At 73.7% G+C, this 56,868-nt stretch carries 46 protein-coding genes (2 of these 46 cut by a window edge); 14 read left to right on the plus strand and 32 right to left on the minus strand.

Going from position 1 to position 56,868, the window contains the following annotated elements; all coding sequences use genetic code 11:
• From ABZ354_RS00750 to ABZ354_RS00760, 3 genes are all read left to right on the plus strand, one after another.
• A protein-coding gene (locus ABZ354_RS00750) for a carboxymuconolactone decarboxylase family protein (protein WP_358651471.1) crosses the window boundary here: on the plus strand, nt 1-316 show its 3' portion. Its footprint begins 164 nt before the window's first position; only the last 316 of its 480 coding nucleotides appear in the window; its start codon lies off the left edge, out of view; the stop codon is at nt 314-316.
• A 72-nt stretch (nt 317-388) separates the two neighbouring features.
• A complete protein-coding gene (locus tag ABZ354_RS00755) occupies nt 389-991 on the plus strand; it encodes a hypothetical protein (protein ID WP_358651473.1) in 603 nt (200 codons plus the stop codon).
• Nucleotides 988-2,130, plus strand: coding sequence for an FAD-dependent monooxygenase (locus tag ABZ354_RS00760; RefSeq protein WP_358651475.1), 1,143 nt, complete (start codon nt 988-990; stop codon nt 2,128-2,130). Before ABZ354_RS00755 ends, ABZ354_RS00760 begins: the two co-directional genes overlap by 4 nt.
• On the opposite strand, the gene ABZ354_RS00765 is transcribed toward ABZ354_RS00760, so the two are convergent.
• A complete protein-coding gene (locus ABZ354_RS00765; protein WP_358651477.1) occupies nt 2,124-3,161 on the minus strand; it encodes a ParB N-terminal domain-containing protein in 1,038 nt (345 codons plus the stop codon). The genes ABZ354_RS00760 and ABZ354_RS00765 overlap by 7 nt on opposite strands.
• A gap of 895 nt (nt 3,162-4,056) precedes the next feature.
• On the opposite strand from ABZ354_RS00765, the gene ABZ354_RS00770 reads away from it, so the two are divergent.
• On the plus strand, nt 4,057-4,545 hold the full coding sequence (locus tag ABZ354_RS00770; RefSeq protein ID WP_358651479.1) for a MarR family transcriptional regulator: 489 nt from the start codon (nt 4,057-4,059) through the stop codon (nt 4,543-4,545).
• 73 nt (nt 4,546-4,618) lie between these two features.
• Here the strand turns inward: ABZ354_RS00770 and ABZ354_RS00775 are convergent, their stop codons facing one another.
• The 3 genes from ABZ354_RS00775 to ABZ354_RS00785 all read right to left on the minus strand — a co-directional run bounded on the left by ABZ354_RS00775 (nt 4,619) and on the right by ABZ354_RS00785 (nt 9,320).
• Complete coding sequence (locus ABZ354_RS00775; protein WP_358651481.1) at nt 4,619-6,448, minus strand: gamma-glutamyltransferase; 1,830 nt, start codon at nt 6,446-6,448, stop codon at nt 4,619-4,621.
• A gap of 168 nt (nt 6,449-6,616) precedes the next feature.
• The gene (locus ABZ354_RS00780) at nt 6,617-7,555 is read right to left on the minus strand and encodes a penicillin-insensitive murein endopeptidase (protein ID WP_358651483.1); all 939 of its coding nucleotides are present in this window, start codon (nt 7,553-7,555) and stop codon (nt 6,617-6,619) included.
• 10 nt (nt 7,556-7,565) lie between these two features.
• On the minus strand, nt 7,566-9,320 hold the full coding sequence (locus ABZ354_RS00785; RefSeq protein WP_358651485.1) for a glycoside hydrolase domain-containing protein: 1,755 nt from the start codon (nt 9,318-9,320) through the stop codon (nt 7,566-7,568).
• Nucleotides 9,321-9,843: 523 nt separating this feature from the next.
• Between ABZ354_RS00785 and ABZ354_RS00790 the strand changes: the two genes are divergently transcribed.
• Complete coding sequence (locus ABZ354_RS00790; RefSeq protein ID WP_358651487.1) at nt 9,844-10,506, plus strand: hypothetical protein; 663 nt, start codon at nt 9,844-9,846, stop codon at nt 10,504-10,506.
• 77 nt (nt 10,507-10,583) lie between these two features.
• On the opposite strand, the gene ABZ354_RS00795 is transcribed toward ABZ354_RS00790, so the two are convergent.
• The 8 genes from ABZ354_RS00795 to ABZ354_RS00830 all read right to left on the minus strand — a co-directional run bounded on the left by ABZ354_RS00795 (nt 10,584) and on the right by ABZ354_RS00830 (nt 20,107).
• Nucleotides 10,584-12,110, minus strand: coding sequence for an NCS1 family nucleobase:cation symporter-1 (locus tag ABZ354_RS00795; RefSeq protein WP_358651489.1), 1,527 nt, complete (start codon nt 12,108-12,110; stop codon nt 10,584-10,586).
• Nucleotides 12,111-12,269: 159 nt separating this feature from the next.
• Entirely contained in the window at nt 12,270-13,289 is a 1,020-nt protein-coding gene (locus ABZ354_RS00800) for a TIGR03842 family LLM class F420-dependent oxidoreductase (RefSeq protein ID WP_358652201.1), read from the minus strand.
• A 17-nt stretch (nt 13,290-13,306) separates the two neighbouring features.
• Complete coding sequence (hydA, locus tag ABZ354_RS00805) at nt 13,307-14,710, minus strand: dihydropyrimidinase (protein ID WP_358651491.1); 1,404 nt, start codon at nt 14,708-14,710, stop codon at nt 13,307-13,309.
• Nucleotides 14,711-14,813: 103 nt separating this feature from the next.
• Nucleotides 14,814-15,656 carry a nitrilase-related carbon-nitrogen hydrolase gene (locus ABZ354_RS00810; protein ID WP_358651493.1) on the minus strand — a complete coding sequence of 281 codons (843 nt, stop codon included), beginning with the start codon at nt 15,654-15,656 and terminating at the stop codon, nt 14,814-14,816.
• 171 nt (nt 15,657-15,827) lie between these two features.
• Nucleotides 15,828-17,414 (minus strand): PucR family transcriptional regulator, encoded by a 1,587-nt coding sequence (locus tag ABZ354_RS00815; protein ID WP_358651495.1) that lies wholly within the window; start codon nt 17,412-17,414, stop codon nt 15,828-15,830.
• Between the two features lie 78 nt (nt 17,415-17,492).
• On the minus strand, nt 17,493-18,779 hold the full coding sequence (locus ABZ354_RS00820) for an aspartate aminotransferase family protein (protein ID WP_358651497.1): 1,287 nt from the start codon (nt 18,777-18,779) through the stop codon (nt 17,493-17,495).
• Entirely contained in the window at nt 18,776-19,618 is an 843-nt protein-coding gene (locus ABZ354_RS00825; RefSeq protein WP_358651498.1) for a nitrilase-related carbon-nitrogen hydrolase, read from the minus strand. The genes ABZ354_RS00820 and ABZ354_RS00825 overlap by 4 nt, the downstream gene beginning before the upstream one ends.
• A 237-nt stretch (nt 19,619-19,855) precedes the next feature.
• On the minus strand, nt 19,856-20,107 hold the full coding sequence (locus tag ABZ354_RS00830; protein ID WP_358651500.1) for a helix-turn-helix transcriptional regulator: 252 nt from the start codon (nt 20,105-20,107) through the stop codon (nt 19,856-19,858).
• Between the two features lie 33 nt (nt 20,108-20,140).
• Here ABZ354_RS00830 and map point away from each other — a divergent pair, with 33 nt between their 5' ends.
• Together map and ABZ354_RS00840 are read left to right on the plus strand one after the other, a co-directional pair.
• Nucleotides 20,141-20,917, plus strand: coding sequence for a type I methionyl aminopeptidase (map, locus tag ABZ354_RS00835; protein WP_358651502.1), 777 nt, complete (start codon nt 20,141-20,143; stop codon nt 20,915-20,917).
• A 144-nt stretch (nt 20,918-21,061) separates the two neighbouring features.
• Nucleotides 21,062-23,731, plus strand: coding sequence for an ATP-dependent Clp protease ATP-binding subunit (locus ABZ354_RS00840; protein WP_358651504.1), 2,670 nt, complete (start codon nt 21,062-21,064; stop codon nt 23,729-23,731).
• A gap of 157 nt (nt 23,732-23,888) precedes the next feature.
• On the opposite strand, the gene ggt is transcribed toward ABZ354_RS00840, so the two are convergent.
• Nucleotides 23,889-25,700 carry a gamma-glutamyltransferase gene (gene ggt / locus ABZ354_RS00845; RefSeq protein ID WP_358651506.1) on the minus strand — a complete coding sequence of 604 codons (1,812 nt, stop codon included), beginning with the start codon at nt 25,698-25,700 and terminating at the stop codon, nt 23,889-23,891.
• 191 nt (nt 25,701-25,891) lie between these two features.
• Here ggt and ABZ354_RS00850 point away from each other — a divergent pair, with 191 nt between their 5' ends.
• Nucleotides 25,892-26,653, plus strand: a complete 762-nt coding sequence (locus ABZ354_RS00850; protein WP_358651508.1) for a hypothetical protein — start codon at nt 25,892-25,894, stop codon at nt 26,651-26,653.
• Nucleotides 26,654-27,165: 512 nt separating this feature from the next.
• Here the strand turns inward: ABZ354_RS00850 and ABZ354_RS00855 are convergent.
• Nucleotides 27,166-27,909 (minus strand): amino acid ABC transporter ATP-binding protein, encoded by a 744-nt coding sequence (locus ABZ354_RS00855; protein ID WP_358651510.1) that lies wholly within the window; start codon nt 27,907-27,909, stop codon nt 27,166-27,168.
• Between the two features lie 242 nt (nt 27,910-28,151).
• A complete protein-coding gene (locus ABZ354_RS00860) occupies nt 28,152-28,556 on the minus strand; it encodes a DUF6278 family protein (RefSeq protein WP_358651511.1) in 405 nt (134 codons plus the stop codon).
• 260 nt (nt 28,557-28,816) lie between these two features.
• Between ABZ354_RS00860 and ABZ354_RS00865 the strand changes: the two genes are divergently transcribed.
• A complete protein-coding gene (locus tag ABZ354_RS00865; RefSeq protein WP_358651513.1) occupies nt 28,817-30,592 on the plus strand; it encodes an SGNH/GDSL hydrolase family protein in 1,776 nt (591 codons plus the stop codon).
• A 21-nt stretch (nt 30,593-30,613) separates the two neighbouring features.
• Here ABZ354_RS00865 and ABZ354_RS00870 read toward each other — a convergent pair whose 3' ends face one another.
• From ABZ354_RS00870 to ABZ354_RS00905, 8 genes are all read right to left on the minus strand, one after another.
• Nucleotides 30,614-31,393: an exodeoxyribonuclease III gene (locus ABZ354_RS00870; RefSeq protein ID WP_358651515.1), complete on the minus strand. Its 780-nt coding sequence runs from the start codon at nt 31,391-31,393 to the stop codon at nt 30,614-30,616.
• 52 nt (nt 31,394-31,445) lie between these two features.
• Entirely contained in the window at nt 31,446-32,081 is a 636-nt protein-coding gene (locus tag ABZ354_RS00875; protein WP_358652203.1) for an MBL fold metallo-hydrolase, read from the minus strand.
• 79 nt (nt 32,082-32,160) lie between these two features.
• Nucleotides 32,161-33,456, minus strand: coding sequence for an alpha/beta fold hydrolase (locus ABZ354_RS00880; protein ID WP_358651516.1), 1,296 nt, complete (start codon nt 33,454-33,456; stop codon nt 32,161-32,163).
• Between the two features lie 286 nt (nt 33,457-33,742).
• Nucleotides 33,743-36,643 (minus strand): SWIM zinc finger family protein, encoded by a 2,901-nt coding sequence (locus ABZ354_RS00885; protein ID WP_358651518.1) that lies wholly within the window; start codon nt 36,641-36,643, stop codon nt 33,743-33,745.
• Nucleotides 36,640-39,498, minus strand: a complete 2,859-nt coding sequence (locus ABZ354_RS00890) for a DEAD/DEAH box helicase (RefSeq protein ID WP_358651520.1) — start codon at nt 39,496-39,498, stop codon at nt 36,640-36,642. Before ABZ354_RS00890 ends, ABZ354_RS00885 begins: the two co-directional genes overlap by 4 nt.
• 131 nt (nt 39,499-39,629) lie before the next feature.
• The gene (locus ABZ354_RS00895) at nt 39,630-40,205 is read right to left on the minus strand and encodes a sugar kinase (protein ID WP_358651522.1); all 576 of its coding nucleotides are present in this window, start codon (nt 40,203-40,205) and stop codon (nt 39,630-39,632) included.
• Entirely contained in the window at nt 40,202-41,368 is a 1,167-nt protein-coding gene (locus ABZ354_RS00900) for an ROK family glucokinase (RefSeq protein WP_358651524.1), read from the minus strand. The genes ABZ354_RS00895 and ABZ354_RS00900 overlap by 4 nt, the downstream gene beginning before the upstream one ends.
• Before the next feature lie 520 nt (nt 41,369-41,888).
• Entirely contained in the window at nt 41,889-42,626 is a 738-nt protein-coding gene (locus tag ABZ354_RS00905; RefSeq protein ID WP_358652205.1) for a GntR family transcriptional regulator, read from the minus strand.
• Nucleotides 42,627-42,754: 128 nt separating this feature from the next.
• Here ABZ354_RS00905 and ABZ354_RS00910 point away from each other — a divergent pair, with 128 nt between their 5' ends.
• Nucleotides 42,755-43,777, plus strand: coding sequence for a Gfo/Idh/MocA family oxidoreductase (locus ABZ354_RS00910; protein WP_358651526.1), 1,023 nt, complete (start codon nt 42,755-42,757; stop codon nt 43,775-43,777).
• A gap of 89 nt (nt 43,778-43,866) precedes the next feature.
• On the opposite strand, the gene ABZ354_RS00915 is transcribed toward ABZ354_RS00910, so the two are convergent.
• The 3 genes from ABZ354_RS00915 to ABZ354_RS00925 form a co-directional block, all read right to left on the minus strand.
• Entirely contained in the window at nt 43,867-44,565 is a 699-nt protein-coding gene (locus ABZ354_RS00915) for a response regulator transcription factor (RefSeq protein ID WP_358651528.1), read from the minus strand.
• A gap of 84 nt (nt 44,566-44,649) precedes the next feature.
• Nucleotides 44,650-45,795 (minus strand): hypothetical protein, encoded by a 1,146-nt coding sequence (locus ABZ354_RS00920; protein ID WP_358651530.1) that lies wholly within the window; start codon nt 45,793-45,795, stop codon nt 44,650-44,652.
• A gap of 108 nt (nt 45,796-45,903) precedes the next feature.
• The gene (locus ABZ354_RS00925) at nt 45,904-47,169 is read right to left on the minus strand and encodes a histidine kinase (protein ID WP_358651532.1); all 1,266 of its coding nucleotides are present in this window, start codon (nt 47,167-47,169) and stop codon (nt 45,904-45,906) included.
• Between the two features lie 223 nt (nt 47,170-47,392).
• Between ABZ354_RS00925 and ABZ354_RS00930 the strand changes: the two genes are divergently transcribed.
• A complete protein-coding gene (locus ABZ354_RS00930; RefSeq protein ID WP_358651534.1) occupies nt 47,393-47,593 on the plus strand; it encodes a hypothetical protein in 201 nt (66 codons plus the stop codon).
• Between the two features lie 208 nt (nt 47,594-47,801).
• On the opposite strand, the gene ABZ354_RS00935 is transcribed toward ABZ354_RS00930, so the two are convergent.
• The 3 genes from ABZ354_RS00935 to allB form a co-directional block, all read right to left on the minus strand.
• Entirely contained in the window at nt 47,802-48,197 is a 396-nt protein-coding gene (locus tag ABZ354_RS00935) for a ribonuclease domain-containing protein (RefSeq protein ID WP_358651536.1), read from the minus strand.
• Nucleotides 48,198-48,489: 292 nt separating this feature from the next.
• Nucleotides 48,490-49,605: an allantoicase gene (gene alc, locus ABZ354_RS00940; protein WP_358651538.1), complete on the minus strand. Its 1,116-nt coding sequence runs from the start codon at nt 49,603-49,605 to the stop codon at nt 48,490-48,492.
• Nucleotides 49,606-49,641: 36 nt separating this feature from the next.
• A complete protein-coding gene (gene allB / locus ABZ354_RS00945) occupies nt 49,642-50,982 on the minus strand; it encodes an allantoinase AllB (protein WP_358652207.1) in 1,341 nt (446 codons plus the stop codon).
• Nucleotides 50,983-51,240: 258 nt separating this feature from the next.
• On the opposite strand from allB, the gene ABZ354_RS00950 reads away from it, so the two are divergent.
• Nucleotides 51,241-52,047: an IclR family transcriptional regulator gene (locus tag ABZ354_RS00950; protein ID WP_358651540.1), complete on the plus strand. Its 807-nt coding sequence runs from the start codon at nt 51,241-51,243 to the stop codon at nt 52,045-52,047.
• Between the two features lie 99 nt (nt 52,048-52,146).
• Here the strand turns inward: ABZ354_RS00950 and ABZ354_RS00955 are convergent, their stop codons facing one another.
• Complete coding sequence (locus ABZ354_RS00955) at nt 52,147-52,461, minus strand: DUF5955 family protein (protein ID WP_358651542.1); 315 nt, start codon at nt 52,459-52,461, stop codon at nt 52,147-52,149.
• A gap of 203 nt (nt 52,462-52,664) precedes the next feature.
• Between ABZ354_RS00955 and ABZ354_RS00960 the strand changes: the two genes are divergently transcribed.
• On the plus strand, nt 52,665-53,264 hold the full coding sequence (locus ABZ354_RS00960; protein ID WP_358651544.1) for a nucleotidyltransferase family protein: 600 nt from the start codon (nt 52,665-52,667) through the stop codon (nt 53,262-53,264).
• Between the two features lie 271 nt (nt 53,265-53,535).
• On the plus strand, nt 53,536-55,161 hold the full coding sequence (gene aceB, locus ABZ354_RS00965) for a malate synthase A (protein WP_358651546.1): 1,626 nt from the start codon (nt 53,536-53,538) through the stop codon (nt 55,159-55,161).
• A gap of 194 nt (nt 55,162-55,355) precedes the next feature.
• Here aceB and ABZ354_RS00970 read toward each other — a convergent pair whose 3' ends face one another.
• Nucleotides 55,356-56,282, minus strand: coding sequence for a HipA family kinase (locus ABZ354_RS00970; protein WP_358651548.1), 927 nt, complete (start codon nt 56,280-56,282; stop codon nt 55,356-55,358).
• Nucleotides 56,283-56,575: 293 nt separating this feature from the next.
• On the minus strand, nt 56,576-56,868 hold the 3' portion of the coding sequence (locus tag ABZ354_RS00975; RefSeq protein WP_358651550.1) for a hypothetical protein. 19 nt of this gene lie beyond the right edge of the window; 293 of the gene's 312 nt are visible here — the last part of the coding sequence; its start codon lies beyond the right edge, outside the window; the stop codon is at nt 56,576-56,578.

Consider the following 56,868-nt stretch of genomic DNA (forward strand, 5'->3'; position numbering starts at 1 on the left):
TTGCGTCTTCTGCATCGACATCCACAGCATCGACGCCCGCACCGCAGGTGAGACCGAGCAGCGCATCTACGCCCTCAGCGCGTGGGAAGAGGCGCCCTTCTTCACCGAACGCGAGCGCGCCGCCCTGGAGTTCACCGAGGCCGTCACCCTCGTCCACGACGGCCACATCCCGGACGACGTCTTTCAGCGCACCCAGAAGGTCTTCGGCGACGAGCAGCTCTCCCACCTGCTGTTCGTCATCGTGGCGATCAACGGCTACAACCGGCTCGCCATCGCCCAGCGGCGCGTCCCGGGCAACTACAAGCCCTCCGCCTGACACCTCGCGTGGTCGAAGCCGCTCACCCAGCGGCTTCGGCCCCCCGCTTCCCGACCGTGGAGGCCCTCCGCCATGTCCGCCCACCTGGAACAGCCGGTCGGCCCCCTGCCGCTGCGCCGAGTCCCCGTGCGGGACTTCGCCGACGCCTTCACGCGCCGACTGCTCCTCCACCGGGGCATGACGACGGAACTCCTGGAACATCACATCCGGTGCCCGCTGCGCGTACAGGTGCGGACCCAGACCCTGTCGCCCTCCCGTACCGGCGATCCCCGGTCGAGCCTGCCGCCGCATCCGGCGCCGGCCCCGCCGTGGCTGGTCCGCCGCACCGAACTGGTGACCCCCGAGGGCACGGTGGTCTCCCGCAACGTGGTGACCGGCCGGCTCCCGCGCAACGGCGAACTGGTCAACGCCGTCACCGGCCGCCTCCTTCCGCTGGGCCGGGCCGTCGCCGCGACGGGCGTGGCGCACCGGCGGAACCGGCTGACCTCCGGACTGTCCGACTGGCCCGGACCCCGCGGCGCCCTCCCCGCCGTCACCCGGGGCTATCTGCTGCACATGGACGGCGAGTCCCCCCTGCACGTCGAGGAGACGTTCAACCCCGCCGTCGTGTCGACGGGGCAGCGGTCCGGCAGTGCCCACGCCGGGGAACAGCGGCTGCTCGGGACGACACCATGAGCGCCGTCGCCGTGGTCGGCGCCGGGCCGGTCGGCCTGACCGCCGCACTCGCCGCGCACTCCCTCGGGCTGGACCCCGTCCTGCTGGAGGCCCAGCCGCGCACCGCCGTGCGCCCCGGCAGCCGGGCGATCTTCGTCCACCGTGCCACGCTCGACCATCTGGACCGCCTCAGCCCCGGCCTGCGCGACAGCGTCTGCGCCCGGGGGCTGGTGTGGCGCACCAAACGCACCCTGTGGGCGGGCCGCCAGGTCCACGTCCGCTCCTACCCGGCCTCCGCGGCCGTGCCCTTCACCAGCCTGCCGCAGACCGTGGTGGAGGACCTGCTGCGCCGGGCCTGCGACGCGGCGGGCATCCGGTCGGTCTGGGGCGATCCCGTACGGGACGTGCGGAGCACCCCGGACGGCGTCGCGCTGCGGACGGAACGCGGTGCGACCCACGAAGTCGGCCATGTCGTCGCGGCGGACGGCGCCCGGTCCGGGCTGCGCGCGCAGGCGGGCATCGCGCTGGAGGGCACCACCTCGACGACCGAGTTCGTCGTCGTCGATGTCGCCGCCGACATCCGGCCGGATCACGCCGAGCGGGTGTTCCACTACCGGCACCCCGGCGTCGGAGGGCGCAACGTCCTCCTGGTGCCGTTCCGGGGCGGGTGGCGCGTCGACGTCCAGTGCCGTCCCGGGGACGACGGCGGGCGGCTCGTCGCGCAGGCACCCCAGTGGCTGCCCCGGGTGCTTCCCCAGGTTCCCGGCCCGCGGATCACCTGGTCGTCGGTCTACCGCTTCCAGCAGCGCCTCGCGAGCCGCTTCACCGACGGGCACCGGCGCATCCTGCTGGCGGGCGAAGCCGCCCACCTGCTCCCGCCGTTCGGGGCGCGCGGCATGAACTCCGGCATCAGCGACGCCGTCGCCGCGGCACGCGCGGTGCGCGCGGGCAGTGTCGAGCGGTACGCCCGGGAGCGGCGAGCGGCGGCGGAGGCCAACGTACGCGCGGCGGGTGCGGCCCTCGACCATCTGCTGGCGGCCCGGCCCGGGCAGCGCTGCCTCCAGTGGGCCGCGGCGACCGCAGCCCCCCTCTGGCCGCGCGCCGGCCACTGGCTCGACGCGGCGCCGTACGGTCCGCGCATTCGCGCGGTGAGCTACTGAACGGCCGGCGAGTCCTGGGCGCCCGCCCGGGCGCGGTCCGCGAACTCCCGCCACAGCCTGGCGTACTCCGTGGCGAGGTCGGCCACCGCGCCGGCCCGGTGTGGAGGCACGTCGTCGGCGATGTTCCGCCACTCCGTGCCGGGCAGCGCCAGGGCGCTCAGCAGGCGCAGCAGCAGACGGCCGTTCTCACTGTGCCGCAGAGCCGGGTCCTGGCACAGCTTCTGGTAGACGGCCGCCAATTCCCGGTCCGGGGCCGGGTCCGCGATACCGGCCGGCTTCTCCACCGGGGGCTGCCGGGGTACCGGGCGGACGGCGCGCTTGTCGGCCCGCATCCGCTCCGGCACCGGGTCCAGGCCGCGCAGCATTCTGTCGCGTACGTCCCGCACCGTGGCCGGGGAGATCCCGGTCCGCCGGGCGATCTCCCGCAGGGACACCTCCGGGGAGGACATCAGCAGCCGCTCCGCCTCGCGCCGGCCCCGCGCCGTGCTCAGGGGACGCACGCGGCCGTCCCGGCCGAGCCGAACCTGCGGTGACGACTCCCGGCCGACGGCTCCGCCGTGACGCAGGCCGGTCACCGTGTGGGCGGAGAGACCCGTCACCGAGGCGATCGCCCGGTCCGCCCAGTGCGGGTGCGAGCGGAGAATGCGGACGGCGGCGGCGGAGCGCTCGGCGAGCGTCAGCGGAAGCCCGTGCCGGGTGTTGCTCTCGACGGCGTACACGAAGGCGTCCTCCTCGCTGCCGTCGAAGAACTGGACCTTGATCTCGGTCCGTCCGCGCAGCACCGCGGCCCTGAGGCGGTGCATGCCGTCGACGACGCGCATGGTGTCGCGGTGCACCACGATCGGGGGCAGCGAGCTCTCCGCCGCGGCGAGCATCTGCAGGTACTCGGGGTTCTCGGTGCCGGCACGGGGAGAGTCGCCGTCCCGCAACGCCGCGACGGGCACCAGGTGCACCGCGGCGAGCCGTCGCGTGGACGGCGGGCCGGGGTGGCGCGTCGTGCCGGGCAACGGGGTGGACCTGACCGTGTTCATGCTCTGCGTGACCTTTCCTGACAGCTCGTACCGGGCCGTCCGTGCGGCGCTGATGCGTTGCGACGGGCACGGCATCGTGCGGTGGGCAACCGCGCGAAACGCGCAGTCGCGCACCTGCTACGGGTTCTTGGACGATCGGCGGAGGCAGACCGGTGCGCGGTTCAGCGGCTGCCGACCGGCCGGGCGGGTCCGCCTTCCCCCGCGACCGGGGCGCCGTGGAGGACGCCCGGGACCGCACCGGCCCGGTGGTTGTCCGGCACGGGGGCGAACCCGCCCTCGGGGTCGGGGACCCGCACCGGTGTGCGGCCGGATCGCGGGTGGCGGGTGAGCACGCGTGCAGCGGCTCGCACGGCCGCCCGTCTCCTGCGGGGGCGCGGTGAGCCCGGAGAGGGACGAGGTCCGCGCTCGGCGGGGCCGGAGCCCGGCCGTCCGGCCCCGTTCAGCACCTCGTCCACGGCGCTGACGGCGACGGTGCCCCGTCGTCCGTCGACTTCCTCGGGGCACTCGACAGCCGCGCGGAGCGATGCCTTCTCGCCCAACTGCCCGCCGCACAGGAGGCCTGACGGTGCGTCGCCGTCGAGCGTGCGAAGGTCCTCCGGTGACGTCATGTCCCTTCTCTCCCCCCTAAAGCTTTCAACAAAGCTTTCAAGTGAGAAAATAGCCCGGAGACGCGACGTCCATCAATCGAACCTCGCGCGGCCCGGCAGTCCCGCCCGCGGGGCGGATGTGCCCGGGCCGGCTCGCGAGCCCGGCCGCCGTGCACCTGGCCCGCGTCCGGCGGGCCCGCCCGAGCTTTACCGGTGACCGGCCGCCGCTGCATTCTTGCGATGCTGCAGCGAGTTCGGTGCAGTGTGCACGCGCCACTGCACTGGTTCCTGGCGCGGAAGGAGAAGAGATGGACACCCCCGCCCCGGCCGGACGCACGGTTCCCCTGACCCGGCTGGCCCAGAAGGCCGCTTGCCTGGCGCAGGTGGTGAACGCGACCGTCCGCGACGCCGCGTCCGACGCCGGCCTGACCATCGCCGACGCGGACGTGCTGCTGGCCCTGCGCAACACCCCGGGCCACCGGCTGAGACCGACCAGCCTCTCCACGGCCTGCGGGCTGTCCTCCGGCGGCACCAGCAACGTCATCCTCCGGCTGGTGCAGTCGGGGTACGTCACCCGGGAGGCGAACGTCCACGACGGCCGCAGCACATGGGTGCAGCTCACCCCCGAGGGTGAGACGCTCGCGCGGTCGGTGCTGGCGGCGGCCACGGCCGAGCACTCCAGGTTCTACGACCGGCTGCCCGACGACACCGCGGCCGCCCTCGAACGTCTCCTCGACACCGCCCTGCACCACCTGGAGGGGCGGGACACACGGCCCGCCGAGGCGCCGTCGCCGTGACGTGCGGTCCACTCCCCCGGGGCGGCCCCGGTACTCGCCGCCGCACGCCAGGGGCGGGCGGGGGCCGCGTGCCTCACCTGCCCACCGCGTACCCCTGCATCCCGCGCGGGTTGGCCCCCGCCGACAGCACGCCGGTCTCCGGGTCCCGGGCGACCGCGCACAGCCGGCCCTCCGACCACGGGTCGCCCACCGTCACGTCGTGCCCGCGGCGCCGCAGTTCCCCGATCACCGCCGGGCCGAACCGGGACTCCACGGTGACGCTGCCCGGTCGCATGCCGCGCGGGTAGAAGGAGCCGGGGAAGCTGTCGTTGTGCCAGTTGGGGGCGTCGATGGCGCCCTGGAGGTCGAGGCCGCCGCGGACCGGGGAGCGCAGGGCCACCGCCAGGAAGAAGTGCAGCTGCCACTGGTCCTGCTGGTCGCCGCCCGGTGTGCCGAACGCCATGACGGGCACGCCGTCGCGCAGCGCGATCGACGGGGTGAGGGTGGTGCGGGGGCGGCGGCCCGGGGTGAGGGTGTTCGGCAGGCCGTCCTCCAGCCAGGTCATCTGCAGGCGCGTGCCCAGCGGGAAGCCCAGCTCGGGCACGACCGGGTTGGACTGGAGCCAGCCACCGCTGGGCGTGGCGGCGACCATGTTGCCCCAGCGGTCCACGACGTCGATGTGGCAGGTGTCCCCGCGCGTGCCGCCGTCCGCGGTCACCTCGGGCTCACCGGGCACCGGGGACGCGGGTCCCTTGGCGACGGTCGGCTCGCCGATGCCGAGCGCGTCGAAGGCGCCGCCGGCGGGAGCGGGCAGCAGCGCGTGGTCGCTCAGGCGGGGGGCACGCCCGCCCGGGCTGCCGGGCCGCAGCTCGCGGCTCGCCGGTTCCCCGATCAGGGCGCGCCGGGCGGCGTTGTACTCGTCGGAGAGCAGGTCCCGCAGAGGGACGTCGGCGGCGTCCCCGTACCAGGCCTCCCGGTCGGCCATGGCCAGCTTGCAGCCCTCGATGAGCAGATGGAGGTAGTCGGCGGTGCCGTACGCGGGCAGTTCGGGCGGCAGCAGCGCCAGTTGCTGGAGGAGGACCGGGCCCTGGCTCCAGGGACCGGCCTTGCACACGGTCCAGCCGTTCCGGTCGTACGTCACCGGCGTCTCGTACGTGGCGGACCAGGTGGCGAGGTCGTCGCCGGTCAGGGTGCCGGTGTGGTGTTCGCCGCTGGTGTCCATGGTGGGGCGGGCGGCTTGTCGTATCAGGGCCTCGGCGATGAAGCCCGTGCGCCACACCTCCCGCGCGGCGTCGATCTGGGCCTCCCTGCCGCCCGCGCCCGCGACCTCCGCGAGGAGGCGGCGCCAGGTGGCGGCGAGGGCCGGGTTGCGCAGGAGTTCACCGGGGCGGGGTGCGCGCCCGCCCGGCAGGTACACCTCCGCGGACGACGTCCACTCCGTCTCGAACAGCTCACGTACGGTGTCGACGGTCTCGCCGACGCGTTCCACGGGCGCGTGGCCGTGTTCGGCGTATCCGACGGCGTACGCGAGGACGTCGGCGAGGGACTTGGTGCCGTGGTCGCGCAGCAGCAGCATCCAGGCGTCGAAGGCCCCGGGCACGGCGGCGGCGAGCGGGCCGGTGCCGGGCACCAGGTCCAGGCCGAGGCCCCGGTAGTGCGCGGCGCTCGCTCCGGCCGGTGCGGAGCCCTGCCCGCACAGCACCCGCACGTCACCACCGGCGGGCGCGAGCAGGATCGGCACCTCACCGGCGGGCCCGTTGAGGTGCGGTTCGACGACGTGCAGCACGAACGCCCCGGCGACGGCCGCGTCGTAGGCGTTGCCGCCGTTCTCCAGGACGGCCATCGCCGACTGCGAGGCGAGCCAGTGCGTGGAGGACACCATCCCGAAGGTGCCCTGGAGAGTGGGTCGGGTCGTGAACTGCATCTCTCACCTCGGTGCATGCGCGGCGTGGTGCGTCGGTCCACCTGGGAGCATGAAGGAACCCCCGCGTTTTGTCTGCACCCGGGCCCGCGCCCCCACCCGCCTCGCGCACCCCCCGCGCAGGGGTGGGCGGCGGGCCCCGCCGAGGTGGCCGGGCCCGCCGCCGGACCGCTATTGATAGCGGACGTGCAGGTGGTTGTCGTGGTTCGGGTAGCTGGTGGTCAGTCCCTCCGAGATCAGCTGCGGGTCGTTGAAGAAGATCAGCGCGACGTGGCCGGGGGCCTTGGCGCGGATCTCCTGGACGAGCAGGCGGGTGGCGGCCCGGTCGTAGGTTCCCGACTGCCAGGTGATGCGTGCCCCGGTGCATTGTGCGGAGTCGGTGCGGATCGGCCACACGTCGATGTCCATGCCGACGTCGTGGCTGCCGTGGCCGGGGATGTCCCCGCCGTGCTCGAAGCCCGCGTCGCCGACCGGCAGGGCGCCGTTGCCGGTGCCGGCGAAGGTGGCGGCGGCGGCCTCCAGCTGGGCGACGGCGCCGGCCGTCGCCCAGTGGGCGTCGGCATTGCCGTCGGGGCTCTCGGCGCACATCGTGCCGGGGCCGAAGGTGATGTTCTCGTAGTGCCACAGGAGGTTCTTCCAGGTGGTCGGCCCGACGATGCCGTCCACTCCGAGCCCCGCGTGCGACTGGAAGGTGCGGACCGCCGTCGTGGTGCCCGCGCCGAAGACCCCGTCCACCGAGAGGCCGGCGCCCCGTTTCGCGTTGAGCTCGGACTGGAGCGCCGTCACCGCCGGGCCGCTGTCGCCCTGGCGCACGGTGATGGCGAGCGCGCCCCAGGTGGCGGGACCGGCGACGCCGTCGGCCGTGAGGCCCTTGGACTGCTGGAAAGCCACCACGGCGCTGCGCGTGCCGGAGCCGAAGACACCGTCCGCCGGCACCGGGTGGCCGTGGGCGGTCAGCAGGTGCTGCAGCGCGACGACGTCGGTGCCACGGTTGCCGTTGCTCGCCAGCGGGAACGCGGCCTGGGCGAACGCCTGCGCGGGGAGGCCGGATCCGAGGAGCAGGCCGGTGAGCGCCGCGAACAGCGTGATGATCCTGACGAGGTGTTTCACGACGTCTGCCTCACTTTCCCGACTGGAGGGCGCCCCAGGTGCCGGGGCCGACGATGCCGTCGGCGGACAGCCCGCGCGAGGACTGGTAGTCGCGCACGGCCTGGCCGGTGCCGGAGCCGAAGACGCCGTCGATGCCGACCGTCCGGCCGAGCGCGGCGGTCAGGGCGCGCTGCACGCGGGTGACGGCCTCACCCGTCGAGCCGCTCTGGACGGTGGTGGTGGCGCCGCGGGACAACAGGGCGGTCCAGGTCTTCGGTCCGACCGCGCCGTCGGCCGCGAGGCCCTTGGCGGCCTGGAAGTTCTTGGCGGCGGTGGTCGTGGCGGAGCCGAACACGCCGTCGGGGGTGCCCGGGTCGTAACCGGCCGCCTTCAGCAGGCACTGAGCCGCCTTGACGAGGTCGCCGGACGATCCGCTCTGGACGGTGGTGTACGCGGTGAAGTCGAGGTTCGCCCCGCTGCAGCTGGGAGCGGGCGGGGTGCCGGTGCCGAGGTCCAGGTAGTCGCGGTCGATGTTGATCGAGTAGCCGCCGTAGGACTCGGTGACCTCACCCACGTACTGGTGGATGCGCTGGTGGCCGGCCCAGTAGGTGGAGGGGACGTACGTGCCGGTGTTGGTGTCGGCGGCGCTGTTCCACCAGGCGTAGAAGAGGTGGTCGACCCGCGTGTAGGCGCTGTTGTTGTACTCGGCGGCCGCGTCCTTGATGCCGGAGGCGGCGCTGGAGTAGAAGCCCGACAGGTAGCCGCTGCTGTGCAGCCGCTGGGTCCAGCCGGACAGGTACGACAGCACGGCGGCCTTGCAGGAGGCCGTGGAGGTGTACGCCTCGATGTCGCTGTAGATGGCGCTGCCGGACGGGATGCCGAGGTTCGACGCGGCGGTGACGGCGGTGGCCGCCGCGGAGACGCCCTGGGACTTGGCCGTGGCCGGGTCGGCGGACATCTTCAGCGAGTAGTTGGTGCACGGGGCCTGACGGCCGACGTCGATGGGGAACAGGCGCCATCCGTTGCTGGTCTGGGCGGTCACCCAGCTCGCGGTCAGGTTGGGCTGGGCACAGCCGCGGAAGGAGCCGGAGATGTAGACGCCGATCGCGCTGTACGGCGAACTGGCCTCCCAGGCGTTCATGGCGGCCTGGGAGGGCGCGGCGCAGGCGTCGAAGCCCTTGCCCAGGTAGCTGCCGGGCTGCGGTCCGGCCGCGGCGAGGGACGCGGTGCCGGACCGCTGCGCCGCGCCGGGCAGCTCGGTGCGTTCGGCGCCCGCGGTGAGCTCGGCCGTGGCGAGGACGCCGCGCACCGTCTTCTCGGTCGCCGGGGTGTGGGCGGCGGTGACGAGGACGCCGGCGTCCTCGACCGCGACCTGGATGGTGCCGTTGTCCGACACCGCCGACGGCGCGGTGGCCCTGCCGCGCGGCGTGCGCGCGGTGACCGCCGTCGTCAGGCGGGCGGAGCGGGCGGTGATGGGTTCCACGACGAGGCCCGCGGTACGGCCGACGACCCGTGACGGGCAGTCGTTCTGGTCGGCGGGCGCGCCCAGGTAGACGGCGGGTCTGTCGAATCTCAGGCAGGCGCGTGGGTTCTCGGTGAGGTCGACCACCGTCCAGTCGGCGGGCACGTCGACGCGGTAGCCGTGGTACGTGACGGTCTGCTGGTCGCGCTCGGGCGGGGAGGCCGCCTGGGCGGAGCCGGGGACGGCGAGCGCGCCGGTACCGGCGAGGACCGCCAGCACGGCCGTGGTGGCGCGGGCGCGCCAGGTCATGCGGGACGACGACATCAGGGCACTCCTGATCGGATGCGGGGGAGGAAGTGGGGCGGGATGTGACCGTGGGAGGGGCAGGGCGGCGGTTCAGGCGCCGCGCCCCGGGGCGGGCCGGGCGCGGCTCGTACGTCCGGCCACGTCTGCCTCGGAGGAGGAGCGACACCCACTCACAGCCATGCCCATGACAATCGGGAGAAGTCGGCACACACGCCTCACATCGCACCTCCGCCTGATGCACTCCGCCGAGTCCCGCTTCACCCGAGAGGGCTGAGCAGAGTGTGGCGCCGGAGCCGTAGCGTGTCTACCGGGTCACCATCTGCCACTGGACCAGACCACCGACACCGCCGCCGACGGGCACGGCAACCGGGCAGACACCTCACCACACGGACGCCACGGGCACCGCGGCCGGTGAACCGCGTCACCGTCCGGGCACGGAGCGGGGTGGCCCTTCCGCCCCACCGGGAGTCGTGTGACACTGTCGTCCCGTCCGCAGTGCGGACCACCTCCGCACCGTCCGTTCCCCCACGAGAAGTGCGCCGTGCGTTCCCTTCCCCTGTCGCTCGCCCTGACCGCGCGCCTGTCACCGGTGGCCGTGCTCGCCGTCGCGGGCTGGGCGCTGTCGTCCGGCCCGCTCGCCACGGCACCCGCCGCCGGGCAGAGCTCCCAAGAGGCGACCACCCCCCAGTCCCAGCCGGGCTCCGCCCCCTCGGCGGACCCGGAGTCGACGACCTACTCCGCCTCCCCCGCGCCCTGCTCGGCCATCGCCGCCAAGACGGTGAAGTCCCTGGTGCCGGGCGCGAAGGTGGGCGGCAAGGAGATCAAGTCGACGGACGCCGAACTGCGCCGCACCTGTTCCTGGAACGCCCTCAAGGGCTACGACTACCGCTGGCTCGACGTCTCCTTCGAAGTGACCTCGTCGGAGGAGAAGGCGAAGAGCGGGTACGACGAGCACACCTCGGAGAAGAGCGGCGGCGGCAAGGTGCCCGGACTCGGTGACGAGGCCTACTCGGTGGTGAACCTCGTCACGGAGGACGGACAGCAGACCCGTGAGGGCACCGTCGTCGCCCGCGCGTCGAACGCCCTGGTGGTGGTCACGTACAACGGCAGCGACTTCGAGTCCAAGAAGGCGCCCGGGACGGACGAGATCAACAAGGGCGCCATCAAGGCCGCGAAGGACGCCGTCGCCGCGCTGAAGGGCTGAGGGGCTGAGGGGCCCGAGAGGGGCGGCCGGGCCCACGGTCCGCGCCGCGGGACCCGGCCGTACTCCCGGGCCGGGGCTCAGACCTGCGTCCGGCCCTTCCCCCGCATGAGCATCAGCGCCAGGTACAGCACCGTGGACGTGGCGAGGCCCACCGCCCAGCCGTAGTCGGCCAGGTCGGCCAGGGCCGGGACGGGGCGGCCGTCGATCAGGGGGTGGAAGTCGGCGCCCCCGACGGCGAGGACACCGCCGGCGGCGAACGCGACGACGGCGCGCCAGTTCCAGCCGCCGTCGTACCAGTAGCGGCCGCCCGTGCGGTACAGGTCGACGAGGTCGAGGCGGGTGCGGCGCAGGATCCAGTAGTCGGCGACGAGGATGCCCGCGACCGTGCCGAGCAGACCGCCCACCAGGCCGAGCCAGGTGAAGATGTAGCCCTGCGGGTCGGAGTACAGCTTCCACGGGAAGATCAGTACGGCGAGCACACAGGTGATGAGGGCACCCGTGCGGAAACTGATCCGGCGCGGCGCGACGTTCGAGAAGTCGAAGGCGGGTGAGACGAGGTTGGCCGCGATGTTCACCGACAGGGTCGCGACCAGCACGGTCACCAGCGCGAACAGCAGCCCGACCGTGTTGTCGGTCTTCGCGGCGAGCTGCACCGGGTCCCAGATCGCCTCGCCGTAGACGGCCTGGCTGCCGGAGGTGACCATCACGGAGAGGAACGCGAACAGCGTCATGGTGGTGGGAAGCCCCAGGGACTGCCCCCAGGTCTGCGCCCGCTGGCTCTTGCCGTAGCGGGTGAAGTCCGGGATGTTCAGCGACAGCGTGGACCAGAAGCCGATCATGCCCATGAGCGCCGGGGCGAACAGCTTCCAGAAGTCCGGTCCCCAGCCCAGCCGGGACGGCTGGTCGAACAGCGGGCCGAAGCCGCCCGCCTTCCGGCTCATCCACCACAGCATCACGAACGCGCCGACGAGCACGAAGGGCGCCGCCCAGTTCTCGAAGCGGCGGATCGTCTCCATGCCCCGGTAGATGATGGCGACCTGGAGCGCCCAGAAGATCGCGAACGACAGCCACATGGTCCAGGGGTGGCCGCCGAACTGCCCGGCGTCCGTCCAGCCGTCGCCGATCAGCTTGCCCGCGAGGAAGTAGATCGCCTCGCCGCCGATCCAGGTCTGGATGCCGAACCAGCCGCACGCCACCAACGCCCTGACGACCGCGGGCAGGTTGGCGCCGCGGACGCCGAACGAGGCGCGGGCGAACACCGGGAAGGGGATGCCGTACTTGGGCCCGGCGTGCCCGGTGAGCAGCATCGGGACGAGCACGATCACGTTGGCCAGGGCGATGGTGAACACCGCCTGCTTCCAGTCCATGCCGACGGCGATCAGACCGGAGGCCAGGGTCCAGGAGGCCGTGTTGTGGGCCATGCCGACCCAGAGGGCCGAGAAGTTGTACGTGGTCCAGGTCCGCTTGCGGGCCGGGACGGGCAGCAGGTCCTCGTTGGCGTACGGGCCACTGGGCTGCGGCGCGTCCGGGGCGATCTCCACCCGCCCGTCGGCGAGGGTGACCTGGGTCGTCGGGGGTATGGCCGTGGGAGCGGTGTCGGTCATGGGCAGGCCAATCGGTGGTGTGGGTCGGGAAAGGCCGTGTGGGTCCGGACCCCGTTGCGCCGGGGCCCCCGGTCCCCCGGGGCAGACAGGAGGACCGGGGCATCGGACGGGGGATCGGGTGCGGTGAGCGGGCGGGGCGGGGGAAGCGGCGGGCTGCCGTCAGGCGTTGACCGCGGGGATGACGTCCCGGGCGTACGCGTCGATGACGGCTTCCTGCGCGTCGTGCATGTTGTACACGGCGAACTGGTCGACGCCCAGGTCCCGCAGGGCCCGGAGTTTCTCGACGTGCCTCTCGGGCGGGCCGATGAGGCAGAACCGGTCCACGATCTCGTCCGGCACGAACCGGGTGTCGGGGTTCCCGCTGCGGCCGTGGTGGGCGTAGTCGTAGCCCTCGCGTGCCTTGATGTAGTCGGTGAGTTCGGCGGGCACCGCGGCGGAGTGCTCCCCGTACTTGGCGACCAGGTCGGCGACGTGGTTGCCGACCATGCCGCCGAACCAGCGGCACTCGTCGCGGGCGTGCGCGAGCGCCTCGGGCGAGTCGTCCTCGGTGACGTAGGCGGGCGCGGCGACGCAGACGGTGACCGAGTCGGGGTCGCGGCCGGCGTCCGCCGCCGCCTGCTTCACGGCCTTGACCATGTACTCGGTGAGGTAGAGGTCGGCGAGCTGGAGGATGAAGCCGTCGGCCTCCTCGCCGGTCATCTTCAGCGCCTTCGGGCCGTACGCGGCCATCCACACGGGCAGTTCCGCGCCCGGCCGGACCCAGGGGAACTTGATCACGGTGCCGCCGAGGTCGGCCTCCTCGCCCCGGCCGAGGGCCCGGATCACCTTCATCGCCTCGCTGATCCGCGCGAGCGTGTTGGGTTTGCGGCCGGCGACGCGCATCGCGGAGTCGCCGCGGCCGATGCCGCACACGGTGCGGTTGCCGAACATGTCGTTGAGGGTGGCGAAGGTGGAGGCGGTGACCTCCCAGGTGCGGGTGCCCGGGTTGGTCACCATCGGGCCGACGGTGAGTGAGGTGGTGTTGGCGAGGATCTGGCTGTAGATCACGAACGGCTCCTGCCACAGCACGGCGGAGTCGAAGGTCCAGCCGTGTGTGAAGCCGCCCTGTTCGGCGCGCTTCATCAGGCTGACCACGCGTGAGGCGGGCGGGTCGGTCTGCAGGACGAGTCCGAAGTCCATGGGCACTGGCACGGCTCCTAGGTGAGGTACTGGCAGGTGGAGCGGGGCGTGTAGACGCCGTGACCGGCCCGGCCGGTGTACTCCCGCTCGGTGATGACGGGTACGCCGCGGGACAGGACGGTCTCGACGCGGCCGGTGACCCGGCGGCCCTCGTACGCCGAGTAGTCCACGTTCATGTGGTGGGTCTCGGCGGAGATGACCTGCTCGGCGTGCGGATCGTAGATGACGACGTCGGCGTCGGCGCCCGGCGCGATGGTGCCCTTCTTCGGGTACATGCCGAACATCCGGGCCGGGGTGGCGCAGGCGATCTCGATCCACCGCCGGCGGGAGATGTGCCCGTCGACGACGGCCTGGTGGAGCAGGTCCATGCGGTTCTCGACGCCCGGCAGGCCGTTGGGGATCTTCGAGAAGTCGCCGCGGCCCAGTTCCTTCTGGCCGGTGAAGCAGAACGGGCAGTGGTCCGTGGACACCACCTGGAGGTCGTTGGTGCGCAGCCCCTTCCAGAGCTGCGCCTGGTGTTCGCGGGGCCGCAGGGGCGTCGAGCACACGTACTTGGCGCCCTCGAAGTCCGGCTCGGCGAGGTTGTCCGTGGACAGGAACAGGTACTGGGGGCACGTCTCGCCGAAGACGTTCAGCCCCTCGTCCCGCGCGCGGGCCAGTTCGGCGAGCGCCTCCGTCGCCGAGACGTGCACGACGTACAGCGGGGCCCCGGCGACCTGGGCGAGTTTGATGGCGCGGTGGGTGGCCTCCGCCTCCAGCAGGGCCTTGCGGACCTCGCCGTGGTGGCGCGGGTCGGTGTCACCGCGGGCGAGGGCCTGCTCCACGAGCACGTCGATCGCGATGCCGTTCTCGGCGTGCATCATGATCAGGCCGCCGTTGTCGGCGGAACGCTGCATGGCGCGCAGGATCTGCCCGTCGTCGGAGTAGAACACCCCCGGGTAGGCCATGAACTGCTTGAAGCTGGTCACGCCCTCCTCGACCAGCAGGTCCATCTCCTTGAGCGTCTCCTGGTTCACGTCGGAGACGATCATGTGGAAGCCGTAGTCGACGGCGCAGTTGCCCTCGGCCTTGGCGTGCCAGGCGTCCAGGCCCTCGCGCAGCCCGTGCCCGACGCTCTGCACGGCGAAGTCCACGATCGTGGTGGTGCCGCCCCAGGCCGCGGCGCGGGTGCCGGTCTCGAAGGTGTCGGAGGCGAAGGTGCCGCCGAACGGCAGCTCCATGTGGGTGTGGGCGTCGACGCCGCCCGGGATGACGTACTTCCCGGTGGCGTCGATCGTCCGCTCCGCCGTGAAGGTCTCGGCGGCCGGGGTGCCGGTCGCGGCGAGGGCGGCGATGCGGCCGTCCTCGATCAGGACGTCGGCGTGGATCTCGTCGGAAGCGGTGACGACGAGGCCACCGCGGATGACGGTACGGCTGCTCATGCGTGGTCGCTCCTCCCAGTGTGAGGGGGCCGGTGGTCTGTGGCTGGTCGCGCGGTCCCCCGCGCCCCTCGCGGGGCGCGGGACCCGCGCGACCACGTCTCGGCTACGGCGCGGTCAGCGGCCCGTACGCGCCCGGTGCGCGGTCCCTGTAGAACTGCCAGCGGTCCCGGACCTCCCGCAGCTTGGCCATGTCGAGGTCGCGCACGACCAGTTCGGGTTCCTTGTCGCTGGCGACCTCGCCCACGAACTGGGCCTCGGGGTCCACGAAGTACGACGTCCCGTAGAAGTCGTTGTCGCCCAGCGACTCCACGCCCACGCGGTTGATCGCGCCGACGAAGTACTCGTTGGCGACGGCCGCCGCCGGCTGCTCCAGCTGCCACAGGTAGCCGGACAGGCCGCGGGAGGTCGCCGACGGGTTGAACACGATCTCGGCGCCCGCGAGGCCCAGCGCCCGCCAGCCCTCCGGGAAGTGCCGGTCGTAGCAGATGTACACGCCGATCCTGCCGACGGCGGTGTCGAACACGGGCCAGCCGCTGTTGCCCGGGCGGAAGTAGAACTTCTCCCAGAAGCCCTTGACCTGCGGGATGTGCGTCTTGCGGTACTTGCCGAGGTAGGAGCCGTCCGCGTCGATGACGGCTGCGGTGTTGTAGAGGACTCCGGGCTGCTCCTCCTCGTACATCGGCAGGACGAGGACGATGCCCAGTTCGCGGGCGAGGGAGCGGAAGCGCTCCACGATCGGGCCGCCGGGAATCTGCTCGGCGTACTCGTAGAACGCGGGGTCCTGCACCTGGCAGAAGTACGGCCCGTAGAACAGTTCCTGGAAGCACATCACTTGGGCGCCCTGGGCGGCGGCGTCGCGCACCGCCTGCTCGTGCACCGCGATCATGGACTCCTTGTCGCCCGTCCAGGCGGTCTGGAAGACGGCGGCACGGATCACTCGGCTCATCGGGACCTCCGGTCGCTCGGTGTGCGGCGAGCCTAGGAAGTCGGCGGGCGTGCGGTGAGTGACACGGTGTCACGTCTGCGGGTGCGCGACGTGTCACCGTGCCACTCCCCGCTGCGTTCATGTCGCACCGCCGCTTCCGCTGGTCGTTTCCCTGGTGGTCCGGTGGGTGGGTCAGCGCTGTTGCGCGTCGTGCGCGAGGAGCGCGATGTGCACGGACGCGGCTTGCTCGAAGTCGTCGAGGTCGACGCCGAGCCGGGCCTGTATCGCCTCCAGGCGGCGGTAGAGCGCGGGCCGTGAGACGTGGTGGAGCTGCGCGGTACGGGACTTGTTGCGACCTGTCGCGAGGTAGGTGCGCAGCACGGACAGCAGGTCCTCCAACAGGTCCTCGTCCGGTCCGCACAGCAGCCCGTCCAGCTCCCGCTCCGCGAAGGTCTGCACGTGCGGGTCGTCCCGCAGCAGCCGGATCAGGCCGCGCAGGTGGACGTCCCCGAGGCGTACGACGGCCGGCAGGTCGCGGACGGCCGGGCTGTCGGCCACGGCGTCCGCGACGTGCCGCGCCTCGCGCAGCCCGGCGGGTACGTCGTCCCAGGCGATGCGGGTGCCGGCCGCCGCCACGACCGGCGCGGGCGCCCCCTGCCCGGAGCGCAGCCGGGCCGCGAAGTGCGCGGTGAGCGCCTCGGCGTCCTGGTCGCGGGCGAGGCTGAGCAGCACGGCGGTCGCCCCGTCGGCGAGCTGCGCGGCCAGCCCGGGCAGGCCCAGCAGCCGCAGTGTCCGGTCGAGTTGGCCGGGCGTCCGGTCGCGGACGACGAGCGGGACGAAGGCCCGCCGGTTGACCGGCAGTCCGGCGGCCCGCGCCCGCGGCAGCAGCTGCCGCGCCGGTACGACGCCGCTGACGAGGTCGGTGAGCAGGCTCTGCGCGGACTGCTCCTCCCAGCCGGCCGCCTCGCTGCCGCCGAGCATGCGGTGCAGGACGAGGGCCTCGGCGGCGCGTTCGGCGAGCAGCCGTCCGGTGGTGCGGTCGCCTCGGTGCCCGCACAGCACGAGGCGCCCCCAGCGTTCGCCGCGCCCGGCGAGTTCGGCGCGGATCCAGCCGTCGCCGGCGCTGCCGCCCGCCTGCCGGGCGATGCGCTCCCAGTCGCGCAGCACGTCGTCCACGGCGGAGCGCTCCCCCGCGGTGGCGAGGACGCGGTGGGCGAGGTTGGTGACGACGACCGGGCAGGCGCTGTGCCGGGCCACCTCGTCCAGCAGACGCTGCAGCGGGGCGCCCGACGTGATGAGCGCGGTCAGTTCGGTGCGGACGGCCTCGGACAGGCTGACGGCGGCGAACTTGCGCCGTACCAGCCGGCACTGCACCTCCTCCGTCAGTTCCGCGAAGGGGAACGGCCGGTGCAGCACCACCAGTGGCAGGCCGCACCGCTCGGCCGCCCGGCGCATCACGTCCGGCGGGGCGGGGAAGGCCCGGCCGAGTCCGAGGACGACGGCCGCGGCCTCCGCGCGGTGCAGGGAGCGGATGTACTCGGCCTGCTTGTCCTCGTCCCCGGCGAGCAGCACCCCGGTGGTCAGCACCATCTCGCCGCCGCTGAGCATGACGCCGACGTCGGCCGCCTCCGCGACGTGCACCCAGCGCACCGGCCGGTCGAGCTGGCCCGCGCCGGCCACCACCTCGGGTTCCCCGGCCTGGACGCGTTCCAGCGTGAGCACCTGCCGCACCGACAGGGCGGGTTCCAGGGGCTCCCAGAGTGGCGGGGCGGTGGTCATGGTGGCTGTTTCCCTCGCTCGGGGACGGCACGTGCGGGACCGTACGGAAGGCCCCCGGTACGTACGCGGCCGTCCGTACTACTGAAGACCTCTCAGCGCGTCTTCCAGGATCGCGGCGCCCTCCTCCGCCTCCGAGACGGTCAGCGACAGGGGCGGGGCGATCCGGAGGACGCTGGTGTCGTGCCCGCCGCCCTTGCCGACGAGGAGGCCGCCGTCGCGGGTGGCCTCCAGCACGGCGGAGACGGCCCCCGGGTCGGCGTCGTCGGTGCCGGGTTCCGCCAGCTCGATGCCGATCATCAGGCCGCGCCCGCGCACTTCGCGTACGTGCGGGACGTGCGCGGCGGCGGCACGCAGCCGTTCGATGAGCATGCCGCCGACGCGCCGGGCGTTGCCCTGGAGGTCGTGTTCCAGCAGGTAGGAGAGGTTGGCGAGGGCGGCGGCCATGGTGATCTGGGTGCCGCCGAAGGTGGAGATGGAGTGGGCGTCCAGGCAGTTCATGATCTCGGCGCGGGCGACGACCCCGCCGACGGACATGCCGTTGCCGATGCCCTTGGCGAAGGTGAGCATGTCGGGCGGGCCGCCGCGGCCGTGCGCCTGCCAGCCCCAGAAGTGCTCGCCGGTGCGTCCCCAGCCGGTCTGCACCTCGTCGGAGATCCACAGGGCGCCGTGGTCGTCGAGCACCTCGCGGAACGCCGCGTACAGCCCGTCGGGCGGGGACGTGAAGCCGCCGACTCCCTGCACCGGCTCGGCGATCAGCGCGGCCGGCGCCCGGGTGTGACCGAGGATGTCCTCGAGGTCGTCCACGCAGGCGGCGACGAAGTCGTGGTCGTCGAGATGCGCGTAGGGTCCGCGGGTCCGTACGCCGCCGTGCACGTACAGGGTCTGCAGCGGGGACAGCGAGGTCGGCGACCAGCCGCGGTTGCCGGTGATGCCGACGGAGCTGAAGGAGCGGCCGTGGTAGCTGTTGCGCATGGCCAGGATCGTGTTGCTGCGCCGGTACGTCGTGGCGAGCAGCAGCGCCGTGTCGTTGGCCTCGGTGCCGGACGTCGTGAAGAACACCCGGGCGTCGGGGATGCCGCTCAGCCGGGCGACGCGCTCGGCGAGCTCGACCATCGGCCGGTTCAGGTAGAGCGTGGAGGAGTGGACGATCCGCCCGGCCTGCTCGCCGACCGCCTTGGTGACCTCGGGCAGGGCGTGCGCGGTCGCCGTGGTGAGGATGCCGCCGAAGAAGTCGAGGTAGCGGTTGCCGTCGGAGTCCCAGACGTGGCGGCCCTCGCCGTGCGTGATCTCCAGGGGCTCGTCGTAGTAGAGGGCGAGCCAGTCGGGCAGGACGGACCGGTGGCGGCCCAGCAGGTCCCGGTTCACGGCCGCGCCAGCCCCTCGTACGCGTCGGGCCTGCGGTCCCGGTAGAACGCCCACTGCTGCCGGACCTCCTCCACGAGACCGAGGTCGAGGTCGCGCACCACGAGTTCCTCCTCGCTGTCGCTGGCGACGTCGCCGACGAACTGCCCGCGCGGGTCCACGAAGTACGACGTGCCGTAGAAGTCGTTGTCGCCGTACTCCTCCTGGCCGACGCGGTTGATCGCGGCGACGAAGTACTCGTTGGCGACGGCTGCCGCGGGCTGCTCCAGTTTCCACAGGTGGGACGAGAGACCGCGGTGTGTGGCGGAGGGGTTGTAGACCAGTTGCGCGCCCGCCAGGCCGAGTTGGCGCCAGCCCTCCGGGAAGTGGCGGTCGTAGCAGATGTAGACGCCGACCTTGCCGACGGCCGTGTCGAAGACGGGCCAGCCCGCGTTGCCCGGCCTGAAGTAGTACTTCTCCCAGAAGCCCTTGACCTGCGGGATGTGGTGCTTGCGGTACGTGCCGAGGTACGAGCCGTCCGCGTCGATCACGGCCGCGGTGTTGTAGTAGAAGCCGGACTGCTCGATCTCGAAGACCGGGGCGACGATCACCATGCCCGTCTCGCGCGCGAGGGCCCGCATCCGCGTCACGGTCGGCCCGCCCGGCACCGGCTCCGCCCAGCGGTAGTGCTCCGGGTCCTGGACCTGGCAGAAGTACGGCGCGTTGAAGACTTCCTGGAATCCGATGATCCGGGCGCCCCGCCGGGCGGCCTCACGGGCGTACTCCTCGTGTTTCGCCACCATGGACTCGGTGTCGCCGGTCCAGGTGGCCTGGACCAGGGCGGCGCGTACGACGTTGGCCATGAGCTGCTCCTTCGACGGGACGTCAGAGCCTCTGCACCCGTGGAGCGGGGCCGTGGAGGCTCGAACGTAAGCCTCCGGGACGGGCTTGCCAAGACCATCGCCGCCAACCGCGCGCGCCGCCGTGTTTCACCCTCCGGTGGGCGCGCCACGCCGTCGGCCGGTGGTGTGCCCCGCGGCGGGCGCGCACACCAGGTCCCCGTGCCGCTCGGCGCCGGCTCCGCCGGGACGGGCGGCGCCTCAGAGCGGCGTGAGCGCGCACCGTCCCGCGAGGTCGTCCATCGACAGTCCGAGCGCTCCGGCGAGCGCGGCGACCGTGAAGAACGCCGGTGTCGGCGCCCGCCCGGTCTCGATCTTGCGGAGTGTCTCGGCGGAGATGCCGGCGCTCGCGGCGATCGACGCCATGCTGCGGTCGCCGCGCGCCTCGCGGAGCAGCCGCCCGAGGTGTTCGCCGCGTTCGCGTTCTTCCGGGGTCAGGGGGGTGCGCACCATGACCACCATGATAATACCGGTATAGTAATTGGCATGGTGGAGTTGAAGACGGACACATCGATCGATGCCATGCACGCGGCGGGACAGGTCGTCGGGCGCGCGCTCACAGCCGTACGGCGCGCCGCCGACGTGGGAGTCTCCCTGCTGGAGCTGGACGAGCTGGCGCACGGGGTACTGCGCGGGTCGGGCGCGTCCTCGCCCTTCCTCGGCTACCGCCCCCACTTCGCGGCCACACCGTTCCCCGCGGTGCTCTGCACGTCCGTGAACGACGCGATCGTGCACGGCGTCCCGACCCGCTACCGGCTGCGCGACGGCGACCTGCTCTCCGTCGACTTCGGGGCGGAGCTGGACGGCTGGGTCGGCGACTCGGCGATCAGCTTCACGGTCGGCAGGCCGCGCCCCGCCGACCTGCGGCTGATCGAGACGGCGGAGCGCGCCCTGGCGGCGGGCATCGAGGCGGCCGTCACCGGCAACCGCATCGGTGACATCGGGTACGCGATCGGCTCGGTGTGCCGGGGCGCGGGCTACGGTCTCATGGAGGACTACGGCGGCCACGGCGTGGGCCGCCGCATGCACGAGGACCCGCCCGTGCCGAACGAGGGCCGCCCCGGCCGCGGACTCGCGCTGCGCCACGGGATGGTCCTGGCGATCGAGCCGATGCTGATCGCCGGCGGCACGGACAGCTACCGCACGGCGCCCGACGGCTGGACCCTGCGCACCGGCGACGGCTCGCGGGCCGCCCATGTGGAGCACACGGTCGCGATCACGGACCAGGGCCCCCGCATCCTGACGGCACGGCAGCCGGAGTAGCCGACGTCGCCGGACCCGCGCCCTCCCCCGTTCGGAAATGCCCCCGGCCCCCACCCGTGCCAAGGTGAGTAGGAACTCGCCCCCCGGTGTACCCGGCGCGGGAAAGCGGCGGCGCACCGCGCGTCGAGAGCGAACGGAAGGCCCATGACCAGCGGCTTCACACCCGAGGGCTTCGGCTCGGACCCCTTCGGGGAATTCCTCGCCCGTTTCTTCGGCGGACCGCGGCCCCGCCAGATCGACCTGGGCCGGCTGCTCAGTCAGCCGGCCCGCGAAATGGTCCGCGGGGCCGCCCAGTACGCCGCCGAGCGCGGCAGCCGGGACCTGGACACCGAGCACCTGCTGCGGGCGGCCCTGGCGGCGGAGCCCACCCGCAGCCTGCTCAGCCGGGCCGGCGCGGACCCCGACTCGCTCGCCTCGCAGATCGACGGGCGGTCCGGGCCCGTCCAGTACCCGCCCGGCGAGACACCACCCCCGACGTCCCTGTCGCTCACGCCGGCCGTGAAGCGCGCGCTGCTGGACGCGCACGGGCTGGCCCGGTCGAGCGGCACCGGGTACATCAGCCCGGAGCACGTGCTCAGCGCCCTCGCCGCCAATCCGGACTCGGCCGCCGGGCACATCCTCAACGCGGCCCGCTACACGCCGCCCGGCATGCCGCCCGAGGCCCCCGAGCCGGCCCCGCCGCGCGCCGAGCGGCCCCGCGTCACGTCGACGCCGACCCTGGACAAGTACGGCCGGGACCTCACCGACCTGGCCCGGCAGGGCCGCATCGACCCGGTGATCGGGCGCGAACGGGAGATCGAGCAGACCGTCGAGGTGCTGTCCCGGCGCGGCAAGAACAACCCGGTGCTCATCGGCGACGCGGGGGTCGGCAAGACCGCCGTCGTGGAGGGGCTGGCCCAGCGCATCGCGGACGGCGACGTGCCCGACATCCTCGCCGGCCGCCGCGTCGTCACCCTCGACCTGACCGGTGTCGTCGCGGGCACCCGCTACCGGGGCGACTTCGAGGAGCGGCTGACCACCATCGTCGGGGAGATCGGCGAGAACTCCGACCGCCTGATCGTCTTCATCGACGAGCTGCACACCGTCGTCGGCGCGGGTGGTGGCGGCGAGGGAGGCTCCCTGGACGCCGGCAACATCCTCAAACCGGCCCTGGCCCGCGGCGAGCTGCACGTCGTGGGCGCGACGACGCTGGAAGAGTACCGGCGCATCGAGAAGGACGCGGCGCTGGCCCGCCGCTTCCAGCCGATCCTGGTGCCCGAGCCCACCACGGCCGACGCCGTCGAGATCCTGCGCGGCCTCGCCGACCGCTACGAGGCCCACCACCAGGTCCGCTACACCGACGAGGCGCTGGTCGCCGCCGTGGAGCTGTCCGACCGCTACCTCACCGACCGGCGGCTGCCCGACAAGGCCATCGACCTGATCGACCAGGCAGGCGCCCGGGTGCGGCTGAGGGCCCGCACCAAGGGCACGGACGTACGGGCCATGGAACGCGAGGTCGAGCAGCTCCTGCGGGACAAGGACCAGGCCGTCGCCGACGAGAGCTACGAGCAGGCAACGCGGCTGCGCGACCGCATCGTCGGGCTGAAGACCCGGATCGCCGAGGCGGCCGGCGACGGCGAGGCCGACGAAGGGCTGAAGCTGGTCGTGGACGCCGAGGCCATCGCCGAGGTGGTGTCCCGGCAGACCGGCATCCCGGTGAGCAGCCTCACCGAGGAGGAGAAGGACCGGCTCCTCGGCCTGGAGCGGCATCTGCACGACCGGGTCGTCGGGCAGGACGAGGCCGTACGGGTCGTCGCCGACGCCGTACTGCGCTCGCGCGCGGGACTGGCGAGCCCCGCCCGCCCCATCGGCAGCTTCCTGTTCCTCGGCCCGACCGGCGTCGGCAAGACGGAGCTGGCCCGCGCGCTCGCCGAGGCGCTGTTCAGCAGCGAGGACCGCATGGTCCGCCTCGACATGAGCGAGTACCAGGAGCGGCACACGGTGAGCCGGCTGGTCGGTGCCCCGCCCGGCTACGTCGGGCACGAGGAGGCCGGGCAGCTCACCGAGGTGGTGCGGCGCCACCCGTACTCGCTGCTCCTGCTGGACGAGGTGGAGAAGGCGCACCCGGACGTCTTCAACATCCTGCTCCAGGTGCTGGACGACGGCCGACTGACCGACTCGCAGGGCCGGACCGTGGACTTCACCAACACGGTCGTCGTGATGACCAGCAACCTCGGCTCCGAGGCGATCACCCGGCGCGGCGCCGCCCTGGGCTTCGGCTCGGGCGGCGCCGATGCCGACGAGGAGGCGCGGCGCGAGCAGGTGCTGCGCCCCCTGCGGGAGCACTTTCGGCCCGAGTTCCTCAACCGCATCGACGAGATCGTGGTCTTCCGCCAGCTGACCGGCGACCAGCTGCACCGCATCACCCAACTGCTGCTGGAGCAGACCCGGCACATGCTGCGCGCCCAGAACATCACGGTCGACTTCACGGACGAGGCCGTGCAGTGGCTGGCCGACCGGGGCTTCCAGCCCGAGTACGGGGCCAGGCCGCTGCGCCGCACCATTCAGCGCGAGGTCGACAACCACCTGTCGCGGCTGCTGCTCGACGGCCGCGTCGCGGAGGGCGACCGCATCACGGTGCTCGTGGCGGACGGCCGCCTGGACTTCCGCACGGACCGGCCGGCCGGCCCGGGTGAACCTGCCGAACCGGGTGAACCGGCCGAAGCAGCCGAAGCAGCCGAAGCAGCCGACGCGGCCGACGCGGCCGACGCGAACGGAACGACTCGGCCGAGCGGCCCGGCCGGCCCCACGGACCGGCCGGACCCGGCGCCCTGACACGGCCGGCACACACGTGTGGCGCGCGCCAGGCTCTCCTCGGCACGGCGCGCGCCACACGGTTCACCCGGTCGGGCCGTGCTCAGGGCCCGCGCCGCGCGGCCGGTCGGCGGCGCGCCCGCCCCGGCCGCCGCGCCGGACCCGGCGTACGCCGGAATCACCCCGCCGTCGGACGCACCACCATCGCCGAGCCGCCGCCACGCCGCGTCTTCTCGGCCGCGGCCAGCCACTTGCCGCCGGGCAGGCGCTGTACGCCCGTCGCGGCGCCGATCTCGGGGTTGGCGCGGAAGGAGTGCCCGATGGCCTCCAGCCGAGCGCGCAACGCACTGTCGTAGAGGCCGGGTTCCAGCTCGGTCTGCGCCGCGTTGCGCTGGCTGGCGCGCGGGGCGGCGATCGCGTCGACCAGGGGCAGGCCGCGGTCGACGAAGCCGGTGAGCGTCTGCAGGACGGTGGTGATGATGGTCGCGCCGCCGGGCGAGCCGAGCGCCACGACCGGCTTGCCGTGCCGGTCCAGGACGATGGTCGGCGAGATCGAGGACCTCGGGCGCTTGCCGGGACCGGGCAGGTTCGGGTCGTGGACGGCCGGGTTGGCCGGGGCGAAGGAGAAGTCGGTCAGCTCGTTGTTGAGGAGGAACCCGCGGCCGGGCACGGTGATGCCGCTGCCGCCGGTCTGCTCGATGGTGAGCGTGTAGGAGACGACGTTGCCCCACTTGTCGGCGGTCGTCAGATGCGTGGTGCTGTCGCCCTCGTACGTCGTCGGGGCCGCCGTGCCGCCCGCCGCGCAGTCGGCCGGGTGACGCGGGTCGCCCGGCGCGACGGGGCTGGTGAGCACCGCGTCGTCCTTGATGAGGCAGGCGCGCGAGTCGGCGTACCGCTGGGACAGCAGTTCCTTCGCCGGTACGTCCTCGAAGGCGGGGTCGCCGACCCAGCGGCCCCGGTCGGCGAACGCGATGCGGCTGGCCTCGATGAAGCGGTGCAGGTACCGCACGTCGCTCGCCTTGGAGAGGTCGGTGTTCTCCAGGATGTTGAGTGCCTCGCCGACGGTGGTGCCGCCGGAGGAGGAGGGCGCGATGGAGTACACGTCGAGGCCGTGGTACCCGGTCTTCGTGGGTGCCTGGACCTTGGCGCGGTAGGCGGCGAGGTCCTTCGCGGACAGGTCCCCGGGCCGGGCGTTCCAGCCGGAGGCCGGGTCGACGGGCGGCTCGTTCACCGTGTCGACGATGTCCTCGCCGATGTCTCCGCGGTAGAGGGCGCCGACGCCCTCGCGGGCCAGCTCGGCGTAGGTGCGGGCCAGGTCGGGGTTCTTGAAGGTGGAGCCGACGGCGGGCAGGCCGCCGCCCGGCAGGAACAGCTCGGCGGTGTCGGGGAAGGCGCGGAACCGGGTCTCGTTTGCGGCGGTCTGCGCGCGGAAGGTCTCGTCCACGGTGAAGCCGTCGCGGGCGATGCGCTCGGCCGGTGCCAGCACGCTGCGCAGCTTCTTGCTGCCCCACGTGTCGAGGGCCCGCTGCCAGGTGGCGGGCGTGCCCGGGGTGCCGACGGCGAGGCCGCTGCTGACGGCGTCGGCGAACGGGATCGGCTTGCCGTCCTCCAGGAAGAGCCCGGAGTCGGCGGTGAGGGGAGCGGTCTCGCGGCCGTCGATGGTCCGCACGGTGCGGGACTTGGCGTCGTAGTGGACGAAGTAGCCGCCTCCGCCGATACCGGCCGAGTACGGCTCGGTGACGCCGAGGGCGGCGGCCGTGGCGACGGCGGCGTCGACGGCGTTGCCCCCCTTGCGGAGGATCTCGATACCGGCGGCGGAGGCGTCCGGGTCGACGCTGGCGACCGCGCCGCCGTAGCCGACGGCCACCGGTGTCTTCGAGGCCGTCGGGGTCGTCGCGGCCGGGTTGCCGGGCGGCGCCGCGGCCCCCACCGACATCACGGCGGCCGATACCGCCAGGGCCGTCAGATTCCGCGCGACAGGGCGACGCATGCGCACCTCCAGAGGACGGGCAGTCCGCGCAGCGTAGTTCACCCTCCGCCGCCCCGTCAGGCTCACCGGCCCGGTGGATCACTCCTCGGACCCGCGGGGAACCCCCTTGCCGGATCGCCCGGACACCTCGAGCGCCCCGGCCACCACCGGGTCGAACACGGGTTTGCCTTCGCCCGCTACCATGCCCGCCCATGAATGACGACGTGCGCAACATCGTGCTGGGCGTGGTGGCCGCGGGCATCAGCGCCGCCCTGGGCTGGATGGCCCGTACGTACCTGTGGAAGCGGAGACTCCGCCGCAAGCAGGCGTTCTTCGGGCTGCCGGACCATTCCGAGTCGCTGCTCGTCGTCAACCGCGACCCGGCGACCGCGGAAATGGCCGTGCACCGCATCGACGTGTTCGCGCTGCTGGAGCTGTCCGCGCTGATCAAGGACTGCGGCGCGCACGTCCAGGTGCTCACCCAGGACTCGGCCCACCAGGGCTTCGGCGAGCGCACCGAGTTCTGCCTCGGCGGCCCCGCCTCCAACCGGCGGATGACCGCCCACATGGCGGCCATGCTGCCCGGTGTGCGGGTCAACGTGGACCCCGAACCCGGCCCGGACCGGGGCGCCTTCCAGATCGGCTCCGAGCGCTACCGCATGGAGCCGGGCATCACCGAGTACGTGCTGCTGGCCCGGCTGACGGCCGGTGACGGCCGGGAGACACGGCCGGTGTTCCTGTTCTGCGGCCAGCGCGCGATCACCAACCAGGCGGCGGCGCGCTATCTGGCCCGCCATCACGAGCGACTGGCCCGCAAGCACGGCAACGGCACGTTCGTGCTGCTGCTGAAGGTCGTCAACTCGCAGGCGTACGGCCCGGACGTGGTCGAACTCGTCGGGGACGTGACCCGTACGGCGCAGGCTCCGCTGCCGGCGGCGGCAGCGGCCAAGGGCGGCTCGCACCGCGCGTCCTGAACGGGGTCGTACCCCGGGCGTCCTGAGCGGGTCCCCGGGCAGCGCCGTGGTGATGACCGAGGTGAGCGGCCCTCGTCGCGGAGTTGGGCGACGAGGGGCCGCTCGGCCTCGGCGAGCCGGTCGGCCCCGCTTGTCGACACGGCCGCCCCGCTCTTCTCGAGCACCACCCGTCCGGCGCAGCTGACCTTCTCCCCGTCGGTGGCCGCCCCGTGGTTCGGGTCGCGTCCACCGCACGAGCAGTGATCTCCGGCTGCCGCCGGGCGGGCCTGGCTCATGTGAACTGCTGCCCCCATCGGTCGAGGGGCCGTGAGGGTACTCCCCACCCGGCAGCAGTGTCCCCGGTCCGGCCGCGGTGGTCCCGCGGCCTCCGTCGCCCCGCAGGCGGTGGACGGGACCGGTGGGACCGGTGGGTCACCCGCCGCCGTCTCCGGGACGAATGGCCCATCGTAGTCGAGGGGCGGCGGGGCGGTCCGGTCTGCCGGGGGAACGCGACCCGCGGGCTCCGCACGCGGTCAGTGCTTGAGGATCTTGGAGAGGAAGTCCTTGGCCCGGTCGCTGCTCGGGTTCGCGAAGAACTCCTCCGGGCTGCGGTCCTCGACGATGCGGCCGTCGGCCATGAAGACGACGCGGTTGGCGGCGGACCGGGCGAAACCCATCTCGTGAGTGACGACGATCATGGTCATGCCCTCGCCGGCGAGTTGCCGCATGGCCTCCAGCACCTCGTTGATCATCTCGGGGTCGAGGGCGGAGGTCGGCTCGTCGAACAGCATCGCCTTGGGGTCCATGGCGAGTGCGCGGGCGATGGCCACGCGCTGCTGCTGCCCGCCGGACAGCTGGGCGGGGTACTTGTCCGCCTGGTCGGCGACCCCGACCCGGTCGAGGATCTCGCGCGAGCGCCGGTCGGCGTCCTCCTTCCCGCGCCCGCGGACCTTGACCTGACCCAGAGACACGTTCTGCAGGACGGTCTTGTGGGCGAACAGGTTGAACGACTGGAAGACCATGCCGACGTCGGCACGCAGCCGTGCCAGGGCCTTGCCCTCGGCGGGGAGGGGCTTCCCGTCGAGCCGGATCGTGCCGGACTCGACGGGCTCCAGCCGGTTGATCACCCGGCACAGCGTGGACTTCCCCGACCCCGAGGGGCCGATGACCACGACCACTTCCCCCCTGCCGACGGTGAGGTCGATGTCCTGCAGGACATGCAGTTCCCCGAAGTGCTTGTTGACGTCACGCAGCTCGATCAGCGGATCGACGGCCATGCTCAGCCCTACTCACTCGTCGCCGTGGGGTGATGGCCGCAACGTATCCAGGCATGATCACGCGCCGCCGCGCGACACGCACCGGACGGCCTCCCAACGGCCATTAGCCGTATTTACGGGGCGGATCCACGTCACGGATCCACACCCGTGCCCACGTCAAGGATCGCGCGCCCCGTGACCACCTCGAGCATGCGCGTCCCGTGGCCACGTCGAGGATCCCCGTCGCGGCCGGGGCCGGGCTGTCACGCCTCGGCGACCTCGCCGTACAGCTGCGACAGCTCGGGCACCCCGCTGGTGGCCCACTCGTGCCCGTGGGCCACGACGTCGAACTGCCGTCCGGAGTCGAGCCGTACGACGGGCTGGCCGTCGCGCCGGATCTCCCAGGCGGCGCCGGGCACGGTACGGACGATGACGGTGCCCAGGTACAGTCCGGCGTCGTTGCCGAGCCAGGACAGCACCTCCTCGTCGTCCCGCCAGCGCGGGACCAGTTGGTCGAGCGCCTCGAGCGAGGCGGCCGAGTCGTCGAGGCGGACTCTCTCCCGGGCCGCGAGGGAACGCAGGAGTTCACACTCGGCGAGCAGGTCGGCGATGCCCGCGGGGTCGGGGACCCCCGGTTTCGGCCGCCGGCCCAGGAAGGGGATGTTCATCCCTCCAGCGTGTCATTCGTACCGGTCGGCGCACCACAGGCGCGCGGCACCCGCTTCCCGGGGCCGGGACGGCGCGGGGTGGACGCCGGGTGGGTCCGGGCGGCTCCGGAGCCGCCGCGTGGCCGCGCCGGGGGGCCTCGTCGGGACGACTTCGCGCCTGGTGCGTTGACGGGCCGCGGGGGCCTCTCTAGCTTCACGGTGCGGCGTCGCGCCGCGGACGTGGTGCGCCGCATCGTGCGGCGGGATCGGGAGGAGCGGCCTTGCGCCGAGGTCTGTTGGGTTCCGCGGTGGTTCTCGCCCTGCTGTCGGTGCTCGCGCCGGGCGGCGCCGCACACGCCGCACCGTCGGAAAGATCCGGGCCGCTCCCCCTGGAGCGGCTCTTCGACAACACGGCCGTCAGCGACGACTCCCGGCCCGGCGAGGCCGACTTCGACGGTTCCGGCGCCTCCCTGCCGGCGGCCGACCTCGCGGCGGCGGGCTGGACACCGGGCCGTGTCCTCGACGTTCAGGGCGCCCGCCTGACCTGGCCCCGGCGCGGAGCGGGCGAGGCGGACAACGTTCGGGCCGCCGGGCAGCGGGTGCGCGTCACGGGCCGCGGTGACGCCCTCGCGTTCCTCGTCGCGGGCACGGCCGGCGGCGACGTGGCGGGCGTCGGCGCGGTCTCGTACGCGGACGGCGGCCGGTCGGCCTACCGGCTGACCGCCCCCGACTGGCGCACCGGCCCGCTCGCCACGAAGGCGGTGGCCCTCCCGCACATCAACACACCCGGCGGCCAACTCGCCGAACGGGCCCGCCTGTACGTCGTGACGGTCCCGCTCTCCCCCGGCCGCCCGGTCGTCTCCGTACGGCTTCCCGACGCGCCCGGACTGCACGTGTTCGCCCTGTCGGTGCGGGCCGAACCGGCCGGCTGGACGGGCAGTTGGGCGGCGTCGACGGGAGGCTACGCGGCCGTGGCGCCCGCGGGCCCCTGGACCGACCGCACGCTGCGGCTGGTGGTGCACACCTCGGCGGGCGGCCCCCGGGTTCGGGCGCGGTTCGACAACACCTTCGCCGCCACGCCGGTACGGATCGCCGGCGCGACGGTCGCCGTGCAGGCGGACGGCGCCGCCGCGCGCCGGGCCCCGGTACCGCTGGCCTTCCGGGGCGCGGCGGGCGTGGAGATCCCGGCCGGGGCGCAGGCCTACAGCGATCCCCTCGGCTTCGACGTGCCGGCCGACGCCAATCTGCTGGTCAGTTTCCATCTGCCGGGGCCGCTGCCCGCGGCGCCGCTGCACCGGCTCGCGCAGCAGCGGTCGTATCTGAGCGTGCCGGGCGACCACGCGGCCGACGGTTCGGCGGCGGCGTTCACCTCGGTGCTGACGAGCCTGCCGCTGCTGACCGGCCTGGACGTGGGCGGCGGGCCGGGGTCGGTGGTGGCGCTGGGCGACTCGATCACCGACGGCGACCGGTCGACGGTGGACGCGAACCACCGCTGGCCGAACGTCCTCGCCGCCCGGCTGCTGAACCAGCACACCGTCCCGCGCTACGGCGTCCTCAACCAGGGCATCTCGGGCAACCGCGTGGTGAGCGACCGCTACCCGGGGGACGGGGTCTCCACCGACACCTCGGGGGTGAGCGCCCTGCACCGTCTGGACCGGGACGTGTTCGCGCAGACGTCGGCCCGTACGGTCGTCGTCTTCGAAGGCGTCAACGACATCCGCTGGGGCGCGTCCGCGCGGGACGTCGTCTCGGGCCTCGGGGAGATCGCCGACCGGGCGCACGCGCGCGGGCTGCGGGTGCTGGCGGCGACGATCCTGCCGTGCGAGGGCGAGGCCCGCTGCACCGCGGCCGTGGACGCCGAACGCGTCGCCGTGAACACCTGGATCAGGGGCACCGGCGCGTACGACGGCGTGCTCGACTTCGACGCGGTGACCCGGGACCCCGGGCACCCGTCCCGGCTCCTCCCCGCCTACGACAGCGGAGACCACCTGCACCCCGACGACGAGGGCCTGGCGGCGCTGGCCGGCTCGGTGGACCTGCGGCTGCTGAAGGGGTGAGGGCTGCCTCGGGGCTTCGGGCTACACGTCGAGGTCGACGACGACCGGCGCGTGGTCGGAGGCGCCCTTGCCCTTGCGTTCCTCCCGGTCCACGTACGCGTCCTTGACGGCCGTCGCGAACGGCTCGTTGCCGTACACCAGGTCGATGCGCATGCCGCGGTTCTTCGGGAAGCACAGCTGGCGGTAGTCCCAGTACGTGAACGGGTGCGCGTACTTCAGGGGCCGCGGGACCACGTCGGACAGGCCGGCCTCCCGCAGGGCTTCCAGGGCGGCGCGCTCGGCCGGGGTGACGTGCGTGGCGCCCTCGAAGGCCGCCGGGTCGTAGACGTCGTCGTCGGTCGGCGCCACGTTGTAGTCACCGAGGATTGCGAAGGGGCGGCTGCCGGCCGCGTCGCCCGCGACGGCCGCGCGCAGCGCCTCGAACCACTCGATCTTGTACGCGTAGTGGGGGTGGCCCACCTCGCGGCCGTTCGGCACGTACACCGACCAGACGCGGACCGGGCCGCACGTCGCGGAGATCGCGCGGGGCTCCACGGAGCCGTCGTAGCCGGGGTCGCCGGGAAGGCCCTTGACGACGTCCTCGAGGCCGACGCGGGAGAGGACGGCCACGCCGTTCCACCGGCCGGTGGCGTGGACCGCCGCCTCGTAGCCCAGCTCGCGCAGCTGCTCGACGGGGAACTGCGCCTCGGCGACCTTGGCCTCCTGGAGGCACAGCACGTCCGTGCCGCTGCTCTCCAGCCAGCCCAGGAGCCTCGGCAGGCGGGCGGTGATCGAGTTCACGTTCCAGGTCGCGATGCGCATGCCCACAACCTACCCGGCGGGTCCGACATCCCCCTCCGGGCCCGTCCCGGGGTTAGAGGTCGACGGAGGCGCCCGGGGCGAGGCGGGCGTGGTCGGCGCCGCCGAGGGAGCCCACGTGCCGGTCGTAGATGGGGCGGGCGAGGTCGGTCAGGAGCGCGTCGTGGATGTCGTAGACGCGCCGGGGCCGGACCTCGCGCACGTAGTCGATCACTTCGGAGATCTTGTTCCAGGGGGCCTGCACGGGCGCGAGAAGGGTGTCCACCGGATGGTCGGGGACCGTGAGCGCGTCCCCGGGGTGGAAGACCTTGCCACCGTCGATCAGGTAGCCGACGTTGGTGACGCGCGGCAGGTCGGGGTGGATCACCGCGTGCAGTTCGCCGTGCACCTGGACGTCGAACCCGGCGGCGGTGAAGGTGTCGCCGTGGCCGACGACGTGCACCCGGCCGGGGAACGCCGCCGAGATCCGCTCCGCGACGGACCCGAGGGTCCAGATCCGCGCGGCCGGGTTGTCCTCCATGGCGGCGCGCAGCCGGAACGCGTCGAAGTGGTCGGGGTGCTCGTGGGTGACGAGGATCGCGTCCGCGCCGAGCGCGGCGTCCTCCTCGCTGAATCCCCCCGGGTCCAGGACCAGCGTCTGCCCGTCCTTGTCGAGGCGGACGCAGGCGTGCGACTTCTTCGTGAGCTTCATGTGCGTCGTGTTCCGCGTGTCCTTGGTCTTCTTCGTGACCGTCATACGTCCCATCCTGGCGCGGGCCGGCCCGGGACGCTCAGTCCTGCGGGGTGGTCTCCTCGCGGATGACCTGCTGGGCCACCTTGAACGCGCTGTTCGCCGCCGGTACGCCGCAGTAGACCGCCACCTGCAGCAGCACCTCCTTGATCTCCGCGGGGGTGAGGCCGTTGCGGAGGGCCGCGCGGAGGTGGGAGCCGAGCTCGTCCAGGTGACCGCCGGCGACCAGGGCGGTGAGGGTGACGCAGCTGCGCGAACGGCGGTCCAGGCCCGGCCGGTCCCAGATCTCGCCCCAGGCGTAGCGGGTGAGGAACTCCTGGAAGTCGCCGGAGAAGTCGTCGGCCTGTTCCAGGACCTCTTCGACGTGCGCGTCGCCGAGCACCTCGCGGCGGACCTTGAGCCCCACGTCGTACGGGTCGGGCCTGCCCTGCTGCGGTGGGGCGACGGCCGGGGCGATCTCGGCGATCGGCGACATCTGGTGCGGCGGCGGGGTCAGTACGGGTTTGACGGGAGCGGCCGGTATGGCGATCTGGCCGGTGCTGTGATCGTAGGCGGGCTGCCAGGCGGTGGAGAAGTGCCGGACCAGCAGATCGGTGACGGCGGCGGGCTGCTCGACCGGCACCAGGTGGGAGGCGCCGGGCACGACGGCGAGCCGCGCGTCGGGTATGCCGGCGACCAGGGTGCGGGCCTCGGCGGGGCCGGTGACCTGGTCCTCCGAGCCGACCAGGACGAGTGTCGGTACGCCGACCCGGCTCAGCTCGGAGCGCACGTCGAAGGAGGCGAGCGCCTCGCACGCGGCGATGTAGCAGCCCGGGTCGGTGGTGCGGACCATCTGCACGGCCCATTCGGTGATCGCGGGCTGCGCGGCGGCGAACCCGCTCGTGAACCAGCGGTCCGGGGAGGTGCGGGCGATCGGGTCGAGGCCGTTCGTCCGCACGATCACGCCGCGCTGGCGGAACTCGTCGGCCGTGCCGAAGCGGGGGGAGGCGGCGATCAGGGCCAGCGAGGCGAGCCGGTCGGGGTGGCGCAGCGCCAGCTCCACACCCACCGCCCCGCCGAACGCGCACCCCGCGTACCCGAAACGCGTCACGCCGACCGCGTCGAGGGTGGCGAGCAGCCGGGTGGTGAGGTCGGTGACGGAACCCGTCGGGTGGGCGGGCGCACCGCCGTGGCCGGGCAGGTCGAACCGGAAGACGCGCCACTGCTTGGTCAGCTCGGGAACCTGCCGGTCCCACATGTGCCAGGTGGTGCCGAGCGAGGGGCCCAGGATCAGGACCGGGGCGTCTTCGGGGCCGTCGAAGCGGTACTGGAGGGCGGGGGTCGTCGTCTCACTCACCGCTCCACGCTAGCGCTCGCTTCCGGCTGCTCGGGCTCCGGGCCCCGAGTCCTCACACGTGACTCCCGGAGATCACCGGCGAACCCTCACGCCGTCTTCACGGATGGTGCCCGCGGGGAGGGACGTGCGACGGACGGACGGGGGACCGTCACACGATGTTCGGGGTGTTCGACCATCCGGTTCGAGACGTTCTACGGGTGTACGGATCGACTGTCCGCGTTCGGGTGTTCTCCGCGCCCGGGCCCGGGGACTCCGCACACCCGGTGCGAGGTGTTCCGGTCGAGCTCTACGTGTCGGCGCGGTCGACCGTGCCGGGTGGGCCGAGGCCCGTGAGGGCGCCGACCGGGTCGAGGTCGGGGGTGCCGCGGGGCCACCAGTCGTCGTGGCCGGGCTCCGACTCGTACGCGTACCACAGTCCGTCGCGGCCGAGGCGCAGCTGCAGGTGTCCCCCCGGGTGGGTGAGGGTGTTGTGCCAGGGGCGGAAGGCGGGCAGATCGGCGGCCAGGAGCAGGGGGCGGGCCCGGTCGAAACGGCCGGCGGGCGGGTCCCAGAGGTCGTCGAGGGCCGCGAGGCCGGCGAGGCCGCCCTGCCGCCAGGCGGCGACCGCGCGGGCCAGGTCGCCGGGGGTGCGGCCGGTGGCGGTGGCGAGCGAGGAGTACAGCGAGCGGGTGCTCGCGGTGAGCCCGGATCCGGGGCGGGCGGCGGCGAGGCGGACGGCGTCCTGCCACAGCGTCAGGCCACCGACCGGGTCACGGCCGGTGATGAGCAGCGCGTGGGCGCGGGCCGCGGCGTCGGTGGCGAGCTGGTCCAGCGCGAAGGGGTCGGGGCCGCCGGACGCCGCCGGGTAGACGGGGGGTTGTCCGGGGTGCGGGGGTGCGGGCAGCGGCGGGGGCGGCGCGGGCAGCTCGCGCCGGGCCAGGGCGTCGGTGGCGCGGATGCCGGGGAGGGACGCCGGTGCCCGGTCCCGGGCGGCGCGGGCGGCACGGGCCGCGCTGAGCCGGGACAGGGAGTCCAGCAGGCGGCGTTCGCCCCGGCCGCGCAGCAGGAGCAGCACGAAGGGGTCGGCGTCGAGCAGCCGCGCCGTCTGGTAGCACAGCGCGGCGGCGTGCTTGCAGGGGTGGCCGGAGTCGGGGCAGCTGCACTGCGGGGCGAGGTCTCCGGGGCCGGGCAGGAGGGGGACCCCGCAGTCGGCGAGGGAGTGCGGCAACTCCTTGTCGAGGAGCGCCGCGATGTGCCCCGGGCGCTCGGCCGCGGCGTCCAGGAACCTGTCCCAGCCGGCGTCGTCGAGCGTCCGCAGCCGCACCTGCACGCGGTAGGGGCGGGGCCGGGTGCCCTGCACATAGGCCAGCACGAGCCCCGGCGTGACCGTGATCGCATCCACGTGCCCCCGCGCGGCGTACCCCCGCCCGCGCACCAGCCGTCCGGCGTCCAGGGCGCCCTCCTCCAGCGCCGCGACCCAGGCGTTCCCCCACCAGGTCTCGGCGAAGGGTCCCTCACCGGCCGGCCGGGCGGGCAACGCCGGGAAGGTGCGCCGCAGCTCGCCGTCGCGTGCGGGGGCGGCCATGGAGCGGGACGCGGGGGCGGGAACCGAGGGCCCGGTGAGGGCCGGCTCCCGCCCGGCAAAGCCGGCGACCCCGGGCTCCCGCCGAGAGGAGTCGGCGACCCCGGGCTCCCGCCCAGCGGGGTCGGTGACCTCGGATTGCCGCCCAAGGGAGTCGATGACCTCGGACTCCCGCCCTGTGGAGTCGATGACCTCTGGCTCCCGCCCTGTGGCGTCGGTGGTGCCTCGGCCCTGTCGGGTCGGGCCGGTGGTCGCCGGGCCCTGCCGCACGCCGCCGGTCGAGGCCTGCCCGCGGGCAGGCTGCTCGAGATCGACGGACTCTCCGGGAGCAGCGGGTTCGGTGAGGCTCGGCTCCCGCCCGGCGGAGTCGGTGACTGCGCGTTGCTGCACCCGGGAATCGGCCGCCGCTCGCCCCCGCCGGGCCGGGCCGGACGTCACCGCACCCTGCCGTACCGAGCCGGTCGAGCCGGTCGGGTCGGGCGGGTCGGTCGGGTCGGTCGGGTCGGACCCACGGGCAGGCCGTACGGGCTCGGCTGGTCCGTCGGAGGTGGGCTCCGCCTCCTGCGGCCGGTGCTCGGAGTCGGGGTCGTCCGTGTCCGGGGGCGGTCGGAAGGCGCCGGACAGCATCTCGCGGAGTTCGCGGGCGCGGGCGGCGGCGCCGTGCCGGTCGTCTCCGCGTCGGGAGGACGCCCTACGCCGGACTGCGCGGCCGGGCGGGGTGTCGCCGCCGTGCGCTCCCGCGCGGTCGCCCGGGCGCTCGCCGGGGGCCGGTACGGCGGCGGACTCGGTGTCCGTGCCGCCCCGACCCGCGTCACCCCGGTCCGCTTCCCGGCGTGCCGCGCGCAGCGCCTCGCGCGCCACGTCGGCGGGGCGGGGGGCGCGTGGACCGGCTTCGGCGTGCGGCGTCGCAACGGGGGCCGGCTCGGCCGAACGGACCGCTTCCCGGCCCTCGGTGTCCCGTGCCGGCTTCCGGGCCGTCTCCCCGTGCGGGCCGCCGGCACCGGTCTCGTGCCGCTCGCCCCCGCCACCCTCACGACGTGCGGCGATCGCGCGCCGCAGCGCCTCGCGGGCGATGTCGCCCGGCCGGTGTTCCCCGTGACCGGCCGACTCCACCCCGCCACCGGCCGGTGCCCTCTCACCCGCGTGCGCCGCCCCCTGCTGGGGACCCCCCGAACCCGCCGGAGGTTCCCCGAGCTCCCCGGCCGTCGCGGCCCGCGGTTCCGCTGCCGCGGCCGGGGCTTGCACCGGTTCCGCCGGCGTGCCCGCGCCCGGGACGTCCGACCCCCGCCGCCCCACCGAGGCGGTTCCCAGCGCCGCAGCAGGGGTGTCCGCCGACGCCGCCGGGACCCCCGTCTCCGGCACGACCGACTTCCCCGTATCCGTCCCGCCGGGCTGCGGCGCCCCCGCCGGGCCGCTCCCCTTCGTCTCCCGCCACTCCCCCGGACCTGCCGCGCCGCCGTCCTCCGTACCCACCCGCTCCACCGCGCCGGCACCGCCGGCGCCCGCCCCTGCCACCGCGCCGCAGCCCGCATCGCCCGGCGCACCCGGCGCTTCCGCCCCGGCCTCCCGTCGCTCCCGTGCCTCCCGCAGGGCGCGGCGGGCCTCCTCGGAGGGGCGCGGGGTCATGTCGGCCTCCGGAGGGACACCAGGTCGGACAGGTCACGGTCCGTCAGCTCCGTGAGGGCCGATTCGCCGGAGCCGAGGATGGCGTCGGCCAGGGCTCGCTTGGACTCCAGCATCTCGGCGATGCGGTCCTCGACGGTGCCCTCGGTGATGAGGCGGTGGACCTGGACGGGCTGGGTCTGGCCGATGCGGTAGGCGCGGTCGGTGGCCTGTTCCTCCACGGCCGGGTTCCACCAGCGGTCGAAGTGGACGACGTGGCCCGCGCGGGTGAGGTTCAGGCCTGTGCCGGCCGCCTTCAGCGACAGCACCAGGACGGGTGTCGCACCGCTCTGGAAGCGGTCCACCATGCGCTCCCGCTCCGGCACTGGCGTGCCGCCGTGCAGCAGCTCGGCCGGGACGGCGCGTTCGGCGAGGTGCGCGGTGATGAGCCGGGCCATGCCGACGTACTGCGTGAAGACGAGCGCCGAGCCGTTTTCCGCGAGGAGGGTGTCCAGCAGTTCGTCCAGCAGGGCGAGCTTCCCGGAGCGGGCGGCCTGCCGGTCCCCGCCGCGCGGTTCTTCCTTCAGGAACAGCGCGGGGTGGTCGCAGATCTGCTTCAGCGAGGTGAGGAGCTTGAGGACCATGCCGCGGCGGGCCATGCCCCGGGCGGTCTCGATGGCGAGCATCGACTCGCGCACCACCGCCTCGTAGAGCGCGGCCTGTTCCCGGGTGAGCGGCACGGGGCGGTCGGTCTCGGTCTTGGGCGGCAGCTCGGGGACGATGCCCGGGTCGGACTTCTTGCGGCGCAGCAGGAAGGGCCGGACGAGGCGGGCCAGGCGCTCCGCCGCCTCCTCGTCCTCGCCGGTCTCCACGGCACGCGCGTGCCGGGCACGGAACGACTTCAGCGGGCCGAGGAGACCGGGGGTGGTCCAGTCGAGGAGGGCCCACAGCTCGGACAGGTTGTTCTCGACCGGGGTGCCGGTGAGGGCGACGCGCGCGGGGGTCGGGATGGTGCGCAGGGCCTTCGCCGTGGCGGAGTACGGGTTCTTGACGTGCTGGGCCTCGTCGGCGACGACCATGCCCCATCGCTGCCCGGCGAGGGCGGGCGCCGCGCTGCGCATCGTGCCGTACGTGGTGAGGACGAAGCCGCCGGTGAGGCCGGCGAGGCTGCGGTCCGGGCCGTGGAAGCGGCGGACGGGGACGCCGGGTGCGAAGCGGGCGATCTCCCGCTGCCAGTTGCCGAGCAGGGAGGCCGGACAGACCACCAGGGTGGGTTCCGCACGGGCGCGCTTGAGGTGCAGGGCGATGAGGGTGATCGTCTTGCCGAGGCCCATGTCGTCGGCGAGGCAGCCACCGAGGCCGAGGGACGTCATCAGCTCGAGCCAGGCCAGTCCGCGCAGCTGGTAGTCGCGCAGGGTGGCGTGCAGGCCGGGGGGCGGTTCGGCGGGGCGCGGGCCCGCTGTCAGGCGGTCGCGCAGGACGGCCAGGGCGCCCTCGGGCACCGCTTCGACGGTGTCGCCGTCCACCTCGGCGGTGCCGGTGAGGGCGGCGGACAGGGCGTCGACGGGGTCGAGCAGGCCGAGGTCCCGCATGCGGGCCTTGCGGACGAGGGCGGGGTCCACGAGCACCCACTGGTCGCGCAGCCGGACGACCGGACGGTGCGCCTCGGCGAGCGCGTCCATCTCTGCCTCGCTGAGCGGGTCGCCGCCGAGCGCCAGCTGCCAGCGGAACCGCAGCAGGTCTTCGCTCTCGAGGAAGCCGGTGCCGTCGGTCGCCGAGCCGGGTGCGGACCGGACGACCGCCGTGGCGGTCAGGTCCTGGGCCAGGTCCCGCGGCCAGTGCACGGCCACGCCGGCCGCGGCGAGCCGGGTGGCGGCGACGCCGAGCAGGTCGCTGAGCTCGTCCTCGGACAGCGCGAGCACGCCGGGCACGTCCTGCTCGCCGAGCCGGTCGAGCGGCGGCCAGACGCGGGCCGCGCGGCGCACCGCGAGGGCGGCGTCCACGCGCGCGCGGGGCCCGAAGGCGTCGTCCGCGCCGCCCGCCCACAGGGCCGCCGCGTCGGCCACGAGGGTGGGGTCGACGAGGCTGTGCACCTGGACGATCGCCGCGCCGGCGGTACGGACGCGCGCGTCGGGGTCGCCGTCGAACAGCTCGTACGCCGACAGGTCGAGGCGCAGGGAGATCCGCACGCCCGCGTCCATGCCGGCGGCGACCTCGGCGGCCCAGTCGTGCGCGTGCGGCAGATGCTGGGCGGTGCTCGCCGCGAAGGGCTTCCCGACGGCGTAGGGGGCGGCCGGGGTGCGGGGCAGGGTGTCCGCGACCGCGTCCAGGAAGGCACGCAGCAGCGCTTCAGGTGCGGGCAGCGTGAGCGGGCCCGGGCCGGGCAGCGGCGCCGCGTGCCCCTCGTACGGGAGGGCGGCGGCCACCGCTCGCAGGTGCGCGAGGTCGTGTGGTTCGAGAGGTCCGGCACGCCACGCGTCGTGCCCGGTGGCGGTCAGGCCGGGCAGCAGGCGGCCCCGGGCGGCCAGCCGCAGCGCGTGCAGCGCGGCGGCGCCCCAGCAGACGGTCGCGGGGTGGGCCGCCGGGTCGTGCCGGGCGCGGACCAGCAGGGGCAGCGCCTCGCCGACCGGGAGGGTCAGCGCCGGGGTGGTCCCGCGGCGCACACCCGTGCCGTGCGGCCGGACGACCGTCAGCTCCGCGCGGTCCGCTGCCGCGTCGGGCAGCGGGGCGCCCTCCGGGTCCCAGAAGGCGACCGTGCCCTCGCGCGGCAGGGGCGCGGGCAGGAAGAGGGCCGCGAGCCGGGCGGGGACCGGACCGGCTGGGGCCACGGGCTCCCCCGCCCGCCCGGCCACGGCGACCGCGCCGCTCGCACCGCTCATACGTCCTGTCACCTGCCGTCCCGTCCGCCGACTCGTGTGTCTTCGACTCTACGGGCGGGCTCTGACAATCGGTCCCGGAGCCCGGCCGGCCCGCGACGAACGGTCCGGCGCGGCTGTCCGCGGCCGGACCGTCACGGCACGGTGCGCGAGACGACGTAGACCATGATGTGGTTCGGGTTCGAGGGGTTCACCACGACGTCCTGGGTGGGCGCGGGGTTCTTCTGCCGGTGGACCAGGCCCCACCAGCGGCCGTCGGCGGGGAATTTCCAGCCGCTGACCTTCTGGTCGCGGGGGCCTATCGTCACGTGGCCCTTCCTGAGGTCGTCGCGGGTGACGCCCATGCCGGTGAGGAAGGCCTCGAAGCCCGCCCCGGTGGTGCCGAACTGGACGTAGAGCCGGCTGGACTTCCAGTTGTTGGTCTCGTAGTGGGCGACGGGGTCCGCGGGGTGCGGGACCGGCACCTGGTAGAGGCGGCGCTGCACCTTGGAGGGCCAGCCCTCGGTGAGGCCGGTCGCGGAGTACTTGGCCTCCTTGTCCTTGCCGCTGGCGCGGCTCTGGTTCGCGGAGATCACCAGGTAGCCGGCCGGGATGCCGATGAGCAGCACGATGATCACCAGGGTGAGTGCCCTGCGGCGGATCATGTGCCGACGGTCCTCGACGGGACGGTCCGGCCGGTCCGGCGGGGCGGGGTGCGGTACCGCGTTCATGCCGATCCCTCGGTGGTGCGGCGGAACTGTTCGGTGGTGCGCCGGAACTGGGCGTACCGCTCGTAGCGCTCGTACCGCTCCACGCGGCGCCGCTTGGCGCGGCGGAAGCGGCGGGCGACGAGCCGGGCGAGGTCGGCGGCGCCGACCATGCCGGCCTCGGGGCCGAGCTGGGCGCGGGCGATGCGGGCCTCGGGGCGGTAGCCGCGGCCGGTGAGGTTGCGGCGGAAGGCGTCCCGGGCGGGGCCGATCAGCAGGTCGTCGGCGGCCGAGACGCCGCCGCCGATCACGAAGCACGACGGGTCGAGGGCGGCGGCGAGGTTGGCGATGCCGACGCCGAGCCACTGCCCGATGTCCTGGAGCAGCTCGATGCACATGGCGTCGCCCTCGCGGGCCAGCTCGGTGATCATCGGGCCGGTGATGTCGGAGATCTGGCCCTTGACGTGCTCGATGATCCCGTAGGCGACCGGGGAGTCGGCGGCGGCGAGCTCGCGGGCCTCACGGACCAGGGCGTTGCCGGAGCTGTACTGCTCCCAGCAGCCGCGGTTGCCGCACGGGCAGCGGTGGCCGCCGGGCACGACCTGCATGTGCCCGAACTCGCCCGCGACGCCGTACTTGCCGCGCTTGACCTGGCCGTCCTCCAGGATCGCGCCGCCGATGCCGGTGCCCAGCGTGATCATGACGAGGTGGTCCTCGTCACGGCCGGCGCCGAAGCGCCACTCGGCCCAGGCGGCGGTGTTGGCGTCGTTGTCCACCAGGACGGGCACCGACAGGCGGCCGGCGAGGCGGTCGCGCAGCGGCTCGTTGCGCCAGGAGAGGTGCGGGGCGAACAGGACGCGGTTGCGGTCGGCGTCGACCCAGCCGGCCGCGCCGATGCCGACGGCGTGCACGTCGTGCCGGTCGGACAGGTCCAGGACCAGCTCGACGATGGTGTCCTCGACGACCTTCGGGCTCTTGGACTTGTCGGGGGTCTCGGCGCGGAGCTTCTCCAGGATGTTGCCGTCGGCGTCGACCACGCCCGCCATCACCTTGGTGCCGCCGATGTCGATCCCGACGGTCGGCACGCGGGGGGCCGTCAGGTGCGAGCGGCGTTCCCGGGTGCCGACCGTGCGGAGCACGGGGCGCCGGGAGCCGATGGGGGCGCTGAAGTCGCGGTAGCTGCTCATCGGGCCCGATTCTGCCGCACGGCCACGGACAACACCGAACAGGGGAGGAAGGGGCCGGTCCGCCGCCCGGCGACCGGGCGCGGGTGGTCGCGCCCGGTCGGGGGACGCGCTGCCGCCCGGTGTCCGACGCCGCCGTTCCCCGCCCCGCCCGACGGCGGCGTGGCAGCTCGTGGCGCGGATCACCCGTCGGTCCGTGCCCGTGCACGGCAGGCCGGCGCGGGTGGCGCGGCACCGGTGGTGCCCAGGTCCGGTCACGTGCCACGAGGCCCGTGCCCTTCTTGCCGTGCCGCTCCTGCCGCGTCCTGCCGTACGCGCCGGGTTCCGGCGTACGCGAGGGCGGCGGGGGGCGTCCCGTCGGACCCGGACACCGCACCGCCGAACACGGGAACACGCGTCCGACGGCCGGGCAGGCGCCGTGGTCGATTGTCCGGACATTGCGACGAACCGGCGTGAAGGGTGCCGCGCGGCGTCCGGGACCGAGGGCCGCGAGAGGGCGGGGCGGCCGGCGCGACCGGAGGCGTCAGGGCCGTACGAGGAGCTGGAACTCGAAGGAGTAGCGGGACGGCCGGTAGGTGTGCGTGCCGTACTCGACCGCGCGGCCGGTGTCGTCGAAGGTGACGCGCTGCATGGTGAGCAGCGGCGCGCCCTCCCGCTCGGTGAGCCGCTCCGCCTCGGCGGCCGTGGCGGCGCGGGCTCCGATGGCCTGGCGGGCGCTGTGCAGGGTGATGCCGGCGGCGCGCATCATCCGGTACAGGCCGGTCGCCTCCAGTTGGCCGGTGTCCAGGTCGAGCAGTCCGGGGGGCAGGTAGTTGCACAGGTACGCCATCGGCTCGCCGTGCGCGAGCCGCAGCCGTTCGACGCGGTGCACGTCGCTGTCCTCGGCGACGCCGAGCGCCGCCGCGATCTCGGCGGTGGCCGGTACGACCGTGTTGACCAGGACTTTGGTGCCCGGGCGCTGTCCGGCCGTCTCCAGGTCGTCGTAGAGGCTGCTCAGTTCCAGGGGGCGTTTGACCCGGCTGTGCACCACCTGGGTGCCGACGCCGCGGCGCCGTACCAGCAGGCCCTTGTCGACCAGGGACTGGATGGCCTGGCGGACCGTGGGCCGGGACAGGCCGAGCCGGGACGCGAGCTCGATCTCGTTGCCGAGCAGGCTGCCGGGGGTCAGCACGCCCTGCTCGACGGCGGCCTCCAGCTGCTGCGACAGCTGGAAGTACAGGGGGACCGGAGAGGTCCGGTCCACCATGAGATCGAGCTGCACGGTCGGGTCCACTCCTGGTTTGGGCACGGCTCGAGCGTAGCTCCGCCCGTTGTGTACGGGAAGTTGCGTAGTTCGATTGTCCGGACATACACATTGACAGGGGCCGTACGGGGCCGCACTTTGTTCCCATGCGCATCGGGGTCATCGGGACGGGCCGCATCGGCACCATCCACGCGAACACACTCAGCCGCCATCGCGACGTCGGATCCCTGATCCTCACGGACGCCGACCGGGCGCGGGCCCAGCAACTGGCGCACCGGCTGGGTGAGACGGCGGCGCCCGGGGTGGACGAGATCTTCAAGTGGGGCGTGGACGCCGTCGTGATCACCACGGCGACCCCGGCCCACGCCGATTTCATCGGCCGGGCGGCGCGTGCCGGGCTGCCGGTGTTCTGCGAGAAGCCCATCGCGCTGGACCTGCCGGGCACGTTACAGGCGATCGCCGAGGTGGAGACGGCCGGGACGATCCTGCAGATGGGGTTCCAGCGCCGCTTCGACACCGGATACGCGGGCGCGCGGGACGCGGTGCGGGCGGGACGGCTCGGGCGACTGCACACCGTCCGCGCGATGACGTCCGACCAGACACCGCCACCGGCCGAGTACCTGCCGCTGTCCGGCGGCCTCTACCGCGACTCGCTCATCCACGACTTCGACGTACTGCGCTGGGTGACGGGCCGCGAGGTGACCGACGTGTACGCCGCCGGGTCCGACGCCGGGCCGCGGATGTACCGGGAGGCGGGCGACGTCGACACGGCCGCCGCGGTTCTCTCCCTCGAAGACGGCACCCTCGCGACGATCACCGGGACGCGCCTGAACGGCGCCGGGTACGACGTCCGCATGGAACTGGCCGGGGAGCTCGACCAGATCGTCGTGGGCCTGGACGACCGCACCCCGATCGCCTCCACCGAACCGAGCGGCCCCCCGGCCGCCGACAAACCGTGGACGGGCTTCCTGGAACGCTTCGCCCCCGCCTACGAGGCCGAACTCGCGGCGTTCGTGGAGGTGGTGCGCGGCGAGCGCCCCAACCCGTGCGACGGCCGCGAGGCGTTGCAGGCCCTGCGCATCGCCGAGGCCTGCGACCTGTCCCGCCGCGAGCGCCGGCCGGTACGGCTGGTGGAGATCCCGGGCGGGCGGGAACCGCTGCTGAGGTGACGGGCGGTCCGCGGGGATGCCGGGCGCCGGCCACGTGCAGGCGACGGCCCCTCGGGCGGTCTTCGAGCCGGTGCCTGGCCGGCCCGTCCCTACCTGGTCCAGGGCCCGTCTCCCCCGTCCTTCCCCTGCCCCTCCAGCAGTCCCGCGTCATGCGCCAGCAGGGCGATCTGGACGCGGTTGTTGAGGCCGAGGGCGGCCAGGACGCGGGAGACGTGGGATTTCACGGTGGCCACGCTCATGTACAGGTCCGCCGCGATCTCCGCGTTGGCCAGGCCCCGTCCGATCGCGACGGCGACCTCGCGCTCCCGGTCGTTCAGGAGGGAGAGACGGTCACGCGCGCGTGCCCGGCGGGTGTCGGCGGCACTGTCGGCCGCGTGCGTCATCACCTGGCGGGTGACGGCGGGCGACAGCACGGGATCTCCCGCCGCCACCCGGCGTACCGCGTCCAGGATCTCGGCGGGCGGGGTGTCCTTGAGGACGAATCCGGCGGCGCCCGCGCGCAGGGCCCGCAGCACCTGCTCGTCGGCGTGGAAGGTGGTCAGCACCACGACCTGCGGGGCGTCCGCGCGGGCGCGCAGCAGTTCCGTGGCCGTGAGGCCGTCGACCGTCGGCATGCGGATGTCCATGAGGACGACGTCCGGGCGGGTGCGGTCGACGAGCGCCTCGACCTCGCCGCCGTCGCCGGCCTCGCCGACGATCTCGACGTCGTCCGCGCCGCCCAGCATGAAGGACAGCCCGGCGCGTACGAGGGGGTCGTCGTCGACGAGGACGAGTCTGATCGCGGTCATGTGCCTACGGTCATCGCGGTGGGTGGACGGGGACGGCCGGCTCGGGCCGGTACCGCCCAGCGGACACGGTTTCTCGGTCATGGCCTACGCGCGCAGTGCCACGCCGTGGCGGACGCGCAGGACGCGGAGTTCCCACCAGACCACGGCGGTCACCGAGGCGGGGCCGCCGAGGAAGGCGAGGACCTGGATGAGCGGCGGGCCCGGCGGCAGGCCACCCGCCAGCAGGCTGATCAGCGCCCACTCCCAGACCAGGACCCCGGTGAGCAGGGCGGGCAGGGTCGCGTGCACGGCGGCCGTGTTGAAGCCGGTGCGCACGGCGGGGCCGGTGGCGAAGCCGAGGAAGAACACCGTCCAGACCAGGGGCAGGAACATCGCGAGCGTGAGCCAGGGGAAGCCGGCCTCCCCGGTGGTCGACGCCGCGTCCGCCTCCTCGACCATGCCGATGCCGGCCACGGCCAGCGGCACGGCCACCACGGCCCCGATGTACAGCAGGGCCGACTTGCCGGCGGCGCGCACGCGCGGACGCATGTCGGCCTTCGTGGCGGGCGTGGCCCAGCGGAAGAGGAACCCGATGACGACGGGCGCGCTGAGCAGCAGTAGCGGCGGGGTGATCACGATCCGCATCATGTACTGCTGCTGGACCCCGCTGACGTCCTCGGGCTTGCCGTAGAGCGCGAGCAGCAGCACGCTCAGCGCGGCGGCGGTCCAGGCGCGCGCCTTCTGCAGCCGGGTCACCTGCGGGTCCTCGATCCGGCGCGCGCCGCGCGGCGGGAACAGGCGGTGGGCGCGCAGGCGGGCCGAGCGCGCGAACGAGTAGCCCGCGACGAGGGGGACGAGCGCGATCCAGGCGCAGGGCGCGAGCAGCACGAGCCACATGCAGCCGGGGTTACTGCGCCGCCAGGCCCCGAACATGTCGCGCACCCGGGGCCATTCGGCGCCGCGCAGCCCGCGGAACGCTCCCCAGCCCAGCAGCGAGGTCGGCCTCGGCCGCGGCGGATACGGGTACGGCTGCGGGGGGTACGGCTGGGGCGGGTAGGGCTGGGGGTATCCGTACGGCGCCGGGCCCGGCCGGGGTGGCACGTACGGCCCGGTGTGCGGCGGGGGCGGCGGGTAGGGGCCCTGGTTCGGCGGCGGGACGTACGGTCCGCCGCCGGGGGGTGGCGGTGGGTTCTGACCGCCGTGCGGTGGCCACTGGGGCCGGTACGGATCGTGGGGTCCCCCGAAGCTCACGCCGGCTGTTCCTTCCGAGACGGGCGGGTGCTGAAGCTGGACAAACATAACCACCGCCTCCGACAAGTCAAACGCCGCCCGTGCGGCGGGACTTGACGGCGCGCCGGGTCAGTCCCACGGCAGCCACGCGCGTACCCGGAAACCGCCGTCCGTCCCGGGGCCGTGCTCCAGCGTGCCGCCGGCCAGGGTGGCGCGCTCGGTCAGTCCGATGAGGCCCTGTCCGGAGCCGGGGACGGGGGCGGCCGTGGCCCCGCCCTCGGGTGCGGCATTGCGTACGGACACGACGAGTCCGTCGGCCGGGCCGCCCGTGACGCTCACCGCGACCTCGGTGCCGGGCGCGTGTTTGCGGGCGTTGGTCAGGGCCTCCTGGGCGATGCGGTAGGCGGTGCGCCCGACGACGGCGGGTACGGCGCCGGTGACGGTGACCCGGTTGGCGAGGGTGACCTTCATGCCGGCCGCGTGGGACTCGGCGACCAGCGCGTCGAGTGCCGCGAGCGTCGGCTGCGGTCGCCCGCCGGCGTCGTCGGCCTCCGCGGCGCGCAGTACGCCGATGATCTGCCGCAGGTCCTGCAGGGCGTCGTGGGCGCTCTCCCTGATGACTCCGGCGGCCCGCGCGACCTCCGCGCGGGAGGCGTCGGGACGGAACTCCAGTGCGCCCGCGTGCACGCTGAGCAGGGTCAGCCGGTGCGCGAGCACGTCGTGCATCTCGCGGGCGATGGCCTCGCGGGCGAGCCGCTGGGCCTGCTCGGCGCGCAGCCGTGCCTCGGTCTCGGCACGCCGGGCGCGGTCCCGCAGGCTGAGCACGAGCTGCCGTTTGGACCGGACGAACATGCCCCAGCCGATGGCCGACACGATGAGCAGCCCGGTGAAGACGAGCACGGCCGGGTACGACAGTTCGGGGTCCGGGCGGAGCCGGAAGAACACCGGGAGGACGGCGAGGGACGCCCCGCCGGTCCAGGCCACGTACCGGAAGGGCCGGTGCACGGCGAGCGTGAACAGGGAGATCAGACCGGCGCCGCCCGCCGTGTTGGACACGAGCCCGACCGGGACCATCGCGATCGCCAGCGCGAGCGGCCGGCGTCGGCGCAGCCACACGGCGCCGCAGGACAGCGCGCCGATCACCTGGTCGACGGCGGCGAGGGACACCGGGAGACGGGGGTCCTCGGCCATGGACTCGGCGGCGAGCAGGCCGGTGACGACGGCCAGCGCGAAGCAGGAGAAGTCGACGATCCAGTCGCGGGCGGTACGCCGGGGGGTGCGTCCGGACCGCCGGGTGCCGGGGTCGAGTTCGTCGGCCAGCGCGGACGGCAGCAGCCACCGGCGCGCGGCGGGAAAGTCGTCGGGGGCCCCGGCCCCCGCCCTGTCACCACTCACGGTCGGCAAATCTACGCAGGGCGGGGGCCGTTGCGTCTCTGGCCGCCGTGCATCTGCGACCTTCGGCGCGGTACGGCAGACCTTCGGCGCGGGACCGTAGACCTTCGGTGCCCGAGCACGGACTTACGGTGCGGGGGGCGGTCCGGATCGGCTACTTCCGCCGGGGGTGGGCTCGCCCCGCGGCCGATGACGGTGGGGGGTCCGCGGAGCGAGGGTCTCACCCATGAAGAAGCTGCTGGAGTTTTTCGGATTCGTCGCCCTCGTGCAGGGCGTGGCGGGGCTGGTGCACGAGTTCACCGACTGGCACTGGGGCCTCGTGCAGCGGCTCGGTTTCCTCGACGGCTACGAGCTGTACACGAGCATCGCCCTGGTGCTGCTGGGCGTCGCCCTGTTCGCAGCCGCCGAGAGCCGCACGCCCGGCTGAAGCCGGGTCTCCGGTCCGCGGCGAGCACACCGCACACCGGGCACACCGAGCACACCGGGCGCGCCGACGCCCGGTGTGCGGTGTACGTGACTCGGCGTACAGGAGCCGTGGTCCGTGACCCGCCTACGTGAGCCGTTGTACGTGACCGGCGTGCGTGACCGGTGGGGTGAGCAGGTGTCCCCTGCTTCGGTCCGGCTCCGGATCCGGCTCAGCAGCCGTAGTTGACCAGGTCGAACGAGGCGTAGTGGTCCGCCGTGTAGTAGTCCTCCTGGTAGTCCTCACCAGTGACGATGCGGCGGGCGCCACGGTCGTCCGAGCCCGGCGTGATCACCGTGTACTCGTGGTAGTAGCCGGACGTCTGGCTGGGCAGGATGCCTTCCCGGTTCTGGAAGACGGTCCCGTCCTGGTCGTACGGGAACGGCCCGCCCTGCTCGATCAGGTCGAGGGTGTCATGGGCCTGCGAGGGCAGGTTGCTGTAGCAGATGCTGCCGACCGCCGCGGGGGCGGCGGAAGCCGTGGTCGTCGAGACGGCGCCGCCCACGAGGAGGGCGGACAGGAGGGCTGCTGCGGCGCCGAGGCGCGTGATGTGTGGGGGGAAGGTCATGCCTTCCATGATGACGCGCGTAGACGATGGCATGTCAATGACAAGCCTCGAACTTTTTACCGTCGCGCCACAGGTGTTCACAGGAAATCGACCTGCGGCGGGCGAACCGGACCGCCCGGCCGGCGGGGCGGGCACGGACCCCGGCCTCTCGTGACGGGCGGGACGCCTCGGTCTCCCCCTCGCGACGGGCGGGACGCCACGGCCGCTCCTCGCGACGGGCGGGACGCCCCTCCTGACACCCCAGCCTCACCGGCCTGTTGAGCCCCGCCGTCGTCCCGCCCCCGATGCCCCGTCAGCCACCCAGTTCCCGATGCCGCGCCTCCAGCCACGCGGCCCCCGTCTGCGTGAGTGAACCGTGCAGGCGCAGACGGGAGATGCCGCCGTCCGGGTAGATGTCCACGCGCGCGTGCGTGCCGACCGCCGGGGCGGGGAGGACGAAGCGGTGGTTGGTGTCGGGCTGGAGGCGGGTGGGGGGCAGGACCTCCACCCAGTCACCGTCCTCGCCGTCCCGCACGGACAGCGACGCCCAGCCGGCGCTGTTGCCCTTCAGGTACGCCGTGTCGATCTCGACTGCCCGGATCTCGGACCGGGCCACCAGCCCGTACCGGATCCAGTCGTTGCCCCGGTCCCGGCGGCGGCGCGTCTCCCAGCCGTCGTCCATCTTGCGGGAACGGCCCGGCTGGATGGTGTGGGCCGGGGGCGAGTAGAAGCGGTCGGAGGCGTCCTCGACCCGGCCGCCGTTCTCCAGCGCGACGACGTCGAAGGTGCCGAGCGCGGCAAGCCATGCCGGGTCCGGGGCGACCTCGCCGTACACCCGCAGGCGGGCGATGCCGCCGTCCGGGTGCTGGTTGAGGCGCAGGTGGGTGAAGCGCTGTTCGACGGCGACCTCGAAGCCGTTGGCCGCGTGGCCGCCGACCCGGGTGCGCGGCACCAGCGTCGTCCACTTCACGTCGCCGGAGAGGAGGTCCTCCGGGGAGGGGGAGCCCTCGACCGACGCGCCCTCGACCGACACGGCCTGCGGGTAGTTGCCGCGGAAGTGGGCCGTGTCGACGACGATGCCCCGGATCACGCCGGGCGCGCCGAGGCGGATCAGCGCCCAGTCGTGGTCCTCGGCCGTGGGCCAGGGGTGGTCGGCCGAGGCGCCGCGGCGGCGGCGGGTCTCCCAGCCGTCCATGACCTTGCCCTTGTGCCCGAAGTGCTCGGGGACGAACTCGGCGCGCCCGGGCACCAGCAGGTTCTCGCGCTGCGCGAAGAACTCGTCGTTGGCGGCGACGACGGAGGCACCGAGCCGGCGGTCGGCGAGATCGGCGTACTGGGTGAAGGGGAAGTCGGCGGTGCGGTAGTCCGCGTACGGGTCGCCGCCCGGGTAGGGGTTCGCGTCGCCGGTGAAGCTCTCGATCGCCGTCACGGTGGTCGCGGCCTGCCTTTCTGGAGTCGGTCGGTGTCAGCCGGTGCGGGTGAGGAGCCGGCCCTTCGGTGCGGTGAACTCGCCGTCGGCGGTGATGCGTTCACCGCGCAGCCAGGTGGACTTGACGACGCCGTGCAGGGTGCGCCCGGCGTACGCGGTGACGTGGTTGCGGTGCTGGAGGGCGGCGGGGTCCACGGTGAACGTCTCGTCGGGTGCGAGGACGGCGAAGTCGGCGTCGTGCCCGGGGGCGATGGCGCCCTTGCGGTCGTCGAGCCCGACCAGGGCCGCCGTGCGCTGCGCCATCCAGCAGACGACGTCCTCCAGCGTGTGGCCACGCGCGCGCGCCGCCGTCCACACGGCCGACAGGCTCAGCTGGAGGCCCGAGATGCCCCCCCAGGCGGTGGCGAAGTCGCCGGTCTTGAGGTCGGCGGTGGACGGCGAGTGGTCGGTGACGACGCAGTCGATCGTGCCGTCGGCGAGCGCCTGCCACAGCAGGTCCTGGTTGGCGGCCTCCCGGATGGGTGGACAGCACTTGAACTCGCTCGCCCCGTCCGGCACTTCCTCGGCCGTGAGGGTCAGATAGTGGGGGCAGGTCTCGACGGTGACCCGGACACCGTCGGCCTTCGCCTCGGCGATCAGCGGCAGCGCGTCGCTGGAGGACAGGTGCAGGACGTGCACGCGCGCGTCCAGCCGCCCGGCCTGCGCGAGGAGGGCGGCGATCGCGGTGTCCTCGGCGTGGCGGGGGCGGCTGGCGAGGAAGTCGGCGTACTTCGGGCCGCCCTGCTGCGGGGCGGCCTCCAGGTGATGCGGGTCCTCGGCGTGCACGATCAGCAGCCCGCCGAAACCGGCGATCTCCGCCAGGGAGCGGCCGAGCCGGTCCTGGTCGAGGTGCGGGAACTCGTCCACGCCCGACGGCGACAGGAACGCCTTGAAGCCGAACACGCCGGCGTCGTGCAGCGGACGCAGATCGGCCACGTTGTCAGGCAGGGCGCCGCCCCAGAAGCCGACGTCGACGTGCGCCTTGCCGGCGGCCGTCTTCTGCTTGACGCGCAGGTGCTCGACGGTCGTGGTGGGCGGCAGGGAGTTCAGCGGCATGTCGACGAGGGTCGTGATACCGCCCGCCGCCGCCGCGCGGGTGGCCGTCCAAAAGCCCTCCCACTCGGTGCGGCCCGGGTCGTTGACGTGCACGTGCGTGTCGACCAGGCCGGGCAGCAGGACGTCGTCGCCGAGGTCCTCCAGCCGCGCCCCGGCCGGTACGGGGGCGTCGTACGCCAGCACGGCCGCGATCGTCCCCCCGGCGACCGCCACGGACGCGGCGCGCATCCCCTCGGGCGTGATCACGCGCGTCGAGCGCAGCACCAGTTCAGCGGGCACCACTTCGGCGTCGGACACTGCGGCCCCTCTCGCACAGCGGAAATTCAACGTTCTGTTGAAGGAGTCTTCACCCCGGCCCCGATGCCGTCAAGGGCACACCGCCCCGTCCCCGCCGTCCGGCACACCCCCGGTCCCGCTCTGGACGTTTCCGTAAAGCGGAATTAGTATTCCAACTGGCAGAACGTACGTGCGTACAACCGGGCAGTCGACCGGCTGCCGGGTAGGCTGCTGCCTCCCCGCCAGTCCCGAAAGGAACGCGCCGTGCCGAGGTCCAGCGCCAGCACCACCGACTCCGCCCGGCCCGCCGCCAGTGGAGGCGTCCAGTCCCTGGAGCGCGCCTTCGACCTGCTCGAACGGATGGCGGACGCGGGCGGCGAGGTCGGCCTGAGCGAGCTCTCCGCGAGCAGCGGACTGCCCCTGCCCACCATCCACCGCCTGATGCGCACCCTCGTGGCCTGCGGCTACGTACGCCAGCAGCCCAACCGCCGCTACGCGCTCGGCCCGCGCCTGATCCGGCTCGGCGAGTCCGCGTCCCGGCTGCTGGGCACCTGGGCACGCCCCCACCTCGCCCGGCTGGTCGAGGAGACCGGCGAGACGGCGAACATGGCCCTGCTCGACGGCGACGCCATCGTGTATGTGGCGCAGGTGCCGTCCAAGCACTCGATGCGCATGTTCACGGAGGTCGGCCGCCGCGTCCTGCCGCACTCCACGGGCGTCGGCAAGGCCCTGCTGTCGGTCTTCCCGCCCCAGGAGGTGCGCGCACTGCTGGCCCGTACCGGCATGCCGGCGGCGACGGACAGGACGATCACCACGCCGGACGGCTTCCTCGCGGCGCTGGAGGAGGTGCGCCGGCAGGGGTACGCGATCGACGACAACGAGCAGGAGATCGGAGTGCGCTGCCTCGCCGTCCCGGTCCCCGACTCCCCCACCGCCGCGGCCATCTCGATCTCGGGTCCGGCGGGCCGGGTCACGGAGGCCGCGACGGAGCGGATCGTGCCGGTGCTCCAGGAGGTCGCGGCCGAACTGGCACGGGCCCTCGCGACGACGGGCGGCGGCCCCGCGGCCTGACCCGCCCCGTCGATCCTCTTTCGTTCCGCGCGGCTTCTCCCCGCACGACGAAACAGGCCCCCGGGCGACAGACCGGGGGCCTGTCGCCCGTCACCGTCCTCAGCCCTGCCGCGGCTCGCCGAACAGCTCCACCGCCGTGCGGACCTGCGCCAGGCCGCCCGACAGGGCGCTGACGGAACCGATCGCCCCTGCCACCAGCAGCAGCGACCGGCGCAGCCGCAGGATGTCGGGGTGGCCGCCGGCCGACAGGGCGGCGAGTGCGGCGAGTTCCTCCTCGGCGACGCAGCGGTCCCGGAATTCGGCGGGCAGAGCGGCGAGCTCGCGGCTCAGCCGGGCCACCGCCGTCCGTAGTTCCGTCACTCTCCGGTCCTCGTCGCCCTCGGTCACCGGCCGGTTTCCCGCACTCCGCAACACGGATCTCCCCCCTCGCGCACGGTCGTGCGCCCACTCGTACTCGTCCCTCCCGGCGCGCCCCCGCGGCGTAGGTCAGGATCCTGGGGACGCCAGTCAGTAAACGCCACCCCGGACGCGCCGCGCCACCGCCCCGGCCGAAATTCAGCCCTGCGAAACCCGCCGCTCGCCAGGACGTCCGCCAGCGGGTCGGGTATGCAGAGCGCATGACCTACGACGAACCACAGATCGCGGGGCTCCTGCTCGCGGCGGGCGGCGGCCGGCGGCTCGGCGGGCGCCCCAAGGCGCTCCTCGAACACCGCGGACGCCCGCTCGTCGAACACGCGGTCGGCGTACTGCGCGCGGCGGGCTGCGCGCGCGTGCACGTGGTCCTCGGCGCGGCGGCCGGCGACGTACGCGCGCGGGCGGAACTGGACGGCTGCGTGCTCGTGGACAACCCGGAGTGGGAGGCGGGCATGGGGTCCTCGCTGCGGGCCGGGCTCGCCTCGCTCACCGGGACCGGTGCGCGGGCGGCGCTGGTCTCCCTCGTGGACCAGCCGGGCATCGGCCCCGAGGCGACGGCCCGGGTGCGCGCCGCGTACCGGGACGGGACGTCACTGGCGTCGGCGGCGTACGCCGGCGTGCGCGGCCACCCGGTCCTCCTCGGCGCGGCGCACTGGGCGGACATCGCGGCGAGCGCGACCGGCGACCGGGGCGCGCGCGCCTATCTGGCGGCGCACGAGGGGGCGATCACACTCGTCGAGTGCGGGGACGTGGCGGAGGCGTTCGACATCGACACCGCCGCCGATCTCGGACACCTCCGGTGAAGGGTTCGCCGGCATCCGGCCCTGCCGGTGGGTGGCACTGAGCGTCGGCGCCGCCGTGGCCCGACCCGGAGAATCTCGACATCAACAAAACATTGAACTTCCACCATGAGGAAACTAGTATCCACTGTATTCCCTGGTCAGAAGCGCCCGAGGGCTCCACGGCCCGCGCAACGCCGTACCCGCCCACCCCGCCACGCCGTACCCGGCCGCACCGGGCAGCGCCCGGCAGACCGGCACCCGGTGCCACGCCCGCTGAAGGAAGTGACAGCTCATGTCCGCACCAGCGCCGTCCCCGCTGGCCATCGTCGACGCCGAGCCCCTGCCCCGGCAGGAGGAGGTCCTCACCGAGGCGGCGCTCGCCTTCGTGGCCGAGCTGCACCGCCGGTTCACGCCCCGCCGTGACGAACTCCTCGCCCGCCGTGCCGAGCGCCGCGCCGAGATCGCCCGCACCTGCACGCTCGACTTCCTCCCGGAGACCGCCGCGATCCGCGCGGACGACTCCTGGCGGGTGGCCCCGGCTCCCGAGGCACTGAACGACCGCCGTGTGGAGATCACCGGTCCCACCGACCGCAAGATGACCGTCAACGCCCTCAACTCGGGCGCGCGGGTCTGGCTCGCGGACTTCGAGGACGCCTCCGCGCCCACCTGGGAGAACGTCGTCGGCGGCCAGCTGAACCTGAGGAACGCCTACACGCGGAACATCGACTTCACGGACGAGCGGACCGGCAAGTCGTACGCGCTGAAGGCGGACGAGGAACTCGCCACGGTCGTCATGCGCCCGCGCGGCTGGCACCTCGACGAGCGTCACCTCACCGACGCCGACGGCCGTCCCGTCCCCGGCGCGCTGGTCGACTTCGGCCTGTACTTCTTCCACAACGCCCAGCGCCTCCTCGACCTCGGCAAGGGCCCGTACTTCTACCTCCCGAAGACCGAGTCGCACCTGGAGGCCCGCCTCTGGAACGAGGTCTTCGTCTTCGCGCAGGAGTACTGCGGCATCCCGCAGGGCACGATCCGCGCCACCGTCCTCATCGAGACGATCACCGCCGCGTACGAGATGGAGGAGATCCTCTACGAACTGCGCGACCACGCCTCCGGACTGAACGCGGGCCGTTGGGACTACCTGTTCTCCATCGTCAAGAACTTCCGTGACGGCGGCGCCAGGTTCGTCCTCCCGGACCGCAACGCGGTGACGATGACGGCCCCGTTCATGCGCGCGTACACCGAACTCCTCGTCCGCACCTGCCACCGGCGGGGCGCGCACGCGATCGGCGGCATGGCCGCCTTCATCCCGTCCCGGCGGGACGCCGAGGTCAACAAGGTGGCCTTCGAGAAGGTCCGCGCCGACAAGGACCGCGAGGCGGGCGACGGCTTCGACGGCTCCTGGGTCGCGCACCCGGACCTGGTGCCGATCGCCATGGAGTCCTTCGACAAGGTCCTCGGCGAGAAGCCGCACCAGAAGGACCGCCTCCGCGAGGACGTCCACGTCGAGGCCGCCGACCTGATCGCCGTCGACTCCCTGGACGCCAAACCGACGTACGCGGGCCTGGTCAACGCCGTCCAGGTCGGCATCCGCTACATCGAGGCCTGGCTGCGCGGACTCGGCGCCGTCGCCATCTTCAACCTCATGGAGGACGCGGCCACCGCCGAGATCTCCCGCTCGCAGATCTGGCAGTGGATCAACGCGGGCGTCGTCCTCGACAACGGCGAGCGGGTCACCGCCGACCTGGCCCGCAAGGTCGCCGCCGAGGAGCTGGCGGGCATCCGTGCGGAGATCGGCGAGGAGGCCTTCACGGCGGACAACTGGCAGCAGGCCCACGACCTGCTCCTGACGGTCGCCCTCGACGAGGACTACGCGGATTTCCTGACGCTGCCCGCCTACGAGCAGCTCAAGGGCTGACGCGACGGGGCGTGCCCGAGTGGCCCGGGGATCCCCCGGGCCACTCGGCTGCGACGCCCGGCATCACGGCGGACGCGTCACGGCCGGCGCGTCACGGCATCGCACGCGTCACTGCCTACGCGTCGCACCATCCCTCGCTGCCGCCACGTCACGGCCGCCGTCGCACGGCCTGCACGTCGCACGGCCTGCACGTCTCACGGCCCCCGGCTTTCGAGGTGCACCGACCAGCCCTGTTCCGCGGGCGGCCTGCCGTGCAGGTCGGGGACGCGCTTGAGCCAGTCCGGGCGGCCCTGCCGGGTCTTCGCCGCGCGCAGCGCGTTCTCCGCGGCGAGTTCCTCGCGGCTCGGGAAGCCGACGGGCAGCCACGCCGCGGACGCCCGCACGCGCGCGTGGAGGTGGGTGACGTACGCCTGCCGGACCTCATCGGGGGTCGCGAAGCCCTCCTCGCCGGCCAGCCAGTCGCCGGGCACCTCGGCGACCACCTCGCGCAGCAGGTCCTCGGTGACGCGGGGGGCCAGTTCGGCGTCGGCGGCGCGGGTGTCGGGCGCGTAGTGGCCGAGGGCGTGGTGACGGAAGTCGTAGGCCCTGGCCGGGTCGGACAGGTTCCAGCGGTGGTGGAAGACGAGCGCCGCCCCGTGGTCGATCAGCCACAGGCGCGGCGGTGCGACCCCGAGCGTGGGCCAGACCATGAGGTTGGAGCTGTGCACCGTGCGGTCCACGTTCAGGGTGAGGGCGTCGAGCCAGACGATCCGGCCGGCCTCCAGCGGGTCGACGGGGAAGTCCTTCGCCACCTCCGGCGTGAAGTCCCGCGCGCCCGGCAGGTAGTCCATGCCGAGGTTGATGCCGGCACTGGCGGCGTGCAGGTCGCGGACCTCCTGGTGCGGCTCGGCGTCGGCGATCACCGGGTCGAAACGCACCAGCACCAGCTCGGGGAAGCGCAGTCCCAGCGCGCGGGCCAGCTCCCCGACGATCACCTCGGCGACCAGTGCCTTGCGGCCCTGCGCGGAGCCGGTGAACTTCACGACGTAGGTGCCCAGGTCGTCGGCCTCGACGACGCCGGGGACGGAGCCGCCGGAGCGCAGGGGCGTGATGTAGCGGGTCGCCGCGACCTCTCTCAACATGTCCCAACATCCAACCGGTCGTTCACCTTGTCATCCACGGTCAGCTCCCCTGTGATGCCTCAGGGAGACCCCTCCGACGGCCTTGGAAGAGGATCTGCGAGCCGTCCCGTTCGCCCTCCGGTGGAAGCGAGCATAGCCACCGAGGGCGCCAACCCGGAGAGTGGTGGAACCGTCGCACCGCCCGTCGGCCGGGCGGTGGACCCGCGTCGCCCCGTCGGGGGACAGCGGCTTCGGCGTCCGCCTTCCCGGAGCCGCCGCCCGGACGCGCACGACATCGGGCATGCAGCTCGTCGTCACACCGCGTGTCCGTGGTCGACCAGCCACCGGAGCACGGCGCTCTTGTCCGCCGGGGTGATGCGGGCGGGGCCTTCCACGTCGGGGCCCTCGTCCTCGTTGAAGGCCGTGTCCGTGATGCGGGCGGTGACCCAGTGGGCGAGGTCCCGTGCGCTGTCCGGTGACAGCGGACCTTCCCGCAGGCCCTCACGGGCGCGGCGTGCGGCGTCGGGGTCGTGGCGTTCCGTCTCCTCCAGCCAGATCGGCACGAGCCGTTCCACGACCCGGGCGTCGTCGGGCGATGGCATGCGGT

Origin of the sequence: Streptomyces sp. NPDC005925, assembly GCF_040638805.1 — a bacterium.
Classification (GTDB): Bacteria; Actinomycetota; Actinomycetes; order Streptomycetales; family Streptomycetaceae; genus Streptomyces.

What these genes read in the sequence shown, in the direction of transcription:
- ABZ354_RS00755 (WP_358651473.1), top strand. Translation starts at nt 389, where the DNA reads ATGTCCGCCCACCTGGAACAGCCGGTCGGCCCCCTGCCGCTGCGCCGA.
- ABZ354_RS00760 (WP_358651475.1), top strand. Translation starts at nt 988, where the DNA reads ATGAGCGCCGTCGCCGTGGTCGGCGCCGGGCCGGTCGGCCTGACCGCC.
- ABZ354_RS00765 (WP_358651477.1), bottom strand. Translation starts at nt 3,161, where the DNA reads ATGAACACGGTCAGGTCCACCCCGTTGCCCGGCACGACGCGCCACCCC.
- ABZ354_RS00770 (WP_358651479.1), top strand. Translation starts at nt 4,057, where the DNA reads ATGGACACCCCCGCCCCGGCCGGACGCACGGTTCCCCTGACCCGGCTG.
- ABZ354_RS00775 (WP_358651481.1), bottom strand. Translation starts at nt 6,448, where the DNA reads ATGCAGTTCACGACCCGACCCACTCTCCAGGGCACCTTCGGGATGGTG.
- ABZ354_RS00785 (WP_358651485.1), bottom strand. Translation starts at nt 9,320, where the DNA reads ATGTCGTCGTCCCGCATGACCTGGCGCGCCCGCGCCACCACGGCCGTG.
- ABZ354_RS00795 (WP_358651489.1), bottom strand. Translation starts at nt 12,110, where the DNA reads ATGACCGACACCGCTCCCACGGCCATACCCCCGACGACCCAGGTCACC.
- ABZ354_RS00800 (WP_358652201.1), bottom strand. Translation starts at nt 13,289, where the DNA reads ATGGACTTCGGACTCGTCCTGCAGACCGACCCGCCCGCCTCACGCGTG.
- hydA (WP_358651491.1), bottom strand. Translation starts at nt 14,710, where the DNA reads ATGAGCAGCCGTACCGTCATCCGCGGTGGCCTCGTCGTCACCGCTTCC.
- ABZ354_RS00810 (WP_358651493.1), bottom strand. Translation starts at nt 15,656, where the DNA reads ATGAGCCGAGTGATCCGTGCCGCCGTCTTCCAGACCGCCTGGACGGGC.
- ABZ354_RS00815 (WP_358651495.1), bottom strand. Translation starts at nt 17,414, where the DNA reads ATGACCACCGCCCCGCCACTCTGGGAGCCCCTGGAACCCGCCCTGTCG.
- ABZ354_RS00825 (WP_358651498.1), bottom strand. Translation starts at nt 19,618, where the DNA reads ATGGCCAACGTCGTACGCGCCGCCCTGGTCCAGGCCACCTGGACCGGC.
- ABZ354_RS00830 (WP_358651500.1), bottom strand. Translation starts at nt 20,107, where the DNA reads ATGGTGCGCACCCCCCTGACCCCGGAAGAACGCGAACGCGGCGAACAC.
- map (WP_358651502.1), top strand. Translation starts at nt 20,141, where the DNA reads ATGGTGGAGTTGAAGACGGACACATCGATCGATGCCATGCACGCGGCG.
- ABZ354_RS00840 (WP_358651504.1), top strand. Translation starts at nt 21,062, where the DNA reads ATGACCAGCGGCTTCACACCCGAGGGCTTCGGCTCGGACCCCTTCGGG.
- ggt (WP_358651506.1), bottom strand. Translation starts at nt 25,700, where the DNA reads ATGCGTCGCCCTGTCGCGCGGAATCTGACGGCCCTGGCGGTATCGGCC.
- ABZ354_RS00850 (WP_358651508.1), top strand. Translation starts at nt 25,892, where the DNA reads ATGAATGACGACGTGCGCAACATCGTGCTGGGCGTGGTGGCCGCGGGC.
- ABZ354_RS00855 (WP_358651510.1), bottom strand. Translation starts at nt 27,909, where the DNA reads ATGGCCGTCGATCCGCTGATCGAGCTGCGTGACGTCAACAAGCACTTC.
- ABZ354_RS00860 (WP_358651511.1), bottom strand. Translation starts at nt 28,556, where the DNA reads ATGAACATCCCCTTCCTGGGCCGGCGGCCGAAACCGGGGGTCCCCGAC.
- ABZ354_RS00870 (WP_358651515.1), bottom strand. Translation starts at nt 31,393, where the DNA reads ATGCGCATCGCGACCTGGAACGTGAACTCGATCACCGCCCGCCTGCCG.
- ABZ354_RS00875 (WP_358652203.1), bottom strand. Translation starts at nt 32,081, where the DNA reads ATGAAGCTCACGAAGAAGTCGCACGCCTGCGTCCGCCTCGACAAGGAC.
- ABZ354_RS00885 (WP_358651518.1), bottom strand. Translation starts at nt 36,643, where the DNA reads ATGACCCCGCGCCCCTCCGAGGAGGCCCGCCGCGCCCTGCGGGAGGCA.
- ABZ354_RS00890 (WP_358651520.1), bottom strand. Translation starts at nt 39,498, where the DNA reads ATGAGCGGTGCGAGCGGCGCGGTCGCCGTGGCCGGGCGGGCGGGGGAG.
- ABZ354_RS00895 (WP_358651522.1), bottom strand. Translation starts at nt 40,205, where the DNA reads ATGAACGCGGTACCGCACCCCGCCCCGCCGGACCGGCCGGACCGTCCC.
- ABZ354_RS00900 (WP_358651524.1), bottom strand. Translation starts at nt 41,368, where the DNA reads ATGAGCAGCTACCGCGACTTCAGCGCCCCCATCGGCTCCCGGCGCCCC.
- ABZ354_RS00910 (WP_358651526.1), top strand. Translation starts at nt 42,755, where the DNA reads ATGCGCATCGGGGTCATCGGGACGGGCCGCATCGGCACCATCCACGCG.
- ABZ354_RS00915 (WP_358651528.1), bottom strand. Translation starts at nt 44,565, where the DNA reads ATGACCGCGATCAGACTCGTCCTCGTCGACGACGACCCCCTCGTACGC.
- ABZ354_RS00930 (WP_358651534.1), top strand. Translation starts at nt 47,393, where the DNA reads ATGAAGAAGCTGCTGGAGTTTTTCGGATTCGTCGCCCTCGTGCAGGGC.
- ABZ354_RS00935 (WP_358651536.1), bottom strand. Translation starts at nt 48,197, where the DNA reads ATGACCTTCCCCCCACACATCACGCGCCTCGGCGCCGCAGCAGCCCTC.
- ABZ354_RS00960 (WP_358651544.1), top strand. Translation starts at nt 52,665, where the DNA reads ATGACCTACGACGAACCACAGATCGCGGGGCTCCTGCTCGCGGCGGGC.
- aceB (WP_358651546.1), top strand. Translation starts at nt 53,536, where the DNA reads ATGTCCGCACCAGCGCCGTCCCCGCTGGCCATCGTCGACGCCGAGCCC.
- ABZ354_RS00970 (WP_358651548.1), bottom strand. Translation starts at nt 56,282, where the DNA reads ATGTTGAGAGAGGTCGCGGCGACCCGCTACATCACGCCCCTGCGCTCC.